The 57,671-nt window shown below is 65.7% G+C and carries 52 protein-coding genes (1 of these 52 running past the window's edge); 6 read left to right on the forward strand and 46 right to left on the reverse strand.

What is annotated here, in order from left to right:
• The 20 genes from ACK5JE_RS09280 to ndk all read right to left on the reverse strand — a co-directional run.
• Nucleotides 1-1,889: hypothetical protein (locus ACK5JE_RS09280; protein WP_416801425.1), on the reverse strand; the 1,889-nt coding region annotated here is incomplete at its 3' end.
• Nucleotides 1,890-2,249: 360 nt separating this feature from the next.
• Complete coding sequence (rpoD, locus tag ACK5JE_RS09285) at nt 2,250-4,481, reverse strand: RNA polymerase sigma factor RpoD (RefSeq protein ID WP_416801426.1); 2,232 nt, start codon at nt 4,479-4,481, stop codon at nt 2,250-2,252.
• A 66-nt stretch (nt 4,482-4,547) separates the two neighbouring features.
• Nucleotides 4,548-6,527, reverse strand: coding sequence for a DNA primase (dnaG, locus tag ACK5JE_RS09290; RefSeq protein ID WP_416801427.1), 1,980 nt, complete (start codon nt 6,525-6,527; stop codon nt 4,548-4,550).
• Nucleotides 6,528-6,740 carry a 30S ribosomal protein S21 gene (rpsU, locus tag ACK5JE_RS09295; RefSeq protein WP_043681943.1) on the reverse strand — a complete coding sequence of 71 codons (213 nt, stop codon included), beginning with the start codon at nt 6,738-6,740 and terminating at the stop codon, nt 6,528-6,530.
• A gap of 172 nt (nt 6,741-6,912) precedes the next feature.
• Nucleotides 6,913-7,473 (reverse strand): phosphoribosyltransferase, encoded by a 561-nt coding sequence (locus ACK5JE_RS09300; RefSeq protein ID WP_416801428.1) that lies wholly within the window; start codon nt 7,471-7,473, stop codon nt 6,913-6,915.
• Nucleotides 7,474-7,554: 81 nt separating this feature from the next.
• On the reverse strand, nt 7,555-8,850 hold the full coding sequence (locus tag ACK5JE_RS09305; RefSeq protein WP_416801429.1) for an adenylosuccinate synthase: 1,296 nt from the start codon (nt 8,848-8,850) through the stop codon (nt 7,555-7,557).
• A 96-nt stretch (nt 8,851-8,946) separates the two neighbouring features.
• Entirely contained in the window at nt 8,947-10,119 is a 1,173-nt protein-coding gene (locus ACK5JE_RS09310; protein WP_416801430.1) for an ATP phosphoribosyltransferase regulatory subunit, read from the reverse strand.
• Between the two features lie 17 nt (nt 10,120-10,136).
• Nucleotides 10,137-11,027 carry a protease modulator HflC gene (gene hflC / locus ACK5JE_RS09315; RefSeq protein ID WP_416801431.1) on the reverse strand — a complete coding sequence of 297 codons (891 nt, stop codon included), beginning with the start codon at nt 11,025-11,027 and terminating at the stop codon, nt 10,137-10,139.
• Between the two features lie 9 nt (nt 11,028-11,036).
• Complete coding sequence (gene hflK / locus ACK5JE_RS09320) at nt 11,037-12,362, reverse strand: FtsH protease activity modulator HflK (RefSeq protein ID WP_416801432.1); 1,326 nt, start codon at nt 12,360-12,362, stop codon at nt 11,037-11,039.
• Complete coding sequence (gene hflX / locus ACK5JE_RS09325; protein ID WP_416801433.1) at nt 12,331-13,437, reverse strand: GTPase HflX; 1,107 nt, start codon at nt 13,435-13,437, stop codon at nt 12,331-12,333. Before hflX ends, hflK begins: the two co-directional genes overlap by 32 nt.
• A 72-nt stretch (nt 13,438-13,509) precedes the next feature.
• A complete protein-coding gene (hfq, locus tag ACK5JE_RS09330; protein WP_416801434.1) occupies nt 13,510-13,746 on the reverse strand; it encodes an RNA chaperone Hfq in 237 nt (78 codons plus the stop codon).
• A gap of 99 nt (nt 13,747-13,845) precedes the next feature.
• Complete coding sequence (gene hisC / locus ACK5JE_RS09335; protein WP_416801435.1) at nt 13,846-14,922, reverse strand: histidinol-phosphate transaminase; 1,077 nt, start codon at nt 14,920-14,922, stop codon at nt 13,846-13,848.
• Nucleotides 14,919-16,328, reverse strand: coding sequence for a ribosome biogenesis GTPase Der (gene der, locus ACK5JE_RS09340; RefSeq protein WP_416801436.1), 1,410 nt, complete (start codon nt 16,326-16,328; stop codon nt 14,919-14,921). Before der ends, hisC begins: the two co-directional genes overlap by 4 nt.
• A complete protein-coding gene (bamB, locus tag ACK5JE_RS09345) occupies nt 16,291-17,442 on the reverse strand; it encodes an outer membrane protein assembly factor BamB (protein ID WP_416801437.1) in 1,152 nt (383 codons plus the stop codon). Before bamB ends, der begins: the two co-directional genes overlap by 38 nt.
• Before the next feature lie 5 nt (nt 17,443-17,447).
• Nucleotides 17,448-18,086, reverse strand: a complete 639-nt coding sequence (locus ACK5JE_RS09350) for a tetratricopeptide repeat protein (protein ID WP_416801438.1) — start codon at nt 18,084-18,086, stop codon at nt 17,448-17,450.
• A gap of 8 nt (nt 18,087-18,094) precedes the next feature.
• Nucleotides 18,095-19,378 (reverse strand): histidine--tRNA ligase, encoded by a 1,284-nt coding sequence (gene hisS, locus ACK5JE_RS09355; RefSeq protein ID WP_416801439.1) that lies wholly within the window; start codon nt 19,376-19,378, stop codon nt 18,095-18,097.
• Nucleotides 19,379-19,382: 4 nt separating this feature from the next.
• Nucleotides 19,383-20,693 carry a flavodoxin-dependent (E)-4-hydroxy-3-methylbut-2-enyl-diphosphate synthase gene (gene ispG / locus ACK5JE_RS09360; protein WP_416801440.1) on the reverse strand — a complete coding sequence of 437 codons (1,311 nt, stop codon included), beginning with the start codon at nt 20,691-20,693 and terminating at the stop codon, nt 19,383-19,385.
• A complete protein-coding gene (locus ACK5JE_RS09365; protein ID WP_416801441.1) occupies nt 20,690-21,193 on the reverse strand; it encodes a helix-turn-helix domain-containing protein in 504 nt (167 codons plus the stop codon). The genes ispG and ACK5JE_RS09365 overlap by 4 nt, the downstream gene beginning before the upstream one ends.
• A complete protein-coding gene (gene rlmN / locus ACK5JE_RS09370) occupies nt 21,190-22,341 on the reverse strand; it encodes a 23S rRNA (adenine(2503)-C(2))-methyltransferase RlmN (protein ID WP_416801442.1) in 1,152 nt (383 codons plus the stop codon). Before rlmN ends, ACK5JE_RS09365 begins: the two co-directional genes overlap by 4 nt.
• A gap of 57 nt (nt 22,342-22,398) precedes the next feature.
• Nucleotides 22,399-22,824, reverse strand: a complete 426-nt coding sequence (gene ndk / locus ACK5JE_RS09375; protein WP_416801443.1) for a nucleoside-diphosphate kinase — start codon at nt 22,822-22,824, stop codon at nt 22,399-22,401.
• A 196-nt stretch (nt 22,825-23,020) separates the two neighbouring features.
• Between ndk and ACK5JE_RS09380 the strand changes: the two genes are divergently transcribed.
• Both ACK5JE_RS09380 and nhaA read left to right on the forward strand, forming a co-directional pair.
• Nucleotides 23,021-25,861 carry a valine--tRNA ligase gene (locus tag ACK5JE_RS09380; RefSeq protein WP_416801444.1) on the forward strand — a complete coding sequence of 947 codons (2,841 nt, stop codon included), beginning with the start codon at nt 23,021-23,023 and terminating at the stop codon, nt 25,859-25,861.
• Between the two features lie 223 nt (nt 25,862-26,084).
• Nucleotides 26,085-27,428: a Na+/H+ antiporter NhaA gene (nhaA, locus tag ACK5JE_RS09385; protein ID WP_416801445.1), complete on the forward strand. Its 1,344-nt coding sequence runs from the start codon at nt 26,085-26,087 to the stop codon at nt 27,426-27,428.
• Nucleotides 27,429-27,526: 98 nt separating this feature from the next.
• Here nhaA and ACK5JE_RS09390 read toward each other — a convergent pair whose 3' ends face one another.
• The 7 genes from ACK5JE_RS09390 to yghU form a co-directional block, all read right to left on the reverse strand.
• Nucleotides 27,527-27,724, reverse strand: a complete 198-nt coding sequence (locus tag ACK5JE_RS09390) for a DUF2892 domain-containing protein (protein WP_416801446.1) — start codon at nt 27,722-27,724, stop codon at nt 27,527-27,529.
• 77 nt (nt 27,725-27,801) lie between these two features.
• Nucleotides 27,802-28,113 (reverse strand): ArsR/SmtB family transcription factor, encoded by a 312-nt coding sequence (locus tag ACK5JE_RS09395; protein ID WP_416801517.1) that lies wholly within the window; start codon nt 28,111-28,113, stop codon nt 27,802-27,804.
• A gap of 148 nt (nt 28,114-28,261) precedes the next feature.
• Complete coding sequence (locus ACK5JE_RS09400) at nt 28,262-28,426, reverse strand: hypothetical protein (RefSeq protein ID WP_416801447.1); 165 nt, start codon at nt 28,424-28,426, stop codon at nt 28,262-28,264.
• 10 nt (nt 28,427-28,436) lie between these two features.
• Entirely contained in the window at nt 28,437-29,516 is a 1,080-nt protein-coding gene (locus ACK5JE_RS09405) for a YeeE/YedE family protein (protein ID WP_416801448.1), read from the reverse strand.
• Between the two features lie 72 nt (nt 29,517-29,588).
• On the reverse strand, nt 29,589-30,560 hold the full coding sequence (locus tag ACK5JE_RS09410; RefSeq protein ID WP_416801449.1) for a sulfurtransferase: 972 nt from the start codon (nt 30,558-30,560) through the stop codon (nt 29,589-29,591).
• 148 nt (nt 30,561-30,708) lie between these two features.
• Nucleotides 30,709-31,608, reverse strand: a complete 900-nt coding sequence (locus ACK5JE_RS09415; RefSeq protein ID WP_416801450.1) for a carbohydrate kinase family protein — start codon at nt 31,606-31,608, stop codon at nt 30,709-30,711.
• 2 nt (nt 31,609-31,610) lie between these two features.
• Nucleotides 31,611-32,477 carry a glutathione-dependent disulfide-bond oxidoreductase gene (gene yghU / locus ACK5JE_RS09420; protein WP_416801451.1) on the reverse strand — a complete coding sequence of 289 codons (867 nt, stop codon included), beginning with the start codon at nt 32,475-32,477 and terminating at the stop codon, nt 31,611-31,613.
• A 199-nt stretch (nt 32,478-32,676) separates the two neighbouring features.
• Here yghU and ACK5JE_RS09425 point away from each other — a divergent pair, with 199 nt between their 5' ends.
• Entirely contained in the window at nt 32,677-32,925 is a 249-nt protein-coding gene (locus ACK5JE_RS09425; protein ID WP_416801452.1) for a GlsB/YeaQ/YmgE family stress response membrane protein, read from the forward strand.
• Nucleotides 32,926-32,937: 12 nt separating this feature from the next.
• On the opposite strand, the gene ACK5JE_RS09430 is transcribed toward ACK5JE_RS09425, so the two are convergent.
• The 5 genes from ACK5JE_RS09430 to ACK5JE_RS09450 form a co-directional block, all read right to left on the reverse strand.
• Nucleotides 32,938-33,171, reverse strand: a complete 234-nt coding sequence (locus tag ACK5JE_RS09430) for a SlyX family protein (protein ID WP_416801453.1) — start codon at nt 33,169-33,171, stop codon at nt 32,938-32,940.
• 21 nt (nt 33,172-33,192) lie between these two features.
• Nucleotides 33,193-34,464 (reverse strand): M20/M25/M40 family metallo-hydrolase, encoded by a 1,272-nt coding sequence (locus tag ACK5JE_RS09435; RefSeq protein WP_416801454.1) that lies wholly within the window; start codon nt 34,462-34,464, stop codon nt 33,193-33,195.
• 9 nt (nt 34,465-34,473) lie between these two features.
• A complete protein-coding gene (gene alc, locus ACK5JE_RS09440) occupies nt 34,474-35,514 on the reverse strand; it encodes an allantoicase (protein WP_416801455.1) in 1,041 nt (346 codons plus the stop codon).
• Nucleotides 35,515-35,623: 109 nt separating this feature from the next.
• Nucleotides 35,624-36,553, reverse strand: coding sequence for an allantoinase PuuE (puuE, locus tag ACK5JE_RS09445; protein ID WP_416801456.1), 930 nt, complete (start codon nt 36,551-36,553; stop codon nt 35,624-35,626).
• Between the two features lie 26 nt (nt 36,554-36,579).
• Nucleotides 36,580-37,350, reverse strand: a complete 771-nt coding sequence (locus ACK5JE_RS09450; RefSeq protein WP_416801457.1) for a GntR family transcriptional regulator — start codon at nt 37,348-37,350, stop codon at nt 36,580-36,582.
• A 219-nt stretch (nt 37,351-37,569) separates the two neighbouring features.
• On the opposite strand from ACK5JE_RS09450, the gene uraH reads away from it, so the two are divergent.
• The 3 genes from uraH (at nt 37,570) to ACK5JE_RS09465 (ending at nt 40,871) form a co-directional block, all read left to right on the forward strand.
• Nucleotides 37,570-37,923, forward strand: a complete 354-nt coding sequence (gene uraH, locus ACK5JE_RS09455) for a hydroxyisourate hydrolase (RefSeq protein ID WP_416801458.1) — start codon at nt 37,570-37,572, stop codon at nt 37,921-37,923.
• 55 nt (nt 37,924-37,978) lie between these two features.
• Nucleotides 37,979-39,238 carry a urate hydroxylase PuuD gene (locus ACK5JE_RS09460; protein ID WP_416801459.1) on the forward strand — a complete coding sequence of 420 codons (1,260 nt, stop codon included), beginning with the start codon at nt 37,979-37,981 and terminating at the stop codon, nt 39,236-39,238.
• A gap of 148 nt (nt 39,239-39,386) precedes the next feature.
• Nucleotides 39,387-40,871 (forward strand): TPM domain-containing protein, encoded by a 1,485-nt coding sequence (locus ACK5JE_RS09465; protein ID WP_416801460.1) that lies wholly within the window; start codon nt 39,387-39,389, stop codon nt 40,869-40,871.
• A 26-nt stretch (nt 40,872-40,897) separates the two neighbouring features.
• On the opposite strand, the gene prpF is transcribed toward ACK5JE_RS09465, so the two are convergent.
• The 14 genes from prpF to parC all read right to left on the reverse strand — a co-directional run.
• The gene (gene prpF, locus ACK5JE_RS09470) at nt 40,898-42,085 is read right to left on the reverse strand and encodes a 2-methylaconitate cis-trans isomerase PrpF (protein ID WP_416801461.1); all 1,188 of its coding nucleotides are present in this window, start codon (nt 42,083-42,085) and stop codon (nt 40,898-40,900) included.
• 251 nt (nt 42,086-42,336) lie between these two features.
• Nucleotides 42,337-43,434 carry a hypothetical protein gene (locus tag ACK5JE_RS09475; protein ID WP_416801462.1) on the reverse strand — a complete coding sequence of 366 codons (1,098 nt, stop codon included), beginning with the start codon at nt 43,432-43,434 and terminating at the stop codon, nt 42,337-42,339.
• Nucleotides 43,435-43,446: 12 nt separating this feature from the next.
• Nucleotides 43,447-44,022, reverse strand: a complete 576-nt coding sequence (locus ACK5JE_RS09480; protein WP_416801463.1) for a type 4 pilus major pilin — start codon at nt 44,020-44,022, stop codon at nt 43,447-43,449.
• Between the two features lie 44 nt (nt 44,023-44,066).
• The gene (locus ACK5JE_RS09485) at nt 44,067-45,182 is read right to left on the reverse strand and encodes a hypothetical protein (protein WP_416801464.1); all 1,116 of its coding nucleotides are present in this window, start codon (nt 45,180-45,182) and stop codon (nt 44,067-44,069) included.
• A 5-nt stretch (nt 45,183-45,187) separates the two neighbouring features.
• Nucleotides 45,188-46,879: an ATPase, T2SS/T4P/T4SS family gene (locus tag ACK5JE_RS09490; protein ID WP_416801465.1), complete on the reverse strand. Its 1,692-nt coding sequence runs from the start codon at nt 46,877-46,879 to the stop codon at nt 45,188-45,190.
• Nucleotides 46,876-47,523, reverse strand: a complete 648-nt coding sequence (locus ACK5JE_RS09495; protein WP_416801466.1) for a hypothetical protein — start codon at nt 47,521-47,523, stop codon at nt 46,876-46,878. The genes ACK5JE_RS09490 and ACK5JE_RS09495 overlap by 4 nt, the downstream gene beginning before the upstream one ends.
• Nucleotides 47,507-48,778, reverse strand: a complete 1,272-nt coding sequence (locus tag ACK5JE_RS09500) for a hypothetical protein (protein WP_416801467.1) — start codon at nt 48,776-48,778, stop codon at nt 47,507-47,509. The genes ACK5JE_RS09495 and ACK5JE_RS09500 overlap by 17 nt, the downstream gene beginning before the upstream one ends.
• Nucleotide 48,779: 1 nt before the next feature.
• On the reverse strand, nt 48,780-50,372 hold the full coding sequence (locus tag ACK5JE_RS09505) for a hypothetical protein (protein WP_416801468.1): 1,593 nt from the start codon (nt 50,370-50,372) through the stop codon (nt 48,780-48,782).
• Nucleotides 50,369-51,316 (reverse strand): TcpQ domain-containing protein, encoded by a 948-nt coding sequence (locus ACK5JE_RS09510; protein WP_416801469.1) that lies wholly within the window; start codon nt 51,314-51,316, stop codon nt 50,369-50,371. The genes ACK5JE_RS09505 and ACK5JE_RS09510 overlap by 4 nt, the downstream gene beginning before the upstream one ends.
• Before the next feature lie 199 nt (nt 51,317-51,515).
• The gene (locus tag ACK5JE_RS09515) at nt 51,516-52,484 is read right to left on the reverse strand and encodes an alpha/beta hydrolase (protein ID WP_416801470.1); all 969 of its coding nucleotides are present in this window, start codon (nt 52,482-52,484) and stop codon (nt 51,516-51,518) included.
• 129 nt (nt 52,485-52,613) lie between these two features.
• Nucleotides 52,614-53,927, reverse strand: coding sequence for an extracellular solute-binding protein (locus ACK5JE_RS09520; RefSeq protein WP_416801471.1), 1,314 nt, complete (start codon nt 53,925-53,927; stop codon nt 52,614-52,616).
• A gap of 6 nt (nt 53,928-53,933) precedes the next feature.
• Complete coding sequence (locus tag ACK5JE_RS09525; protein WP_416801472.1) at nt 53,934-55,187, reverse strand: D-amino acid dehydrogenase; 1,254 nt, start codon at nt 55,185-55,187, stop codon at nt 53,934-53,936.
• A complete protein-coding gene (locus ACK5JE_RS09530) occupies nt 55,184-56,230 on the reverse strand; it encodes a CDP-6-deoxy-delta-3,4-glucoseen reductase (protein ID WP_416801473.1) in 1,047 nt (348 codons plus the stop codon). Before ACK5JE_RS09530 ends, ACK5JE_RS09525 begins: the two co-directional genes overlap by 4 nt.
• 37 nt (nt 56,231-56,267) lie before the next feature.
• Nucleotides 56,268-57,671 carry the 3' portion of a DNA topoisomerase IV subunit A gene (gene parC, locus ACK5JE_RS09535; protein ID WP_416801474.1) on the reverse strand. The gene runs 915 nt beyond the window's last position, so the window shows 1,404 of its 2,319 coding nt (coding positions 916-2,319); its start codon lies off the right edge, out of view; it ends in the stop codon at nt 56,268-56,270.

Consider the following 57,671-nt stretch of genomic DNA (forward strand, 5'->3'; position numbering starts at 1 on the left):
ACCTTGGCCGACAGCGTCCAGTAATAGTTGCTGGCGCCATTGGCGTCATCGCGCTGCGCAAGCTGTGCCTGGCCCGCATTGGTCGTCTCGGCCGAACCGACAAAGGTGCCCGCCTTGTTCAGATCGGTGCCCTGCACCGTGACCACCGGAGCGAGCCATTGGCCATTCTTGGCGGGTCCGCCTATCTCACTTTGCGTCACGTTGCCGATGATGCCATCGGGCACGGAGACCGTGGTCACGCCATCGGCATCTCCCGTGATGGTCAGGTGATCGGTGACCTGAACGTCCGGATTGTCCCAGCGGGAATCCACGAGCAAGGCGCCACCGCCCGTGTAGTTGCCGTCGATCATCAGTTCATCGCCAATCGCGCCGCCCGCGAGGTTGATCGTGCCCGCATTGGACACTGGCCCCGTCACATGGACACCGCCCGCCGACGCATCGAAAATTCCGCCCGCACTGGTATCCAGACTGCCTTTCAGGGCAAAATCGGCCGGTGTGATGAAGCGCCCTGCATGGGTCACAGAAAGATCGGTTTCGATGCTGTAGACGGAGTTGGGCAGCACCAAGTCAGACCAGGTCACCGCGCCACCATCGACCGTAATTTTCTCGAAGTCGATGAACTGATCCATGACCGTCGTCGCAGTCACATTCCGGAACACCAAGGTGTCATTATCTGGCGAGGAAAGATCGTGTTGCGCATCAAAAGTTGCCCCGCTGAAATCACTGCCGTCGCTGAGCAAAACGGTATCACTGCCATACCCAAGCAGGACTTGGCCAGTCAATCTGGAACCTGGCTGCATGTCGAGCGTCATGTTTCCACGATACCCCCGCAAGGCAATGCCCGAAATTGAACTGACATCTGCGCCATTTTTCAGGATCACGCGCTGATCCGCCTCAGTCACGCTTCCCAAGCTCGGAACAACGGTCTTCAGCTCAATGCCGGCACTGTCGGAACTCGCCCCCCCTCGAACCGTTCCATCAACACTGAGAGAGGTCAAACCATAAACGCTACTGCTGCCATCACCACTGTTATTGATGCTGATCGCTGTATGGTTCTCCGACGACACATCATGAACGGACACAGTCAGCGGGCCTTTGGAATTATGAAGGACGTAGATACCCGAGGTACCCGCTCCACTTGATATCACGGACCCTGTGGAGACAAATGTTGTCGAGCTGTCGATGCTGCCAGTATTACTGATACTAATAGCGGAACCGATACCATTATTTGCTGTGACTATTCCAGTTGCCGTGACAGAAATCGCACCGGTACCTCTCTTTTCAGCGTAAAGCCCGACCGCACCACCAACCACATTGGCGACATTAACGGTCAGGTCTCCGCTGTCGCGGCTATAATTGCGCACATCAATACCCGTCCCCTTCCCATCCGATTGATTCGAAGTCACCGTCCCCGTCGAAGTCAATGAAACCGAACCCGTACCAAAATTGTATACAAGCATGCCTATACTGCCGGTGATCGATGACTGATTCCCCAGATCATCAAAGATAAGGTCCTTGTTGGCAATCAGATTCAGACCACGATCCGAGGTAGAGTTGCCTCCGCTGACGCTCAAGCCGAAGCCCGTTTCTGTGGTGACCTTCAGCGTCCCGTCAGCCGCTTGCATAGGCCACTTCGGCTGCATTTCGTCTAAAGGACTGGCCGGACCAGAGCAAGACCATACGCCGCTGCCGCTAGAGGACTCCGTGCAGGTTCCCGCCAGCACGTCTCCCGCTGAACCGGCCAGCATCGCAATCCCTGTCGCCGCCACGGCCCCGAACCGCATGGCACGCCAAGACAGCTCATTCACGATGACGGATCCCTTGAGCACGGACATCTCAGAAATCCATCTCTTTTCATCACTTTTTGGCATTTTCTTAGAATTGTGCATCTCTCTATTCACAGTCCATTTGAAATTTTAACTATTAACTTATGACCCAGATTATGGATCTCTTAGAAGAGTGTCAATTCAAGAATTGTCAATTCTGTTCCATGTTTTGAATAGCGCGAACCATCCTTACGGCAAAAATCGAAAATTCTCAAAAGATATTGAAAATAATGAATCAAACCCATGATTTTCTTTCTTATCCAGGGGTTGAAAGCAATATCACGCAGCCAGGCACGAAGGCGGCATGAATTTTTATCTTGCATCCTGGAATGCGGAAAAGAGACAAACGAACGCCTCGCCAGGGGCGCAAAAAAACGGGCCGCCCCTTGGGGCGGCCCGCAATCTGCCAGCTGAATGGTTGCGTTACTGGCCTTCGAGGAAGCTCTTGAGCTTGTCCGCGCGGCTGGGGTGACGCAATTTACGCAAGGCCTTGGCCTCGATCTGGCGGATGCGCTCGCGGGTGACGTCGAACTGCTTGCCGACCTCCTCGAGGGTCTGGTCGGTGCTCATCTCGATCCCGAAACGCATGCGCAGGACCTTGGCTTCGCGCGGCGTGAGCGAATCCAGGACCTCCTTGACGACATCGCGCATGGAGCCGTGCAAGGCTGAATCCGAAGGCGAGACGGTGCCGGTATCCTCGATGAAATCGCCCAGATGGGAATCGTCGTCGTCGCCGATGGGGGTTTCCATCGAGATCGGTTCCTTGGCGATCTTGAGGATCTTGCGGACCTTGTCTTCCGGCATGTCCATTTTTTGCGCCAGGGTGGCCGGATCCGGCTCGGCACCGGTTTCCTGCAGGATCTGGCGATTGATCCGGTTCATCTTGTTGATCGTCTCGATCATGTGCACCGGAATGCGGATGGTGCGGGCCTGATCGGCGATCGACCGGGTGATGGCCTGGCGGATCCACCATGTCGCATAGGTGGAGAATTTGTAGCCGCGCCGGTACTCGAACTTGTCCACGGCCTTCATCAGGCCGATGTTGCCCTCCTGGATCAGATCCAGGAACTGCAGGCCGCGGTTGGTGTATTTCTTGGCGATGGAAATCACCAGCCGCAGGTTGGCCTCGGTCATCTCACGCTTGGCCTTGCGGGCCTTGGCCTCGCCGGTGGCCATGCGCTTGTTGACGTCCTTGAGGTCCTTGAGAGGCAGCACCACGTTGCGTTGCAGCTCGAGCAGCTTTTGCTGGACCTCCTGGATCGCCGGCGCGTGGCGCGCCAGGGTCTCGGAATAGCCATGGCCGGCGGCGATCTCCCCGTCCACCCAGTCCAGATTGGTCTCATTGCCGGGAAAGGCCTTGATGAAATGCGCCCGCGGCATGCCCGCGCGATTCACGCAGATCGCCATGGCGGCGCGCTCCTGGGCACGGACCTCGGCGACCTGGGCGCGCAGGGCATCGGCCAGACGCTCGACCATCTTGGCAGTAAAGCGCACGCCCATGAGCTGACCGTGGATGGCTTCGCGCGCCCGGACATAGGCGGTGGAGCGGTAGCCCTCGGATTCGAAGGCCACGCGCATCTTGTCGAACCAGGTCTCGACCTCGTCGAAAATCTTGAGGGCCTTGGCGCGCAGATACTCGAGCTGCTTGCTGCTCATGCCGCCGGCCGGACCGTCGTCCTCGTCGGAGGCCACGCCCGAGCCGGCGTAGTCCTCGCCTTCCTCGTCGATCAGACCATCCACGACCTCGTCGATCTGGGCGGAGCCGTCACGCACGCGGCGCACGTGCTCCAAGATCTCGTTGACCGTGGTCGGGCAGGCCGCGATGGCCATGACCATGTGCTTCAGGCCATCCTCGATGCGCTTGGCGATCTCGATTTCGCCTTCGCGGGTAAGGAGCTCGACCGTGCCCATCTCGCGCATGTACATGCGCACCGGATCGGTGGTGCGGCCAAAATCCGAATCCACCGTGGTCAGGGCGGCCTCGGCCTCGTCCTCGACATCGTCGTCGCTGGCGGATGAAGGCACGTTGTCGCTCATCAGCAGGGTCTCTGCGTCCGGGGCCTGGTCGTAGACCGAAATCCCCATGTCGCTGAAGGTGCTGATGATGCCGTCGATGGCCTCGGCGTCGACCAGATCATCGGGCAGATGATCGTTGATTTCGCCATAGGTCAGGTAGCCACGATCCTTGCCGAGCTTGATCAGGATTTTCAGACGGTTGCGCCGGGCCTCCTGTTCCTCGGGAGTCATCGGGCTGCGTGACGGGCTGTCCTTTTCGCCCTTGGCCCGCTTGCCACCGCGCTTGGGCAGCGGCTTGAGATCAGGGATGACCTCGCCGTCCTCGACGTCGTCATTGACATAATCGCCACTGTCATTGCCGGCGTTCTTGGCCGGACGGCCGGGTTTGCGCCCCGAAGGCACGGCCTTGGCAGCGCGTGGCTTGTCCGCAGCGGTCTTTTTGGCGGTCGAAGGCTTGTTGCCGGCCGCTGTTTTCGCAGCGGTCGCTTTGCGGGGGGCCTTTTTGGCCACGGCGGTCTCCGGTACCGCCGCCACCCTGGCCGTCTTCACCTTGGCCTCGGACGAACTGCCCGCCGCCTTGGTTTTTTTGGCAGCCGTTTTTTTGGCGGCCGCTGGGGCCTTGCCAGTTTTCTGGGTCATGTGTGGGTTCCGTTGACGCGACAACTTATTGAGAACTTTGTAGTTTACTGCACTTGCGGGGAAGAATCATCCTGCCCCGGCCTTGAGCCGGGCCAGCCGCCGGCTGAGTTCCTGGTAACGGCGGCGGTCTTCTTCCGTTGTCAGGCCGGACTCGATCAGCCGGTCGCATTGTTCCTGCACCGTCTGACGTTCGATGGTCCGCAAGGCATCGTCCCATTCGGCCTGCGGGTCCGGCAGGTCCTGGGCCATCAGTTCGGTGGACAGATCCTGGATCGCCCGGGCGAGATCCGACTCTGGATCAGCCGCCTGCAGCAATGCCCCCGCATGGGCGGCGCCGCAGGTGCTGGCCAGACCGATGAGCTGCCTCACAAGTTCCAGATGGGGATGCCGGGCCAGTAATTCAAGCTGCTGATCACCCAATCCCGACACCAGCGCGGGATGCGCCAGGAGCAACCGCAGCAGCCGCCGCGCCATGGGGGTCACCTGCCGTGATCCGCCTCCCCGGCGCGCACTGCGCGAGGTCCGGGACGGCGCGCTGTCCTGCCAGGAGAAAGCGCCGTCCAGCGTCATGCCCGCGCCCGGATTTTCGCTACCCGCCCACAGGTCCTCATCCGGTTCAGGCATGCCGCCCGCATCCGGAAAGGCAACCCGCTCGGAGGATCCCATGCCGGGGCCGGCGATGCCGCTCTGCCCGCCCGCGCCGGCCGGACGCCGCACCGGTGCGTTCGCTTGCCCGGCTGCGCCGGCGGGCCGGTCCGCGACGGCCAGGAGCTGCGACAGTTCCTCGGGGGTCAACCGGACCTGACGAGCGAATTCGCGCTCCAGCTGCAACCGGAACCCGCCCTCGGGCATCTGCGCGAACAGCGGCCGCGCCTCGTGCACGCACGCCGCCCTGCCCTCGGCTTCTTCCAGGTCATGGCGCGCGGCCAGTTCGTCGAGCATGAAGCGCGACAGCGGCGCGGCCTCTTCCAGGCAGGCGCGCAGCGCCTGGGTACCATGGGCCCGCACGTAGGAATCCGGATCGTGGCCTTCCGGCAAAAACAGGAATCGCATCGAGATGTCTTCGGCGACCCAGGGCAGGCAGGCCTGCAACGCCCGCCAGGCGGCCTTGCGCCCGGCGCCATCGCCATCGAAGCTGAAAATGATGCGGTCGCTGGCGCGGCGCAGTTTGCGCAGGTGCTCCGGCGTGGTGGAGGTGCCCAGCGTGGCCACGGCATTGTTCAATCCGTACTGCGCCAGGGCCACCACGTCCATGTAGCCTTCGACCACCAGCACGCAGTCCTCCGCGCGGATGCCCGCGCGCGCCTCATGCAGCCCATAGAGCTCGTTGCCCTTGGAGAACAGGCTGGTCTCGGGAGAGTTCAGATATTTGGGCTCGCCGGGCTCGATCAGGCGGCCGCCAAAACCGATCAACTGACCGCGTCCATTGTGGATCGGGAACATGACCCGACCGCGAAACCGGTCATGGCGCCGGCCATCCTCGGACTCGATCACCAGCCCGGATTCCAGCAGCGCGGGATCCTCATAATGCGAAAAGACGGTCGCCAGACCGCGCCGGTCGCGGCTGGCCCAGCCCAGCCCGAAACGGGCGGCGATCTCGCCGCTCAGGCCCCGGCGCTTCAGGTATTCGATGGCCTCGGGAGTCTGTTTCAGAGCCGCGCGGTAATGCGCCCGGGCCTGATCCAGAATGCGGTGCTGGCGGGAGCCTTCCTCGCGACGCTCGCGGTCGGCAGCGCGCTGGCGGGGACTGCGAGGTTCCTCGGGCACCGCCATGCCGACACTGGCCGCAAGACTGCGCACGGCCTCCGGGAACGGCGCACCGGTGTGCTCGGTCAGGAACCGCAGCGCGGTGCCATGCGCGCCGCATCCGAAACAATGATAGAACTGCTTGGTCGGGCTGACGGTGAACGACGGGGTCTTTTCATTGTGAAAAGGGCACAAACCCAGCAGGTTTGCGCCCCCTTTGCGCAGCTTGACGTACCGGCCGACGACGTCGACGATATCGACGCGCGCAAGCAGATCCTGAATGAAGGAATCAGGAATCAATCAATAGAGTCGCGGCGGCAGTTGTTGGCTGCGGATGCGCTTGTAGTGGCGCTTGACGGCGGCGGCACGCTTGCGTTTGCGCTCGGCCGTGGGCTTTTCGTAGAACTCGCGCGAACGCAGTTCGGTCAGCAGACCGGTCTTTTCGATGGTGCGCTTGAAGCGCCGCAGGGCAGCCTCGAAGGGCTCGTTTTCTTTGAGGCGGACAATCGGCATGTAAATCCTTGAAAGCCTGTGAATTCATGGATGTCGGACGCAAGGCATCCGGTGCACCCAGGGTTGGGTTGGAATCAAGATCGAGACCCGGCAAAACCGGAAAAATCTCTGCTTAGACAGAAGATTCTAGCATGAAACAAGGGGCAAGGCCATGCGCAGCGGGCCCCAGGCGCTACTTCGAATCCGGATAAGCCGTACGCACGCCCTTGCGGATCCAGGATTCCAGCTGATGCGGCCGCAGGCTGTCGTAGTCCTCGAAGGGCTGATGGATCCAGGGATTGGTCGGCAGGTGCTCGACATGATAGTCTGGCTGCACCCTGGAATGCCCCTTGACCCAGAGCACCGCCGTCCGCAGCTCGGTAATGCCCGGGAACTGATTGACCAGATGGTCGCGCACCCGGGTGAAGGTCAGGCCCGTGTCCACCATGTCGTCCACCAGCAGCACCCGGCCGTCCAGTGTGCCGCGGGTAATCGTGATGAACTGGGCAATGTCGAGCTGCCCCTGCACCGTGCCCGCCGCCTCGCGATAGCTGCTGGTTGCCAGAATGCCCAGGGGCAGGTCGAAAATACGCGACAGCACATCGCCCACGCGCACTCCGCCGCGCGCCAGGCAGAGGATCTTGTCGAAGTCCCATCCCGATTCGTGGACCTGCAGGGCCAGTCGTTCGACCAGGCCGTGATACTGTTCCCAGCTGACCCAGAGGTCACGCTCCGTACTCGGTGGCATGTTCATCGCTGTTTTCCGTTCGTCTGAAGGTGGATGTGAACCATGAAAAAACCGCAAGCGGGCTTGCGGTCGGAGGGCTCCGGCGCGTCAACCCTGGAGGGGATTGCGCAGGACGATGGTCTCCAGCCGGTCGGGGCCGGTCGAGACCATGTCGATCGGCACGTCACAGACCTCGGCGATGCGCTCGAGATAGCGGCGCGCGTTGACCGGCAGTTTGTCGTATTCGGTGATGCCCACGGTGGACTCCGTCCAACCGGCCATTTCCTCGAGAACGGGCTCGGCCTCGGCGGCCGCATGGGCGCCGTAAGGCAGCACATCCAGGAATTTGCCCTTGTAACGGTAGCCGACGCCGATCTTGATCTGTTCGACGCCATCGAGCACATCCAGCTTGGTGATGCACAGCCCCGTCAGGCCATTGATCATGACCGAGCGTTTCATGGCCGCGCCATCGAACCAGCCACAGCGGCGCGGCCGGCCCGTGACCGAGCCGAATTCCTTGCCCACCGTGGCCAGGCGCAGACCGGTGTCGTCCAGCAGTTCGGTCGGGAACGGCCCCGAGCCGACGCGCGTGGTATAGGCCTTGGCAATGCCCAGGACGTCATCGAGCGCCTGAGGCCCGACCCCTGCGCCGGCCGCCGCCGCGCCCGCCACGCAGTTGCTGCTGGTGACAAAGGGATAGGTGCCGTGATCGATATCCAGCAGGGATCCCTGGGCGCCCTCGAACAGCAGGTTCTGACCCGAGCGGCGCGCGATGTGCAGGCTGCTGGAGACATCGGCCACCATGGGTTCGATCTGCGGCGCCAGGGCCATGACCTGGTCGCGCACCTGCGCGGCCTCCACCGGCTTGGCACCCAGATACTGCGTCAGCACGAAGTTGTGGTAGTCCAGGACCTCGGCGAGCTTTTCGTCGAACACGTCCGGATCGTACAGATCCTGGACGCGCAGGGCGCGGCGCGCGATCTTGTCCTCGTAGGCGGGACCGATGCCACGGCCCGTGGTGCCGATCTTGCCCTCGCCCTTGCGGGCCTCGCGGGCCTGATCCAGCGCCACGTGGTACGGCAGGATCAGCGGGCAGGCGTCGGAAATCTGCAGTCGCGAGCGCACGTCGAGACCGGCCGCCTCGAGCTCGCCGATTTCGGCAAGCAGCGCCTCGGGCGAGAGCACCACGCCATTGCCGATATAGCAGGTGACGTGCGGGTGCATGATGCCCGACGGAATCAGGCGCAGGATGGTCTTGCGGCCATTGATCCACAGGGTGTGGCCGGCATTGTGCCCTCCCTGGAAACGCACGACGCCCTGGGCCGATTCGGCCAGCCAGTCGACGATCTTGCCCTTGCCTTCGTCACCCCTCTGGGTGCCGATCACGACGATGTTCTTGCTCATAAGTCTTTCTGAAGACGGCGAATACCGTCATGGAAAACGGGTTAGTTTATACCATTGGTGACAAGTTGGACGACCGTCGTCCTCAGACCGTCGTCCTCAGACGGCGCCGTCCAGGGGCCGAAGGATCCATTCACCGCCGATGACGGTCAATTCCTGATCGACGAAGAATTCATCCGGACACTGGCGTTCGCCCGGCAGCGCCTGGATCACGACCCGCCCCTGATCCCGCAGCGCGCGGATGGCGTGCGTCAGGGCGGGATCCGCGGACCAGGGCGCGCGAATGGCCTGGACAGGCTGCGCGTCGGGCAGGCCTGCGGACAGTTTGCGCAGGTCCAGACTGAAACCGGTGGCTGGACGGGTCCGGCCGAATTTGCGCCCGATCCCGTCATAGCGCCCGCCCCGGACCAGCGCATCGTGCCAGCCCGTTGCGTAGATGGCGAACATGACGCCGGAGTGATAGCGGTAACCCCCGCCCATGTCCGCCAGATCCAGGGCGATCGGGGCATCCGGCAAGGCGACGCACAAGGTGCGCAGGTCATCCAGCGCCGCCCGTACCGCCGGCAGGCCGGGCAGCCGCTGGCGGGCAAGATCGAGCACCGTCAGGTCGCCGTATAGTGCGGTCAGCGCTGTCAGCGCATCCCGGCTGTCGGCGCGTACGCCGACTTCCGCGCACAAGGCCACCAGGCCGGGGGCATCCTTGGCGCTGAGCAGTTCAAAAACCACATCGGCAACCTCGATCAGCGCCGGATCGGCCTCGACCAGCGCCCGTCCTATTCCTGGGTGATTCAGATCCAGACGCGGCTGCTGGACGCCGGCCCGGCGCACGGATTCCAGCGCCAGACGAATCGCCTCGATATCGGCCTGGACGCCCGCATGGCCGAAGATTTCCGCGCCGATCTGCAACAATTCCCGATCCGACGTCAGCCCGGCCGCCCGCGCATGCACCACGGGGCCGCAATAGCACAGCCGGGTGACGCCTTCGCGGTTGAGCAGATGCGCGTCGATGCGCGAGACCTGGATCGTGATATCGGCCCGCACCCCCATCGTCAGACCCGAGAGCTGGTCCACCAGCTTGCAGGTGCGCAGGCGCAGGGCCTCGTCATCGGCCGGCATCAGGGAATCGAGATACTCCACCATGGGCGGCGCGACGAGTTCGAAGCCGTAGGTCCGATACAGGTCCAGCAGCTCACGGCGCAGTTCCTCGATGCGGCGCGCCTCGGCAGGCAGAATGTCCGACAGATTTTCCGGCAGCAGCCAGCTTGACCTCATGGTCCGTCGATCCTCGTTCACTGCACGACGGCGGGCTCGCTGCCCTGCGCGCGATCCCAGAAGCGGAAGAAATCCGAATCCGGGCTCAGGATCAGTGTGTCTTTCTGGTTGGCGAAGGCCGCGCGATACGCATCGAGGCTCTTGTAGAAGCTGTAGAACCCGGGGTCCTGGCCGTAGGCCTTGGCATAGATCGCCGCCGCCGTGGCATCACCCTCGCCGCGCTTGGCCTGGGATTCGGCGTAAGCCTTGGCCAGGATCTCCTGGCGCTTGCGGTCGGCCTCGGCGCGAATGCGTTCGCTGTCGGCAGCGCCGCTGGCCCGCAGGCGGTTGGCCTCCTGCTTGCGCTCGGCCTCCATGCGCCGGTAGACGGATTCGGAAATCTCAGGCGCGAAATCGATGCGCCGCAGCCGCACATCCACCACATCCACCCCGAACGGCTGGGCGCGGCGCGCCACGGCGGTCTGGATTTCTTTCATGATGGTGTCACGGTCGGTGGACACCACCTGCTTGACCGTGCGCACGTTGACGGCGGCGTTCAGGGCGTCGCGAATCTGCGCCTGCAGGCGCTCGACCGCAGCATTGCTGTTGGCCCCGAACGTGACATAGTACTGACGCGGGTCGACGATGCGCCATTTGACGAAGGAGTCGATCAGCAGGTTTTTCTTTTCGGCGGTCTGGATGCGTTCTGGATCGCGCGTTTCGATGGTCTGCAGCCGCTTGTCCAGGTAAACGACGTTTTCAAAGGGCGGCGGGAACTTGAAGTACAGCCCCGGCTTGGTGATGGTTTCGCGGACTTCGCCCAGGGCGAACAGCAGCGCGGAATCACGCTCGCGCACCACGAACATGGACGAGGACAACACCGCGACGAGCAGGACCAGACCGACCAGGGCGGGAAAAAAGCGTTGCATCTTGGGCTCCTAGTTGGAATACGGGCTGGTCATCAGACTGTCCAGACCCGCTGGCACACCGCGAGACGCCGCACGGCTGGTGCCCGGGCCGGACGGTCCACGGGCCGCCTGCGCAGATCCGCCGGCGGCCGCCGGCACCGATCCGCCCGACGACCCGGCATCGCGCGACCCCAAGGACGATGTCCCGTCCACCGCGCGAGCCGCCTGGCCCATGATCTTGTCCAGCGGCAGGTAGAGCATGTTGTTGCCCACCGGCGCGTCGATCATGACCTTGGCGGTATCGCTCAGGATGTCCTGCATGGTTTCCAGGTACAGGCGCTCGCGCGTGACGCCGGGCGCCTTGGCGTATTCGGCGGCGATGCTGTTGAAACGCGAGGTATCACCCTGGGCCTGGCCGATGACCTGCGCGCTGTAGCCCTCGGATTCCTGAATCATGCGGGCGGCCTGACCCTCGGCCTCGGGAACGACCTTGCTGGCGTAGGCATTGCCCTCATTGATCTGACGCTCGCGATCCTGGCCGGCCTTGACGGCATCGTCGAACGCCGCCTGAACTTGTTCGGGCGGCTGGACGTTCTGGATGGCCACCGTAGAGATCTGGATCCCGGTCTTGTAACGGTCCAGGATGGACTGCGCCAGCGTCTGGACTTCGGAGGCGACCTCGGTCCGGCCCGAATACAGGACAAAGTCCATGGGCTTGCGGCCGACGATCTCGCGCATGGCGGTCTCGGCCGCCTGCCGCACGGATTCGTCGGGCTGGCTGGTATTGAACAGATAGGACGGCGCGCCATCGGGCAGCAGCCGGTACTGAACCACGAACTGCACATCGACGATGTTCTCGTCATTGGTGAGCATCAGGGATTCAGGCAGCACCTTGTTGCGCGACGACCCGCGGAAACCGACCTCGAAGGTCCGCAACTGCGCGATGTTCACCGGCTGGGATGCCTCGATGGGATACGGCATGCGCCATTGCAGGCCCGGGCCGAGCGTCTTGACGTATTGACCGAACCGGGTGACGACGGACACCTGGCCTTCCTGGACGATCATGAAACCGCTGGCCAGCCACAGCAGCACGGCCACCACGGCCAGCAGCAGCAGGAATCGCGGGGACGGTCCCGGCAGCGAGGGCATGCCCCCGCCCGAGGGCGGACGTGAGCCCCGGTTGCCGCCCTTGCGGCCGAACATGCCGTTGAGCCGCTTGCTGAAATCACGCCAGACTTCGTCCAGGTCCGGAGGCCCTGAGGAAGGGTCCGGCTTGCCGCGCGGATCGTCGTTCTGGTTCTGGTTGCCCCGACCCCAGCCAGGATCATTCAGGTTGAACAGTTTCATCAAACGCATTGTTTCCCGTAGGCTCCCCACCAAATTCAACAATCGACTGCCGCAAGCCGTCCAGTCCACTGCGTTGCAGGGCGCTGACAAAGACTCGCGCAATCGTACCATGTTCATTTCGCTCGACCCGGGGTTCGTAACCGGCTGCATCGATTTTGTTGTACACCAGAATCTGCGGAATTTCGTGGGCATCGATATCCCGCAGGACCTGGTTGACCGCCGCCGCCTGCTCGTCACGCTGCGGACTGGCCGCATCGACCACGTGCAGCAGCAGATCGGCATGGACGGTCTCTTCGAGGGTGGCCCGGAACGCCGCGATCAGCATCGGCGGCAAGGACCGGATGAACCCCACCGTGTCGGAGACGACGACCTGCCCCGCCCCTTCGATCCAGACGCGGCGCGTCGTGGTGTCCAGCGTGGCAAAGAGCTGATCGGCGGTATAGGCCCCGGCGCGCGTCAGCGCATTGAACAGCGTGGACTTGCCGGCGTTGGTATAGCCGACCAGCGAGACGGACAGGGTCTTGCCACGCACCCGCGCGCGGCGCTGGGTCAGACGCTGGCGCTGAACGCGTTCGAGCCGTTCTTTCAGGGCGCGCACGCGCACGCCGATCAGGCGCCGGTCGGTTTCCAGCTGCGACTCGCCTGGACCGCGCACACCGATCCCGCCGCGCTGACGCTCCAGGTGGGTCCACATCCGGGTCAGCCGGGTGGACAGATGCTGCAACTGGGCCAGTTCGACCTGGAGCTTGCCCTCGTGGCTCTTGGCGCGCAGGGCGAAGATGTCCAGGATCAGGGCCACCCGGTCGACGACGCGCACCTCGAAATGACGCTCCAGGTTGCGCTGCTGGGCCGGGGTGAGCGTCTGGTCGAACAGCACGACCTCGGCGCCGGTGGCCTTGACCAGGGCGGCAGCCTCCTCGATCTTGCCCGAACCGATGAAACCCGCTGCATCCGGCCGGCTGCGCCGGGCGGTGAGCACCTCGACGATATCGGCCCCCGCCCCGCCGGCGAGCATGAGGAATTCCTCGGCATGGGCGGCATAGTCGGGTTCGCCCAGATCGACGCTGATGACGAGCGATTTCATGGACGACGCACCACAAAACGAATGCCCGCCGGCGCGGAACGCGCGGCGGGCGGCAAAACGGACAGCAGCGGCTTATTCGACAGAGTCGTCCACCTGGAAGGAAACGGGACGGGCAGGCACGACGGTGGAGATGGCGTGCTTGTAGACCATCTGGGTCACCGTGTTGCGCAGCAGCACGACATATTGATCAAAGGACTCGACCTGGCCTTGCAGCTTGATCCCGTTGACCAGGTAGATCGAGACGGGCACGTGGTCCTTGCGCAAGGCGTTCAGGAACGGGTCTTGGAGAATTTGCCCTTTATTGCTCATGGACGAGGCTCCGGTTATTGAAGTTATGGTGGAAGGTTTATTTTAATGCGTTTCGCGCTTGATGCATTGCAACGTCACGAGGCCGTGTCAACGAATGGCTCACACCGCAGGCATGGCGCGCAGCGCGTCGCACAGCCGGGCGCATTGTTCCGGCATCCCCACGGTGATGCGCAGATACTGATCGATGCGCGGCACGCGGAAATGCCGCACCAGGATGCCGCTCTGGCGCAGTCCGGCCGCCAGATCGGCGGCGTCCCGACCCGGATGGCGGACAAAGACGAAATTGGCCTTGGAGGGCAGCACCTCGAAACCCAGCGCGCCCAGGTCTCGCGCCAGCTGCTCGCGGGCATCAATCACTGCCTGGCGGGTCTGGTCGAACCAGGCCTCGTCCTCGATCGCGGCCCGGGCGCCGGCCAGGGCCACACGATCCAGGGGATAGGAGTTGAAACTGTCCTTGATGCGGGTCAGCCCGGCGATCAGGTCGGCATGACCCAGCGCATACCCCACCCGCAGGCCGGCCAGGGAGCGGGACTTGGACAGCGTATGAATCACCAGAATGTTGGGAAACCGTCCGATCAGCGCGGTCGCCGATTCGGCGCCGAAATCCACATAGGCCTCATCGACCACGACGGCGCTGTCGGGCCGCGCCTGTGCAATGGCGATGATCTCGTCCAGCGACAGGGCGCGACCGGTGGGCGCGTTCGGATTGGCGAAGATGACGCCTGCGGGCTCCGGATCGGCTGTGCCGGTGTAGTCCGCCACATTCAGAACAAAATCCTCGTCCAGCGGGATCAGGCGATGCGGCACCTCATACAGACGGCAATAGGTCTTGTAAAAGCTGTAGGTCACATCGGGCAGCCACAGGGGGCGGCCACCACGCAGGAACAGGCCATTGAACACATGCGCCAGGATTTCGTCGGACCCGTTGCCCAGGAACACCTGATCGGGCGCCAGACCGAAGCGGTCCGCGATCACCCGGCGCAGATCCAGCGCCTGATAATCCGGATACAGACGCATTTCATCGGACAGGGCGGCGCGCATGGCCTCGATCGCCCGGGGCGAGGGCCCGTACGGATTCTCGTTGGTATTGAGCTTGAGCAGGTCTGGAATGCGGGCCTGTTCGCCCGGGACATAGGGCATCAGGCCCGCGACATGATCGCTCCAGAGCTGGCTCACGGCGTGTCCTTCAGGTAGGGGTTGTGCGAGGATTTGAACTCCACCGACAGGGGAGTGCCGGCCAGATTGAAGGCATCGCGGAACTGGCCTTCCAGGTAGCGGCGATAGGAATCGGGCACCGCATCCAGCGCGTTGCCATGGATGATGATGCGCGGCGGATTCTGCCCGCCCTGGTGGGCGTAACGCATCTTGGGCCGGAAAATGCCCTTGCGCGGCGGCGGCTGCTGCTCCACGGCCGCCTGCAACGTACGGGTGAGTTTGGGCGTGGACAGTTTGGCGAAGGCGGCGGCATGCGCGGCATCCACGGCCTTGAGCACGGGACCGACGCCCTGCCCTTTCAGGGCCGAGAGGTTCAGCACCCGGGCAAACGACAGGAACCGCAGCTTGCGCTCGTACTCGCGCTGGACCCATTCGCGCTGGTCACGATCCACCGCGTCCCATTTGTTCAGCCCCACGACCAGCGCGCGACCCGATTCGGTGATGAAGCCCGCGATATGGGCATCCTGATCGGAAATGCCTTCGCGGGCATCGATCAGCAGCAGCACGACATTGGCGGCCTCGATGGCCTGCAATGTCTTGATGACCGAGAATTTTTCGACAGCCTCGAAAACCTTGCCCCGGCGACGCAGGCCGGCGGTATCGATCAGGGTGTAGCGGCGGTCGCCGCGCTCGAATTCGATCTCGATGGCGTCGCGCGTCGTGCCCGGCAGGTCGAAAGCGATGACGCGATCCTCGCCCACCAGGGTATTGATCAGGGTGGATTTGCCGACATTGGGACGTCCGGCGATGGCGAGCTTGATGCGGTGATCGTGCGTTTCACCTTCTTCCGGCGCCTCAGCGCCGGGATCGGCCTCGCTGGCGCGGGCGGCCAGCAATGGCGCAAGCGCCTCGTCGGCCAGGGCCGACACGCCATCGCCATGGGCGGCGGAAATCGGATGCGGCTCACCCAGCCCCAGTTCGTGGAACTGGGCCAGATCGGCATGGTCGCGCATGCCCTCGGCCTTGTTCACGGCCAGCAGCACGCGCTGCCCGGATTTGCGCAGCAGGCGGGCGATCTCGTGATCGTGGGCATTGATGCCTTCGCGCCCATCCACCAGGAAGATCACCACATCGGACTCGGCAATGGCCTGGGCCGTCTGGCGGGCCATCTCGACAAGAATGCCGCGGGTGGCGACCGGCTCGAATCCGCCGGTGTCCACCACGATGCAGGGATGTTCGCCGACCCGCCCTTCACCATAGTGGCGGTCGCGGGTCAGCCCGGAGATGTTCGCCACCAGCGCCGCGCGGGAACGCGTCAGGCGGTTGAACAGGGTCGATTTGCCGACGTTCGTGCGCCCGACCAGGGCCACGACTGGCCTGAAACGCGAATCAGCCACCAACACCCACCAGCACCAGCTTGCCGTCATCGGTCTGGACGACCACTCCGCGAGGCGTGGAGACCAGCGCCGAGACGATCGGGCCGTCACCGACTTCCAGGCGGGCCATCAATGAGCCGTCGGCGCGCGACAGGAAATGCAGGTAACCCTCGAAGTCGCCCACAGCCACCGCGGAGCCGGCCGGCACGGGCGCGCCCAGGTGGCGGTTGAGCAACGCCGCCTGGTTCCAGAGCGTATGGCCGTCCTTCATGTCGAGGGCATGGACCGTGTCGCGCGAATCCGCGAGATAGAGGCGCTGGCCGTCGGTGCTCATGCCGGTCGAGGAAGAGATGTCCTGGGACCAGATGGAGCGCCCGCCCTGGGACACGTCGAAGCAGGTCGTGCGCCCCTGATAGCTGACGCCGCACAGCAGGGGACCGGCGATGACGGGCTCGCCCACCACGTCGGTGATGCGTTCCAGATCCGAGGCGCCGCGCGATGAGGACACCGAGCCTTCCCAGCGCACGGTGCCGGAGGCGGCATCGATCACCATCAGACGGCCATTGGGCATGCCGGCGACCAGCAGATTGGGCGTCGACCGCATGCGGATGCTGGTGCGCAGCGCCAGCGCGGGGCCAGGACGCTGCACGTTCCAGCGCAGCTTGCCGGTGGCCGCATCGAAGGCCTGGATGCGGTAATCCGTGGTGCGCACCGCGACGATGCCATTGCCGACGGTGGGCGGCACTTTGACAGCGCTGGCCGCCTGGCTGCGCCAGAGTTCCTTGCCCTGGGCATCGTAGGCCACCACCGAGCCGGACTCGGTGACCACAGCGACGACCCGGCCGTCGCTGCCCGCGCCAGCCGACAGCGGCCCGGCGTCGATGCGCCAGCGCAGTGCGCCGGACGCCGCATCGAGCGCCGCCACGGCGCCCGACGGGGTGGCGGCGTACAACGTGTCGCCCACGAGGTCAGGAGAAAAACTGTAGCCGCCGCCGCTGCCGATCGAGGCGGTCCAGCGCACCGACACGGCCAGCGAGGGCGAATAGTCCGTCAGCGGCGCGGGGTCGAAACGGGCATCGGTGACGGAAAACATACTGCAGCCGGACAGCCCGGCGGCCATCAGGCCGGCGAGCGCCGCACGAAACAGGCGAGAAGGAGATCGCATGAGGGTCAGGCTCCGTTCAAGGCATCGATTTTCAGTTGGACGATCTGGGCAGCGGGATCGCCCTGCAGGGATTTCAAGGCTTCTTTCCAGGCATCCACAGCCTGATCATGCAGCCCCTGCGCCGCCAGGACATCACCGCGACGATCCGCATACAGGCCGGCAAAACCCGAGGGCGGCGTACCCTGGAGCTGCGCCAGAGCGGGTTCGTATTGTTTTTGGGCCAGCAGCACGCCGGCCAGCCGCAGGCGGGCCACGGCGCGCAGCGCCGACGCAGACTCGTCGCGCACCAGCCATTCGAGCTGCTCGCGCGCACCGTCCAGGTCCTTGCGCGCCTCCAGGGCGGCAGCCGCCACCAGCACGCCGCGCGCGGCATAGCCGGAACCGGCGTAATCGTCGCGCAAGGCGGTGCTGGCGGCCTTGATCCGCGTCACCGCGTCATCGCCCGGCTGGGCGGTGGCGGCCTCAAGGGCCTCGTAGTACCCCATGGCCTGAGTGGCCTGATGCGACTGATACCACTGCCAGCCGCGCCAGCCGGCAAAGGCGGCCAGCACGACGAAGGCCAGCGCCATGGACAGCGTGCCGTAGCGTTCCCACCAGGCCTTCAGTGCGTCGATTTTTTCCTGTTCTTCGAGATCGTATGCCATGCCTGTGTTCAGATCCTTTGTTGGAGTTGCGCGGTCAGCCGGTCGAAGGCGATCGATTCCTGCTGTCCATCCCCGGCGGCGCTGGTGCGCAGCCATTTCACGGTCGCACAACCCGAGGCCAGCTCATCGCCGCCGATGATGACGGCAGCCACGGCGCCGCTGGCATCGGCCCGGCGAAACTGTGATTTAAACCCAGTCGAACCTGCGTGGACAAGTACCCGCAGACCAGCGTCCCGCAGCGACTCGGCCAGTTGCGCGGCCCGACGCTGGGCGTCATCGCCCTGATGAACCAGATAAACCTGGCATTCGGCCGGGCTTGGATCAGGCGCATCCTGCTGCCAGAGGTCGAGCAGGCGCTCCATGCCGATCGCAAAACCCACCGCCGGCGCCGGCTTGCCGCCCAGCAGTTCGATCAGGCCATCGTAACGGCCGCCGCCGCAGACCGTGCCCTGGGCCCCCAGACGATCCGTGACCCACTCGAAGACGGTCAGATTGTAATAGTCCAGGCCGCGTACCAGCCGCGGGTTGAGCGTATGGGCAACCCCGGCGTCATCGAGCCGGTCGCACAGGCCCTGATAATGCGCCAGCGACTCGGCGCCCAGGAAATCGAACAGGCGCGGCGCGTGGTTGGCCATGTCCTGCATGGCGGGATTCTTGGTGTCGAGCACGCGCAGCGGGTTGCTGCGCATGCGGCGGCGCGCTTCTTCATCGAGCACATCGACGTGCTTTTCGAGGTGCTCGATGAGCGCCGCGCGGTGGGCGGCGCGTTCCGCCGCCTGCCCCAGAGAGTTGAGTTCCAGGCGGATGTCCTTCAGACCCAGCAGCCGCCACAGGCGCGCCAGCATCAGGATCAGTTCGGCATCCACATCCGGCCCGGCGAACCCCAGCGCCTCGACATCGATCTGGTGGAACTGGCGATAGCGGCCGCGCTGCGGACGCTCGTGCCGAAACACCGGTCCCATCGAGTAGATGCGCCGCGGCCGGTCATAGAGAAAATTGTGCTCGATCACCGAACGCACGATGCCGGCGGTGAATTCGGGCCGCATCGTCAGCCGCTCATCATTGAGCGGATCGACAAAGGAATACATTTCCTTTTCGACGATGTCGGTGACCTCGCCGATGCCCCGGGCGAACAGGCGGGTCTGTTCGAGCACCGGCGTGCGCAGGTTCTGGTAGCCGTATCCGGCCAGCCAGTCGCGCACAATGGATTCGAGCTGTTCCCAGCGCGCCGTTTCCGGTGGCAAGGCATCCTTCATGCCAGTCAGGCCGGCGACTTTCTTAAATTCGGACATGGACTCAGTTGGCGTGGCGCGCCACGACACCCGGACGGTGCGCGGGCTCGGCGCCCTGCTCCTGTCCGTAGCGCCGGGCCACATAGTTTTCGACGATGGTCTGGAATTCCTCGGCAATGGTGTCGCCCTTGAGCGTCACGGTGCGCTCGCCATCGACATACACGGGCGCGGACGGAATCTCGCCGGTCCCCGGCAGGCTGATGCCGATATCGGCATGGCGGCTTTCGCCAGGGCCGTTGACGACACAGCCCATGACGGCCACATGCATGTTTTCGACCCCGGGATATTTTGTCTTCCAGACGGGCATCTGGGCACGCAGGAAGGCCTGGATGCTGGCGGCGAGCTCCTGGAACACAGTGCTGCTGGTGCGACCGCACCCCGGGCAGGCCACCACCATCGGGGTAAACGCCCGCAGGCCCATGGTTTGCAGGATCTCCTGGGCCACCACGACCTCGCGGCTGCGCTCGCCACCGGGCTCCGGCGTCAGCGAAATGCGGATCGTATCGCCGATGCCCTCCTGGAGCAGCACCGCCAGGGCCGCCGTCGAGGCGACGATGCCCTTGGAACCCATGCCGGCCTCAGTCAGGCCCAGATGCAAGGGATAATCGCAGCGGCGCGACAGATCGCGATAGACGGCGATCAGGTCCTGGACGTGGCTGACCTTGCAGGACAACACAATGGCGTCGCCGCACAGGCCCAGTTCCTGGGCGCGCTCGGCATTGCTGATGGCCGAGATCACCAGCGCCTCGCGCATCACGGCATTGGCTGACCAGGGTGTGGCGCGAGCCGCGTTCTCGTCCATCATCCGCGCCAGCAGCTCATGATCCAGGCTGCCCCAGTTCACCCCGATGCGGATCGGTTTGTCGTGGCGGCAGGCAACCTCGATCATCTGCGCGAAATTGTCATCGCGCCGTTTGCCCCCGCCCATGTTGCCGGGATTGATGCGGTACTTGGACAGCGCCTGGGCGCAATCGGGAAATTGGGTCAGCAGCTTGTGACCGTTGTAATGAAAATCCCCCACCAGAGGGACGGGGACGTTCATGCGATCCAGCGCGTCCCGCAGGGCGGCCACCTGGGCGGCGGCTTCCGGCGTGTTGACGGTAATGCGCACCAGCTCGGAGCCGGCCCGCCAGAGATCGCGCACCTGCAATGCGGTCGTCCGAGGATCGGCCGTATCAGTATTGGTCATGGACTGCACCACGACCGGGGCATCTCCCCCGACCCGGATCACATGGTCGCCCCAGCGCACGGCGACGCCACGGGTCGGCCGCCGGGGCGCGGCGGCCGGATCGGGATTCACGGCATCGGAACTCATTGACGCAAGGCCTTCAGCCAATCAAAGATCAACCACTGCTCGGGCACCCAGCCGCGGCTGACCGCGTACACGCCGATCACGCAGAACAGCACCAGAATCAGCAGCAGCCAGGCCCAGGTGTGGTGAGGAGGCTCGCCTCTGGGCGTCATGTCGGCATGCTGCAGAACCCGACGCGCGCCCAGCGCGGAAGCAGCGGGACGGGGACGGGTCGAACCGACCGCGTTGTCGAGCAGCGCCAGGGCGGCATCCACATCGGTCTCGAGAAAACGGGCGTAATTGCGCACCAGCCCGCGCAGCGGCACGCCTTCGGGCAGCCGCGACCAATCGCTGGCCTCGAGATGACCCAACTGGACGGCGGAATACTTGATGCGCGCCGAGACTTCGAACAGCGACAGGCCGCGCGTCTCGCGCATGGTCCTCAGGGCATCGCCCAACGACAGGCCCTCATGGCCTGCGGTCGCATCCTGGCGCTGCTTCTCATCGAGGGAGATTTCGCTCATCCATGCTCCTTTTTGCGTATGACGATCCTGGCCCGGTCAGGCAGCCGTTCGGTGATGCGCGTCCGGTCGCGGACTTCGCCGGCGAGCTGGCCACAGGCGGCATCGATATCGTCGCCGCGTGTCTTGCGCACCGTCACCACCAGACCCGCATCGGTCAACTGCTGGGAAAACAGACGGATGCGTGCCGCCGGGGAACGCCGCAGGCCGGACTGCGGAAAGGGATTGAAGGGGATCAGGTTGAACTTGCACCGTACCCGCCTGGCGATCTCGATCAGCTGGCGCGCATGCTCGTCCGCATCGTTCACCCCATCGAGCATAATATATTCGAAGGTGATGAAATCACGCGGCGCATGCTCCAGGTAGCGGTTGCAGGCATCGAGCAGCTCGTTCAGCGGATGTTTGCGGTTCAACGGCACCAGCCGGTCGCGCAATTCGTCATTGGGCGCGTGCAGCGAGACCGCCAGCGCCACCGGACAGTCGCGCGCCAGCCGATCCATCATGGGGACCACCCCGGACGTGGACACGGTGACGCGGCGACGCGACAGGCCGTAGGCATGATCATCCAGCATCAGACGCAAGGCGCCCAGCACCTGATCGTAGTTCAGCAGGGGCTCGCCCATGCCCATCATGACCACGTTGCTGACAGCGCGCTGAGCGTCCTCGAGCGGCGCCCCCAGCCGCGCGGCCGTCGGATCCTCGCGCAAGGCACGGTTCGCATACCAGAGCTGACCGACGATTTCGGCAGTGCTCAGGTTGCGGCTGAAGCCCTGGTAACCGGTGGAACAGAACGGGCAGGCCACGGTGCAGCCGGCCTGGCTCGATATGCACAGCGTGCCGCGGTCGTCCTCCGGGATGAAGACGGTCTCGATCGCATTGCCCAGCCCCACGTCGAACAGCCACTTGCGGGTGCCGTCGGCGGAGCGCTTTTCCAGGTTCAGGGGGGGCGCCTGCACCGTGCAATGGGATTCCAGCCGGGCCCGGAAATCCTTGGCCAGGTCGCTCATGTCCTGGAACCGGTCGACGCCGCGCTGGTGCACCCACTGCGACAGCTGACGCGCGCGAAAAGGCTTGCCGCCCCACTGCGCCACGAGCGATTCTAGGGATGCCGGATCCAGACCCAGGACGTTGATGTTAGCGGTGCCAGACATGTGCGGGTTTCGGGGGATGGGACCGGACGCCGGCCAGCGCCGGCGTCCGCGCCGCGATCAGCGGCTGTGGATGTTGCTTTCGGGGAAGAAGAAAGCGATTTCGACCGCGGCCGTTTCCGGCGCGTCGGAACCGTGCACCGCATTGGCGTCGATGCTTTCGGCGAAATCGGCCCGGATCGTGCCCGGGGCGGCTTTCTTGGGATCGGTCGCGCCCATCAGGTCACGGTTCTTGGAAATGGCGGATTCGCCTTCCAGAACCTGGACGAACACCGGGCCCGAGACCATGAAATCGACCAGGTCCTTGAAGAAGGGGCGTTCCTTGTGCACGGCGTAGAAGCGCTCGGCATCGCCACGCGAAAGCTGGCGCAGCTGGGCGGCCACGACGGTCAGGCCGGCCTTTTCGAAACGGGCGACGATCTGGCCGATGGCGTTCTTGGCCACGGCGTCAGGCTTGATGATGGAAAGGGTACGTTCAATAGCCATGAAAATTTCCGATAAGGGAATGGGAAAACGGGGTTATCCGGTGAAAATGTAGAATGACACCGCCGCGGCCATCTCGATGGAACGAGGCGGCAATCGGGTCTTGCGGTCAACCTCGTATTTTAACATGCGCAAGTTTCATCACATGCGCCTAAAATGATCATTTTTTCGTCATCATCCCCCAGTTTCTGAAGAACCCATGAGCGATTCCGCCTCCCCTTCCCTACCCAAGAGCTTCGAACCCCAGGACATTGAGTCCCGTTGGTATGACGCGTGGAATCGCCGCGGCCTGTTCGACGCAGGCCGCCACACCGAGCCGGCCCAGGGCCGCACGCCGGAACCCTTCGCCATCCAGTTCCCGCCGCCCAACGTCACCGGTACCCTGCACATGGGGCACGCCTTCAACCAGACGGTCATGGACGGCCTGATCCGCTATCACCGCATGCGCGGCGACGACACGGCCTTCATCCCCGGCACGGACCATGCGGGGATCGCCACCCAGATCGTGGTCGAACGTCAGCTCGACGCCCAGGGCATCTCGCGCCACGACCTGGGACGGGACGCCTTTCTGGAGCGCGTCTGGGCCTGGAAGGAACAATCCGGCAGCACCATCACCGGCCAGTTCCGCCGCCTGGGCTCGTCCTGCGACTGGTCGCGCGAGTACTTCACCATGGACGAACGCCTGTCGCGCGGCGTGATCGAGGTCTTTGTGCGCCTGCACGAACAGGGCCTGATCTACCGGGGCAAGCGGCTGGTCAACTGGGACCCGGTACTCGGCACGGCGGTGTCCGACCTGGAGGTCGTCAGCACCGAAGAAGACGGGCACATGTGGGAAATCCGCTATCCCCTGGCCGCTCCGGTGGACGGACTGGCCCACCTGGTCGTCGCCACGACCCGTCCGGAGACCATGCTGGGCGACGTCGCCGTCATGGTGCATCCCGAGGATGAGCGCTATGCCCACCTGATCGGCCGCCACGTCATCCTGCCGCTGGTCGGGCGGGAGATTCCCATCATCGCCGATACCTATGTGGACCGTGAATTCGGCACCGGGGTGGTCAAGGTCACCCCCGCGCACGACTTCAACGACCATGCCGTCGGACAGCGACACGGCCTGGACATGATCAGCGTGCTCACCCTGGACGCGAAAATCAGCGACGCGGCGCCCGAGGCCTACCGCGGCCTGGACCGGTTCGAGGCGCGCAAACGCGTGATCGCCGACCTGGAGGCCCTGGGCCTGCTGCAACAGGTGCGCGCCCACAAACTCATGGTGCCACGGGGCGACCGTACCAACAGCGTCATCGAGCCGATGCTCACCGACCAGTGGTTCGTGGCGATGAGCAAGCCCGCGCCCGAGGGCACCCTGCATCCCGGCAAGAGCATCACCCAGGTCGCGCTCGATGTGGTGGCCGATGGCCGTGTGAAATTCGTTCCCGAAAACTGGACCACCACCTATCACCAGTGGCTGGAAAAAATCCAGGACTGGTGCATTTCCCGTCAGCTGTGGTGGGGCCACCAGATTCCCGCCTGGCACGCCCCGGACGGACGCATTTTCGTTGCCCGCAGTGCCGAGGAGGCCGAGCGTCAGGCCCGCGCGGCGGGTGTCGAAGGCCCGCTGACACGCGATCCCGATGTGCTCGACACCTGGTTCTCGTCGGCCCTGGTGCCCTTTACCGACCTGGGCTGGCCGGACCAGACGCCCGATCTGGCGCGCTACCTGCCGTCCAGCGTGCTGGTCACGGGCTTCGACATCATTTTCTTCTGGGTGGCACGCATGATCATGATGAGCATGCACCACACGGGCGAAGTGCCCTTCCATACGGTCTATGTTCACGGCCTGGTCTGCGACATGGAAGGCAAGAAAATGTCCAAGTCCAAGGGCAACATCATCGACCCGGTGGACCTCATCGACGGCATCGAGCTCGATCCGCTGGTCGCCAAGCGCACCGCCGGCCTGATGAACCCGAAACAGGCCGAGGCCATCCGCAAGCGCACTCGCAAGGACTATGCCGACGGCATCCCCGCCTACGGCGCCGACGCGCTGCGCTTTACCATGGCGGCCTACGCCACGCTGGGGCGCAACATCAATTTCGATCTCAAGCGCTGCGAGGGCTACCGGAATTTCTGCAACAAGCTCTGGAACGCCACCCGCTTTGTGCTGATGAACGTCGAAGGCCATGACCTGGGCCGGCCCACGCCCGGCGACCTGTCCTTCGCCGACCGCTGGATCATCGATGGCCTGCAGGGCCTGATCGACGATGTCGACGCCGGTTTCGAGCAGTATCGTTTCGATCAGGTCGCCGACCGCCTGTATCACTTCATCTGGGATGAATACTGCGACTGGTATGTGGAGCTGGCCAAGGTCCGCCTGCAAACGGGGGACGCTACCCAGCAGGCCGCCGCGCGCCGCACCCTGATCCATGTACTGGAAACCCTGCTGCGCCTGATTCACCCGATCATGCCCTTCATCACCGAGGAGCTCTGGCAGAAAGTCTCGGTGGCGGCCGGGGTGCGGGACGCCGACACCGAGGCCAGCATCAGCGCTCAGCCCTGGCCGACGATCCGTGACGACCTGCGCGACGCCGCGGCGGCCGACCGCATGAACGAACTGAAAGCGCTCACGGACGCGATTCGCGCGCTCCGCGGAGAAATGAACCTGGCGCCGGGCCTGCGCGTGCCGCTGCGGGTTCAGGACGCACGGACTGGCCTGGACGAACTGGCCCCCTATCTGATGGCGCTGGCTCGGCTGGAAAGCGTCCAGATCATGGATCGCCTGCCCGACCTGGGCGCCCCCGTCCAGGTGGTCGGCACCACGCAGCTGATGCTGCACGTTGAGATCGATCCGCAGGCTGAACGCATCCGCCTGGACAAGGAGATCGGCCGCCTGGAAAAGGAGATCACCAAAGCGTCCGGCAAGCTGTCCAACGCCAGCTTCGTGGAACGCGCGCCGGCCACCGTCGTCGAACAGGAAAAGGCCCGGCTGGCCCAATTCGGCGAGACACTGGAACGGATCCGGGCGCAACGGGCGCGGCTCGGGGACTGACGCGTCTGCGGGCCACTGACGCGCATCCGGGCGAGCGGATGCGTCTCTCGGAGCCCTGACGCGCATCGCCCGGCCACGCCCCGCTCCGGCGCGGCCATGATCGGCACGGCGACCATGGCCCGCCGACACATCATGTAAAATGCGGCGTTCAGGGTGTCAGCCGCATCGGGCGGCGGGACAGGACAACGCGCAGGTCGGGCCGCCTCGCAAGGAACCCATGCCCATGCCCAGAGCCCCCTCGCACGAGATTCCGCGCCCCCAACTGCTCGCCGAACGCGCCTTCGCTTCACTCGAACGCTTTCTCCACATCGAGGCTGTCAGTGGCGCCTTTCTTCTGCTGGCCGCCGCCGGGGCCTTGATCTGGGCCAACTCGCCCTACGCTTCCAGTTATGCCGCGCTCTGGCATGCACCGCTGTCCGTCGGACTGGGCGACCGGGTCTTTTCGCAATCGCTGCATTTCTGGATCAACGATGCCCTGATGACCGTGTTCTTCCTGGTCGTCGGCATGGAAATCCGGCGCGAGATCCACGAAGGCGCCCTCAGCGACTTGCGTCAGGCGGGCTTGCCACTGGCCGCCGCCCTCGGCGGCGTGGTCGTCCCGGCGCTCATCTACACGGCCCTGAACGCTGACCCGGCCAGCCGCGCGGGCTGGGCGGTCCCCACCGCTACCGACATCGCCTTCGCCGTCGGGGTGCTGGCACTGCTGGGCCGGTCGATTCCCGGCAATATCCGCGTATTCCTGCTGGCGCTGGCGATCATCGACGATATCGCCGCCGTGCTGATCATCGCCTTCTTCTATTCCGACGGACTCCAGTACAGTGGTTTCCTGGTAGCCTTGCTGGGCATCCTCATGGTCGTCGGCCTGCAACGCATCGGCATCGGCTCGGCTCTGGTCTACGTGGCGCCGGGGGCGGTCATCTGGAGCGGGCTGCTCATGACCGGCGCCCACCCCACCCTGGCCGGCGTGATCCTGGGCATGATGACGCCGGTGCGCTCGGTTCCCATGCGCGAACAGCCGCTGGATGCCCTGTCACGCGCCATCGGCGATCTGCTTGGCCGCAAGGCCGAATCCAATCTGGATGTCGGCCAGCTGGCCGGGCCGCTCAGGCAGCTCCGCCTGGCCCAGCGCGAAATGCGCCCGCCCGTCGTGCGGGTGCAGACGGCGCTGCACCCCTGGGTCGCCTACGGGATCATGCCGCTATTCGCGCTGGCCAATGCCGGGGTCGCCCTGGATGGCGTGGATCTGTCCATGCCGGGCCCGCAATGGGTCATGGTCGGCGTGGCCGTGGCGCTGGTGGCCGGCAAGGCCATCGGCGTAATCGGCGCAAGCTGGCTGGTGGTCCGCCTTGGCTGGTGCCGTCTGCCGCCCGGCGTGAGCTGGAATGGCGTCTGCCTGATCGGCCTGCTGGCGGGAATCGGATTCACGATGTCGATTTTCATCGCCATGCTGGCCTTCACCGACGAAAGCCTGCTGGCGGCGGCCAAGCTCGGGGTGCTGCTGGGCTCGTTGACGGCCGCGATCCTGGGCCTGGCCTGGGGCGTGGCGCTGGTGCGGCGGCGCGCCTGACCCTCGATGCGCCGGTCCCGGCGAGACGCCGGGACTGCCTCAGGAGATCGAGCCGGTCGCGCGCCGGATGCGCCGCGCGACCGGGGACACTGCGGGCCTCAATCCCGGGAATTCAGCGGGCACGTATGGATGCCCAACACGGCATACAGCGGGCAAAAGCGGAACAGGGCCGTCGCCACGGCCACCAGCCCCAGCCAGCCCCACCAGCCGATGGTATCGCTGGCGGCCAGCACGATCAGGATGAGGCCGAGGACCAGCCGCAGAATGCGGTCGATCGTACCGATATTGAATTTCATCAGGACTCCTTTGCAAGCAAGCAGGGCGCAAGGCCACTGCGGGAATCGCATCCCGGCGCCTGCGGAGCCGGGATGCATCAAGGACAGAAGATCTGCTTCAGGGTCGCAATCAGCCGCTCGACATCGGCGTTGGCGATCCGGTAGTGCAAGGTCTGCGATTCGCGCCGATAGGTCACCAGCCCCTCGTCGCGCATGCGCGCCAGGTGCTGGGACAGCGCCGACTGGCTGAGCGGCAGCCGATCCAGCAAGGCCCCCACGGGCAGTTCTCCCCATTCGATCAACAGGCACAGAATCAGCAGACGGTGCTCGTTGCCCGCGGTGCGCAACAGCGCAGCCGCGCGCGCCGCGCCCGCCTGCATGAAATCCTGATTCTGCGTTTCTTGTAGCATGGCCGCCATGCGGATTCCTTGTTCTATATCAGTTTTATCTAATTTAGATTCTTCTTGATTATAGACCGGGGCATGCCGCATCCAGGCACGGCCCGTCCAGAAAGCCGGGGCGCGCGACCTGCCCGGGAAATCGAAGCGCGATACCCGCTCAGAAAGTCGAGGCGCAATGCCCGCCGCTGGGCGCCACGCCGGAGCCGACCGCGATCAGCGGCGGCTCGGCGCGCACATTGACCGGAGCGCTGCTGGTCCAGTCCCAGGCGAAAAAGCCGACCAGCGTCAGCCAGAAAACAACCGCCAGCATCCTGAATCTCATGGTGCCTCCTTCAGAAAGCACAACGACGGCGCACGCGCACACCGACCAGGGAACCCAGGAACGCCATGGGCACCCAGATCCAGCCATGCAGACTGCCAGTCGAAATCCCGCTGACCATGGCGCCGATGTTGCAGCCAAACGCCAGTCTCGAGCTATAGCCCAGCAGCAGGCCCGCAGCCAGCCCCACCGCCCACTGGACGCCGGTCAGAGGCTTGACGGCAGAGGCCGGCTTGCCTGCCGCGATCCACAGGGCGCCGGCCAGGATGCCGATATTGGTGATCGAAGTGACATCCAGAAAGACCGATTGCGACAGCGTCGTCACATTGACCGGTTCGCTCCAGAACGCATTGACCGACGGGTCGAACCAGTGCGCCGCCGTGGCGAGCTTGGCCGCCCACAGGCCAAAGCCGTAGACGATTCCCCAGGGCTGGCCGGCAATGACGAGATTCAGCACCGCCAGGACCGCCAGCAGCAGTGCGCCCCACAACAGCGTGCGATCCCACAGCGGGGTCATGCGGCCCGTCCATCGCACCACACCGACACCCACCAGGGCGAGGCCGGCCAGCGTCACCAGCAGCGCGACCGGCGCGCCGAAATGCGCCACCAGTCCATAGGGCGGCAAGGCGCCCAGGGCCAGCCAGCGGTCCAGCGTGGCCGACCCCAGAAAGCTGCCGGCGGCGAACAGCGGCAGAATCGCCATGTTCAGGGGAATGCCCAACCCTGCCTTGTACAACGTGCCCGAGCCGCAGCCATCGGCCACCTGCATGCAGGCGCCAAAGACAAAAGCGCCTACGATCAGACTGACGCTGGGCGGCCCGAGCGCGGCGCCCAGATCGGTCGGATAGACGGCCAGCAGGGGCATGGACACCGCCGCCGCGATCGCCAGCAGCACCAGCTGCGCCAGCACTCCGGAGGGATCGCGCTGCTCGATCAGCCGGCGCCAGCCCGTGGTGAATCCAAAACGCGCGCCCGCCAGGACCGCCCCCAGGCCAACCCCTACCAGAAACAGCAGCGCCTGGCGCAACGCCACGGACCAGGCCAAAAAGACACAGAAAGCGGCGATGGGCACCGCCAGAGAAAGTCGTTTCATGATCCGTTGCGATCAGGGTCGCCCGCCGTCATCAGAAAAATGCGATCCGGGTGGTCGGGATCCCGGGGCCCGCTAGCCGAACACCCCCTTGATCTTGTCCAGGATCTGGCTGCCGCGGCCGGGCACATGATCCATTGGCCGGTTCGGATCCTGAGACCATTCGGCCAGGGATTCGGGATACAGCCGCACGTTTTTCCGCCCCACCACCTCGGAGAGAGCGAACCAGTCGGTAGCCGCCCAATGCCCTGTATTGCAGAACGAGATCGTCTCCGATTTCGGATCGGGCAGGAGCCGGGCGGCGAGTTCGCGCGCCTCGTCGGTCGAGACGAAGACGGAGGTGCCGGGCTTGAACCAGCGGGCATTTTCCACATTGACCGCACCCTGGATCGTCCCGGGCACCTGCGCCGTTGGCGCCTTGACCTTGCCGAGATAGAAATCCGAGGGACGGGCATCCACCAATTGAACCTGCGCATTGCCGACCCGGGCGGCCACCTGTTGAGTCGTGACGATGATGGACTCGTTCAGCGTCGGCTCGAACGTGGTCGTGGAGACCGACGGTGCGGCCTGATCCTGAGGCAATCCGGCATCGGCCCAGGCCTTGAGCCCGCCATTCAGAATCGACAGGTTCTCCAGGCCCAGATACTTCAAGGTCCAGTACACCCGCGCGGAAGCGCCGAAATCGGAACTGTCGGCGCCGGAGGACACCACCACCGCCTGCGTGCCCCGATCAACCCCCAGGTCACGCACCAGCTGCGTCAGGGTGTCCAGGGCCGGCAGCTGGCCGGGGTTGGCGGCCGGACCGCGCCAGCGCGGGTAAGGCGCCGATACGGCCCCCGGAATGTGGCCGGCGGCATAGGCTTCGGCCGGCCGGATATCAATCACCCGCACCGAGGGCTGCTGCCTGACGCCATCGAGCTCGGGCGGCGTCAGGAGCGGCTGGGCCGCCCAGGCGACCGAGGAAGCCTCGAGCGTCAGGAAAACCGCCCCCAGAAAAAAAGACTGGAATCTCATGATGGAGCCTTTGGAAAAGAGGGAATCAATCATGCATTCTCCCAGATTCGATCACGCTTCCAGCGATACTCATAAAGCTTAAAGTAATATGCGCGACCCGCGCCTGGACGCCCGGGCCAAGACCCAGGCCCGACCTGCCCCACCCCGGACAAAGCACGGGCCGACGCGCGCCCGCCTGGGCTCAGGTCCGCAGCGGCCCGGCCAGATTGGCGGGAATCCCCTGGATCACCCGGGCGGCGCTTTCGGTGGCGGCGGTTAGCGCCGCCTGAGGCGCCGCACCGCTGGCCCAGGCATGAACGAAAGCCGACGCAAAGGCATCGCCCGCGCCTATCGTGGAGAGTGGCTCGACGATCCTGGCGGGATGGAAGTGGCCCTGTCCGCCGTCATGAAACAGCGCGCCGCCCTGCCCCAGCGTCACCAGGACGGACTGGCCGGGCCGGCGCAACAGCCGCCGAGCAAGATCCCGGGCGATCTCCGGCGAAGGCGCATCGGTATCCAGGGAGCCGTCATCGCACAGCCGGGCCGCCTCGCGCGCATTGACGCACAACAGGTCAGCGCGATCCCAGAGACCACGCAGCGCCTGGGGGTCAGCCAGCTGGCGCGCCCCGGGCGTCACCGCCAGGCGATGGCGCGAGACGGTCAGGCGCGCCAGCGCCTGCTCCAGCCAGGCCTGGGATTCCAGAGACAGTCCGGTGACATACACGACATCCGCCGCCTCCAGGCCGGGAAAGCCCTGTTCCCCGACCCAGGCGCTGGCGCCGCGCTGCGCATAGGCGCGCGCCGCACCGGTCTCGTCCACCATGACCACGGCCTTGCCCGTGGGCAGCGCATGGTCGGCAATGGCGGTCTGGATACCATGACGGCGCAGCAGATCGCGCAACAGATCGCCCTCGAGGTCGTGACCGACGCAGGCATGCACGGTGACGTGGACGCCGCGCGCGGCCACGTTCAGCGCCGCATTGACCGCCCCGCCCCCTGCGTACAGGCCGATGTGCTCGACATCCTGCTTGGCGGCGCGCATGGGCTGGACGCGGGAGACGACGATGTCGACAACCGCCGCGCCGATGGTCGTGAATTGCATGATCAGGCGATCTTGTCCTGGGTCCGCGTGTCGAAATCCGACGCGTCGTGGCGCTCCCGGAGCTGTTGCGCCGAATCGCCGGACAACCGGTTCACCATCCGGCCGCGCTGGACCGCCGGACGCTCGCCGATGGCCTGAGCCCAGCACAGCGCATGACGGTAGTCGCGGGTCGACAGGAATTCTTCCGCGCCATAGACTTGATGCAGCAGCAGCCCGCCATACCAGGGCCAGATCGCCATGTCGGCGATGGTATAGGTATCCCCCGCCACAAACGCATGATCGGCCAGACGCTTGTCGAGCACATCCAGCTGACGCTTGACCTCCATGGCGAAACGGTTGATGGCGTACTCGATCTTCACAGGCGCATAGGCGTAGAAATGCCCGAACCCGCCACCCAGATACGGCGTACTGCCGACCTGCCAGAACAGCCACGACAGACATTCGGCCCGGGCGGCCGGCGCGGTCGGCAAAAAGACACCGAATTTTTCCGCCAGATACGTCAGGATCGCGCCGGACTCGAACACCCGGACGGGCGCCGGACCGCTGCGGTCCACCAGCGCGGGGATCTTGGAATTGGGATTGACGTCGACAAAGCCGCTGCCGAACTGGTCGCCTTCGCCGATACGGATCAGCCAGGCATCGTACTCCGCCTGCGCATGCCCTTGCGCCAGCAATTCTTCGAGCATGATCGTGACCTTGACCCCGTTGGGCGTGCCCTGCGAATAAAGCTGCAGCGGATGCTTGCCGACCGGAAGCTCACGCTCGTGCGTGGGGCCGGAAACGGGACGATTGATGTTGGCAAACCGGCCTCCGCTGGGCTGATCCCAGGTCCAGACCCTGGGCGGTTGGTATTCGGGTATCTGACTCATGCGGCATGCTCCTGATGGCCTCCCAGACGGGGCGGCGCGATCAAAGTTTACAGTAACCCCACCGGGCCGACGGCACTCGATGCCGCCGGGCATCAGGCCCCGCAACGACAGGGACATGCCGGCTTTCGCTGGACGAACCCCCTGGACGGCCCTATGATCTGCCTTACCTCAACTATCGAATACTTCAAAGGAGCAGAGGATGGGCATCATCAGCATGATTGTCGTCGGATTCATCATCGGTCTGATCGCGCGGGCGATCATGCCCGGCGATCAGAAGCTGGGCTTGATCCTGACCACGGTCCTGGGCATTGTCGGCTCGGTCGTGGCCGGCTACCTGGGCGGCGCGATGGGCATCTATCAACCCGGCCAGGGGGCGGGCTGGATCGGCTCCATCGTCGGCGCCCTGATCGTGCTGTTCGTCTACACCAAGTTCATCCAGAAGGGCTGAGCGGTCGCACCGTCAGTAGTGCGGCGGCCGCTCATCGGCGCCGCCGCCCGGTCCGGGCGCGCTGCCCGCCGCGAGCTGCTGGCGCAATGCCAGCAGCTCGCGCGCCAGTGACTCGATCTGCTGTTGCTGGCGAAAGACCGTACGGTTCAGCTGATCCAGCAGGTCGTCGGCATAGGCCGCCTTGACCTCCAGATCCATCAGGCGTTTTTCCTGGGCAACGGCGAGATCGGCGTCGGTTTGATTCATCGTGTGTGTCCTACCGGAATGTCAGGATTCAGGCGCGGCCGGGACCAGGAAATCAGCCAGCAGACTGGCCATCACCTGCGTGGCGCCGCGCAGATCATCCAGCATAACGTGTTCGTCGGCCTGTTTGGCGCGCGACTCCAGGACGGTGCGCGGCCCGGCCCCGTACATGACCGTCGGCACGCCGTGCTCGGCATACAGGCGGGCGTCGGCGTACAACGGTGTGCCCAGGGCGGGAATGTCCTCGCCGAACACTGCACGCGCATGCGTGCGCAGGCTGGCGACCAGCCTTTCGTGACCGGGCAGCGGTCGCAGCGCCCGCGCCAGCAGGAGGCGGCGCACCGCCACAGTGATCCCGGGCGAGCCGGCCACCGCAGCGCCGATGAAGGCGCGCACCCCGGCTTCGACCCTCTCGGGGTCCTCCTCGGGGATCAGGCGGCGATCCAGCTTCAGCACCACCCTGCCCGGCACCACATTGATATGCGTGCCGCCCTCGATGCGACCCACGATCATGGTGGAATGCGTGATGCCCTCGATGCGCGACACGATGCCGTCGAGCCTGTCGGCCTGACGATAGATCTCGTCCAGGATGCGGCTGGCCGCCCGCAGGGCATCATGCCCGGTCCGGGGTGCGGAACCGTGCGTGGCCTTGCCCTGGACAGTGATCTCGAACTGCAGGCAGCCATTGTGCGCCGTGACCACGGCATGGCTGAAACTGGCGCAGATCGCATAGTCCGGTTTTGTCAGGCCATGCGCCAGCAGCCAGCCCGGCCCCTTGAGTCCGCTAAATTCCTCGTCATGGGTGAAATGCAATTCCACGCTGCCCTCGAGGGACGCGCCGCAGGTCTCCAGCGCACGCACCGCCTGCAGATAGGTCGTGAAATCACTCTTGGACACCGCCGAGGCCCGGCCGTAGAGACGGCCGTCCACGACTGCGCCGCCATAGGGGTCATGGGTCCATCCCTCGCCCGGCGGCACCACATCGCCATGGGCGTTGAGCGCCAGCACAGGTCCTCCCGCGCCATAGCGACGGCGCGCGATCAGATTGGTGATGCTGCGCATGCCATAGGCCTGCGTCTCCTCGTCCGGCACCGGGTGGCGCTCGACATCCCAGCCCCATCCTTCCAGAATCGCAGCCACGGCCTCGGCATGCGGGGCGTTGTCGCCCGGCGGCGTGTCGGTGGGCACAGCGATCAGGCGCTGCAGCAGCGCCACCTGCGCATCGAAATGGGCGTCCACCCAGGCATGCAGGGCCGCATGCAGGGCGCGGGGGGCGGAGGACGGCGAGGTGTTCATGCGCACGGATCAGCGGGACAGGCGGCCCCAGATGCGGATACGGCTGATGCCGCCATCGGGGAACATGTTCACGCGCACATGCGAGACCGGGCCGACGGCCTGGATGGCATCACCTTCGTAGAAGTGCTGCTTGTCCATCTCGGTCTTCTGCTCGCCCAGCAGCACGGGCCAGAACATGGCCTGGGTCACCAGGGACTGGTCGGTCGATTCGGCCACCAGAGCGCCCTGCACCGACACGCGGTCGGGGTAGTTGCCCTTGAAGTGCGCCGTGTCGATTTCAATCTTTTGCACCTCGACGGGGTGGCCCAGTTCGAGGATCAGCCAATCATTGCCGGGCTCACGGCGGCGGCGGGTTTCCCAGCCATCGCCCATGTTGACGCCCCGGCCCGCCTTGATGACACAGGTCGGCATGCCGAAATGGGCGTCGCTGTAGGCGACGACGCGCCCGCCGCTGGCCAGGGCCGAAACCTCGTGCAACGCGTCCGGATCGCGCCGATTCCAATCGCAGGCAGGCTGGCCGTAGACGCGCAGGCGGGCCACTCCGCCATCCGGGAAGATATTCACGCGCAGGTGCGTCCAGACCCGGTCATCCCCGATCTCGACGAAATGGTGGGAATGGCCTTGCAGGGATTTGGCCGCGACAATCTCCATCCACGGGGTCTTCGCGTCGGGCTCGCCTTCGCAGCAGGCCGCCTGAACGGAGGCCGCAGGTGGAAAATTGCCGGTGAAATGACTGGTGTTGATGTCCAGCCCCCTGATCGTGCCCGGCAGGCCCAGCTTGACGATGGCATGGTCGTGGCCGCCATTGCGGCGGCGGCGGGTTTCCCAGCCATCCATCCATTTGCCGTGATCATCGAACTTGCCGACGATGAAGACCGGCTCGGCATCCTGCAGCATGCGCTGCGCTGCGGCGAAAAACTCGTCGGAACAGGACAGCACCTTGGCGCCCAGGCTTTCGCTGGCGAGGTTCGGATGGCGGATGGCGAAGTCGGGCAGATCGACGGCGGGGGCATCGATGACGGTCCCGACGGGCAGATTGGATGAGGCCATGGAAATAAGCTCCGGATAGTCAGAGAAAGCCGCCGGGCCGAATCCTGGCGCCGGGCGGCGGGACCGGGCGTGAAGCCCGGTCGGGGGTTGGCAAGCCTCCCGCCTGGAATCAGGCGGGCTGGCAGGGGTGCTCCTTGACCCAGTGACGGGCAATGTCGGCGCGGGTGGCGATCCAGACACGGTCATGTTTCTGGATATGGTCCAGAAAGCGCTGCAAGCCGGCAAAACGTCCGGGCCGGCCAATCAGGCGGCAGTGCAGGCCGACCGACATCATCTTCGGCGTGGTCTCGCCTTCGGCGTAAAGCACATCGAAGGCATCGCGCAGATAGGTGAAGAAATGATCGGCGGTGTTGAAGCCCTGCGGCGAGGCAAAGCGCATGTCGTTCGTGTCCAGGGTATAGGGCACGATGAGCTGGGGATGGGTCTTGCCGTTGCCCAGATCCACCTCGCTCCAGAACGGCAGGTCGTCGCCATAGTAGTCGGCGTCATACAGAAAACAGCCTTCTTCGGCGACGATCCGCAAGGTGTTGGGGCTGTCGCGCCCGGTGTACCAGCCGTCGGGGTGGCGGCCCAGCAGCCGGGTGACGATCTCCACGCAGCGCTGAAAATGCTCGCGCTCGACTGCTTCGGACACGGACTGGTAGTGGATCCAGCGGTATCCATGGCAGGCAACCTCGTGGCCCAGTTCGACAAAAGCGCGCGCGACCTCGGGGTTGCGTTCCAGCGCCATGCCCACCCCGAACACCGTCAGCGGCAGACCGCGGCGCTCGAACTCGCGCAGAATGCGCCAGACTCCCGCGCGCGAGCCGTATTCGTAAATCGACTCCATCGACATGTGGCGCCCGGCGTAGGCCTCGGCGCCGATGATTTCGGACAGGAACTGTTCCGATCCCGCATCGCCGTGCAGGACGCAGTTCTCCCCGCCTTCTTCGTAGTTGATGACGAATTGCACCGCGACCCGGGCGCGGTCCGGCCAGTTGGCTTGCAGAGGGGTCCGGCCATAGCCGGCCATGTCCCGGGGATAGTGCTTGTCTGCCATGAAAGAATCTCCAGATGAATGAGCGGTCAGCGCAATGAAGACATGCGCTGGCGCTGAAATGTGGACCAGGGATCGGCGCCGGCGTCCGGCGCGACATCCATCCGTTCCTCGCAGTCCTCGAGGTGATGCTCCATGGCCTCGCGCGCGCTGCGGGCATCGCGCCGCGCGAGGCAGTCCAGGATGTCCTGATGCTCGTGATACGAGCAGGCGCTGCCTTCGGCGGTATCGCCCAGCGCGATGATCAGCGTGGTGCGCGCGCACAGGCCGGCCAGCATGTCCGTCAGCACCTGGTTGTCCAGCAGGCGGGCGAGTTCGACATGGAACGCGTTGGACAGGCGCAGCCAGCTGATGCGGTCCCCCTGCTCGAAAGCCTGCTGTTCACGCTCGGCCATCGCGCGCAGCGGCGCCAGCCGGTCGGCCACGTCGTCCAGCGCCGTCAGCATGTCGATCACGATGCATTCCAGCGCGCGGCGCATGGCGAACACATCGCGCACCTCCTTGGCGTCGGCCCGCCAGACATAGGCGCCGCGGTTGTGCTCGATGCCCACAAGCCTGTCGTGCGCCAGGCGCGCCAGCGCGGCGCGCACCGTCCCTCGCGAGCACTCGAAGGCCGCGCACAGCGCGGATTCGGTCAGCTTGGTTCCCGGCAACAAGCGCCGGTCCATGGCGGCGTCGAAGATTTCCCCATAGACGCGATCGACATCCGACGGCTCACCGGCCGGCTCGGCCTCGCGCAGGGTCGAGGCGCGCGGCGCCTTGGGGTTCCGCGCAGGGCGGGAGGACTTCAGTTGAAGCATGACCATAGGTGAAAACGATAGGATCGATTGACAACATGAATTGTTGACAATTATTGTTCACTAAGCCAAAATCGTCAACACAAATTGTTTACAATAATTTGAACCCATCCTGTCCCGAAGTCAACCGGCCTGCTCCGGCACTTCGCGAATCGGCGAACCGCTCGCCGAGTCCGGCCATACCGGGGGCCGATTGGCAGGATACTGACCGGCGTGAATCCCATGGGAAAACTCTCCACCCATGTCCTGGACACCGTCCACGGTGTACCAGCCCGGGGCGTCGCCCTCGAACTCTATCGTCTCGACGGCGATTCCCGCACGCTGCTCGCGCAGGCCGTCACCAACCAGGACGGTCGCTGTGACGCCCCCCTGCTCAGCGGCTCCGCGCTGACCCGGGGCGTCTACGAGTTGGTCTTCCATGCCGGCAATTACTTCACCCGCAAAGGCGTGTCGCTCCCCGAGCCCCGGTTCGTCGATCAGGTCGTGTTGCGCTTCGGCGTGGCCAACCCGGACGAGAACTACCACGTCCCCCTGGTCGTGACACCGTGGACCTGGTCCACCTATCGCGGCAGTTGAGCCACGCGACCGGCCCGACACACGACACGACCGAAAAAATCACGAGGAGACTCTCATGGAAGGATTTTTCCTTGAGTACGGCAATCTGCTGCTGCGCTGGCTGCACGTCATCGCCGGCATCGCCTGGATCGGCGAATCCATTTATTTCGTCATGCTCGACCTGAGCCTGCACACCCCCAAGGGCGAGCACGCCAAGAAACTGGGCGTCTATGGCGAAATGTGGGCCGTGCATGGCGGCGGCTTCTATCACAACCAGAAATACCTCACCAATCCGGCCGAGCTGCCCGACGACCTGCACTGGTCGTTCTGGAAGTCCTACACCACCTGGCTGTCGGGCTTTGCCCTGTTCATGCTGCTGTACCTCATGCGCGCCGATATTTACCTGGTCAATCCCGCCAGCCCCTGGGAATGGGCGCGCAACATGAACGGCACCGAGGCCGGCATCCTGGCCGTGGCGTTCCTGGTGATCGGCTATAACGTCTACTCGCGGCTGTGCCGCATCATCAGCCCCTCCGTCGAGCACGACGGCCTGCTGAGCGTGGCCGTGGGCGTGATGATGGTGATCGTCGCCTGGCTGACTACGCAGATCTTCCCGGGCCGCGCCGCATTCCTGATCACCGGCGCGCTCATGGCGACCTGTATGTCGGCCAGCGTGTTCTTCTGGATCATTCCCGGCCAGCGCCGGATGGTCAAGGCCCTGAAGGCCGGCGAAAAGCCGAATCCGCTGGACGGCGCCCTGGGCAAGCAGCGCTCGGTGCACAACACCTACTTCACCCTGCCGGTGATCTTCCTGATGCTCAGCAACCACTATTCGTTCACCTACACGAACGAATACGCCTGGATCATCATGAGCCTGTTCATCTTCGCCGGCGCCGTGATCCGCCAATACTTCGTGCTGCGCCACACCGGCAAGAACGACCTGCGCTATCCGCTGGCCGGCATCGCGATGCTGGCGATCATCGGCTGGATCGCCGCGCCGTCGCCCGCGCCAGCCACCCCTGCCCCGACACCTGTCGCGCAGGCCAGCCAGGCGGGCGGCGCAGCCCCGGCGGCAGCCTCCGCGCAGGCCGGGGTAACGCTGGAACAGGTCCACGGCATCATGACGGCCCGCTGCACGGAATGCCACTCGGCCAAGCCCACGCAGGCCGGCTTCGCTGCCGCGCCGGCCGGCATCATGCTCGACACCAACGCGCAGACCTTGCAGCACGCCGAGCAGATCAAGCAGGTCGTCGCCAGCAAATACATGCCGCTGGCCAACCTGACGCAGATGACGGACGCGGAACGCGCCGTGATCGCCGCCTGGAACGGCAAGTAAGGTCGCGCGGGGCGGTCTTCCCGGAGCCGCCCCGCGTCCGTCTGCCCTCACGGACCGCGGGGCGGATGACCCGGCAGGACCCGCGCGACAGTAGAATGGGCGACATTGTCCCCAACCCCTCTGTCGCGCACATGGCGCACCCTGCCCGATGCACAAAAGATTTCTTTTCCTGCTGGCCGCGCTGATCGGCCTTTTCTGCTCGCTGGGCGCCTACGCGCAATACTCGGTCGAATCGGTCCCCAACCCGAAAAGCCAGGGCGACGCCTATTACGTCAGTGACCCGGATCATCACCTGCGCAGCGACACGCGTGCCGAACTCAACACCATCAGCGCGGGCATCGAAGCGGCCAACGGCAGCGAATTCGCCATCGTCATCGTCGACGACTATCAAGGCGGCAGCGACTTCCAGTTCGCGCTGGACCTGTTCAACCACTGGGGCATCGGCAAGCAAGGCAGCGAGAACGGCCTGCTGCTGTTCCTGTCCATGGACCGGCGGGAATACCGATTCATCAGCGGCTATGGTCTCGAAGGCATTTTCCCAGACATCCTGCTCAAGCAGATCGGCGAGAACTACCTGGTCCCCTACCTGAAGGACAGCGACACCGACAAGGCGGTGCTGTCCACGGCCAAGGCCGTCGAAAGCGTCTTCCTCTCGCCCGAACACAAACTCGAACTGAGCGATCTGCAGGCCTACCAGCCCACCTTCTGGAACCGGCATGCGCAGACCCTGGAGCGGACCGGCTATGTGCTGGCGCTGTTCGTGCTGGCATGCGGCTGGATCAGCCTGGCACGCAGGCGCATCCTGAAAAAACAGGGCATCAAGCCAAAGCGCTACAAGTACCATGCCTTCTGGTTCGCCCTGTTCGTCTTCCTGTTCTTCCTGTTCATCAGCGTGTTCCCGTTCGCCTTCATGGAAATCATCGAACGCGTCTACCAGCTCAAGAACCTGCCCTATTTCGGCGCCGTCTTCGGAATGCTCCTGCTGGGTTACCACTATCGCGGCAGCAGCGAATTCCTCAAGGACAGCACCAGGGACAAGCAAACAGGACTGAGCATGCAGGCCGCGCTCACCCGCCTGAGCCTGCTCCCCCTGCTGCTTTCACCCTTCGCCTACGGGGCCTATCACGGCCTGAAGAAAAACAGCGGCCTGGCCCGCCTTCGGGCCACGCCACCCGCCGAGCCCGGACAATGGACCCGCTTGAATCGCGACACCCTCAAGCCAGCCGAACTGAAGCAATACCTGAGTGACTCACAACGGCGGGAAGAAAAACTCGACGTCAAGTCCTACGAAATCTGGCGCGACACCCGCACCGGCGCCCTCCGGCTCAAGGATTTCCCTGGCCAGGATTTCGACGATTACACGGAATGTCCGCAATGCCATGGCCAAACCCTGATGGAACCGAGCATCGAGGTGCGCGAGCGAGCCACCTACTCCCGGACAGGAAAGGGCGAGCGGATCCAGTCGTGCGCCTTTTGCAGCTATGAGATATCTCTAGGGATGGTGGTGCTGCCCAAGCGGACCAGGAGCTCCAGTTCCGGGAGTTCCGGCAGTAGCGGAGGCGGCGGGGGAGGCGGTGGCGGCAGTTTCGGCGGCGGCTCCAGCGGCGGCGGCGGCGCGGGCGGCCGCTGGTAGCGGCCGGGCCACGGCGCCCGCTGTGATCAGTCCCCGATGGCCGCCATGGGCGCCGGATGCACCACGCCCGTCATCAGGCGGCGCGCACTGCGACTGGTGACGACCTTCGAGATCCGCCAGCCGCCATCGGTGCACCGCGCCTCAGCGCCCGCTGTCAGAATGCCGGAGGCATGCCCGATCCGGATGCGGTCATGCGCGCCCGGCTGCCGCAACCGCGCCACCAGACTCCCGGGAATGGCGGCCGCCGCCGCGATCGCGACCGCCCCGGTTCCGGTCATGGCGTGATGCAGCTTGCCCATCGACAGGATCCGGGCCAGCAGGTCGATCTCACCGGCCATGACCCGCCGCCCGCCCGCCGCCGTGAAATCTGCGGGCGGCGCCAGAAAGGCCAGCTTCGGGGTGTGCGGCCGATCGCGCGTCGCCGTCCGGGCATCCGGCACCAGCCCCATGGCCACCGCGCCATGCGAACGGACGGTTTCGAGCCGGGCCAGCAGCCCGGCATCCGCATTGACATCGGCCTGAGTCTCGTCGCCGCGCAACCCCAGGCTGGCGGCGGCGACGAAGATCGACGGAATCCCCGCATCGATCAATGTCGCCTCGATCCGGCCCAGGCCCGGCACATTCAGCTCATCCAGCACGCGCCCGGTCGGCAACAGCGCATCGCCCACGCCGGGATCGATGAACTCGAGGCGGATCTCCGCCCCCGGAAAAGTGACCCCGTCCAGCATGAACGCGCCCTCCTCGACGACCCGACCGCGCGATACGGGCACCTGCGCGATGATCCGCTTGCCGATATTGGCCTGCCAGATCCGCACCACGGCCATGCCTTCGGCGGGCGCGTCCACCAGCCCCCGCGCCAGGGCAAAGGGCCCCACGGCGGCGGTCAGGTTGCCGCAATTGCCGCTCCAGTCGATCATTGGCGTGCCGATGGACACCGCCCCGTACAGGTAGTCGACATCGCAATCAGCGCGCGCGCTGCGCGACACCAGCACGACCTTGCTGGTGCTGGACGTGCCATTGCCCATGCCGTCGATCTGCTGGCCATAGGGATCGGGGCTGCCGATCACGCGCAACAGCAACTGGTCGCGCGCGGCGCCCGGCACACGCGCCGCCGGGGGCAGGTCGTCGCGCACGAAGAACACCCCCTTGCTGGTGCCCCCGCGCATGTGGGTGGCCTGGATCGGGGCGCAGGCGTCAAAGGCATCGCTCATCATGGAACTCCATGGAATCTGGGCTGGAACCGGGGGCCGGTCCGGCAGACCATTCTACTGCGCCCGGCGGCATGGTCATCTGGCAGCCTCGACGCCTCGGGGCCCGAGACCGGCGCGGCTTCGATCTGGTCACTGACATGAAAGCGCTGTCCGGATATGGCGCTGTTGTTGGAACAAATGGCAATCCCCCCCTTTCAGCGATTGCCAGAAGATGACCGTCATTGCTGGATGACCATTTCATACGATCGCCCGATTCACTGCTGCGGCACACACAGATACCCCACACTCAGGCCCTCCGGCGCCGTGAGCGATCCGCTCTCGGCCACCTGCACCATGGCGTATCCGCTCGGACACGCGCACTTGCCAGTCGCCGGGTTGGCCGACGTCCCGCCCATGATGTTGTGGCAGCCTCGCCGGCTATTGATCATGTAGCCACCGCCGGCAGGACGCGCCACCAGCGACCAGAGCCCCCGCCGGCAGGCCAGCACACCAATGCCGACGCTGGCACGGCCCAAGGCGCCCTCGGGCGCGCATGCCTGACCGACGCCCCAGCTGCGTTCCAGCAGCAGACTGTCGCGCGCGGCCAGATGCATGCCGCTACGGACCACCCCCTGAACCGTGGCACTCCCCTGAAAATCCGGATCGCGGGCATCCCGAACCCGGAGATAGGCATCGGTCTGCCCGGCCCCGGTCTCTTCCCCTCGCCCCGAGCCCGTCCGGGCAACCAGCGCCACGGCACCTGGCCCCCACTCAACGGCGTCCGCCTCCGGTACCGGAATCTTCAGGCCGGCACCGCTCAGAAATCCAGGCTGATGCGGCCAAATCACCAACCCCCTCCCTTTGGCCGCCTGCAGCCATTCGGCCACCAACGCTTCGTCCACCCCACCCGCAGGCGTGCGCAAGGCGGGCCGCGCATGCACCAGCGCCCACACGCGGCAGGAAGCCCCCGGGCATGGGCCTTCGCGCATGATGCGCAAGCCCAGCGTCCGGCGCAACGGCCCGCCGGGCTGCCAGCCTCCGGTCAGCAGTCCCTGTGACCGCAGCTCGCTCCAGCGCGGCGCCGTCCAGTCGGCAAAGCCCTGTCCGGCCAGCGCATCGACCTCCCCGGCCGTGGCCAGATCGGCGGCATGGCGCGTCAGAAAAGCCTCGGCCCCATCGCGGGCGACCTCCATCCACGCGGCCAGCGCTTGCGCCTGCAACCGCTGGGCGCGCTGTGTCCATGCATGGCTGGCCCAGACCGCCAGCACCAGGCTCAAAGCCGCAACGGCCATGAACTCCAGCAGCAGAGAGCCTTGCTGCCGCGCGCGCCAGCCTGCACGGTCCTTGCGTCTGCCGGTTCGATGCGCGGTCATGGCACGGTCCGCTCAACTGACATGAAACTCGAACTGATTGACATCGCCCTTGGCGCACGCCGATTCCGCCGACAGCGCGTTATAGGTCGTGGCATCGTCCTTGACTGTGACCGCAGCGGCGCCATCGGCCTCCACGGTGATGCGGTCCGCCACTCGCTGCAGCACGGAGGCGATCGCCGGGCAGGCCACATGATTGACCTGGTTCAGACGCACCAGAAACGCCGCGCCCGCGTCCGCCGATTCGACTTCGACCGTCCCGCCACTGCCCAGCCCGTGCAGCACCGAACCGCCGGTCGCCACGGTCAGCACAGTGGAGTCCGCCACCATCGCCGCCAGATTGGCCGTGCCGATATTCTCATAGGGCGTATCCCCGGACGTTCCGGCGTTGACACGCATGTGCATCACGAAACGGGCCAGCTCCTGCCCGACCTTGGGCACCTTGTTTTCCATGACGTAACCGCCGATCGCGGGAATCCCGATGACCGCGATCAGCAGCACGATGGCCGTGACGATCGAGACTTCGATCAGGGAGAACCCCGCCTGCCCGCAGCGGCGGCGCGCCAGGCGCGATTGTGTGAATGCATGCATGAAAGCTCCTTTGCCGGTGACCCGGCCCATGAATGAACCGGCCCTCAAGCGCCGGCATGAAAAATCATCCAGCCTCGCCGCAGCTCGTCGAGCGCGGCGTAATGCCATAAGCCAATACTCAGCACGACCGCAACGCCCAGCAGCAGCGCCGTCCAGCGCAATACCAGGGCCTGATGGCGGACGCGATCCAGCCAGCGGCCCGCCATCCGCTGGTGCACAGCCTGCAAACCGGCCTGCAAGCCGCGCGCGTCCACCATGTCCTCCAGATACCAATACAGGTCGCGATCCAGCAATCCCGTATCAAAGGCCGCCGCGCCGGCCAGCCCCTGGTCGATGCGATGCGCGAGACTGCCCAGGTGGGCGCCCAGCCAGGGGCCGGCATCCTCCAGGAACAACAGGATGACCGGCCGCAGTTGAGTCGAACCGCCCGCCCCTGGCTGCAACAGAATCGACACCAGAGCCAGCAATCGCAGCGCCTGCACCTGGCGGTACAGCCGCCAGGGACCGAAGCGGTCCAGCCTGTCGCGCAGCGGCCCATGCCAACGCGGCAAGGCATACAGGCCGCCCGCCAGCAGCACGACGATCCCCGTCGGCAACCAGAGTCCCCAGGCGCGCAGCCAATCGGCGCTGGCGAACAGCGCTTGCGACCATGCGCCCAGGTAAGCCGCGGGCAACCCCTGAAAAGCCTGCCGCAACGCCGGAACCGTCCACTGCGGCAAAGCCAGCAACAGCAGGCTTGCCACCAGCAGCGCCCCGGCCGCCGAACCCAGCATGGCCCAGAGCATGCGCCGCGCCTGAATCAGGAGTGCCAGATGGCTGGACAAGGCCTGGAAACACGCCAGCAGCCGGGCATTGCCATAGACCTGCGCCGCGCGCACCAACGCCAGCTCATCGGCTGGGAAGCAGCCCAGCCAGGTCGCATGGAGGTCGCCGCCGCTGGCCTCGCAGGCGCGCGCCCAGGTCCTCGACAAGCGCCCGCGCACCGTGCCGGCACCATGCCGCGCCGCATCCCGGTCGAAAAGCTCACGCATGGTCAGCCGCCCTTGCGCCCCTCGCAACACCGCCTGGAGGTAATCGAAATAATCCGCCCGCCCCTCAGAAAACCGCCAGGCATCCAGGCGCAGGCGCCCCCGCGTCAGCCACGTCTGCATCCGCAGCATCCACATCATCCTCGTCCTCCCGGAGGCGGCATCGCGCGGCCGGCCGGCAACCGTCCCTGGCGCAGCAGCTGTGTCTCGAACGCCATGAAGCGCACCTCGACGTCACGCGGGTCGACTTGTCCAGCAACGGCCTTCTCCATGGCATGCGCCATGGCGCTGGCGTGCGGATCCGGCACGTGCCTATCGCCCTCCTCTGCGCCGGGCAGGCCAGGCTCGAGGCATTCTGCGGCCACGGTCCGACCGTCGTAGCCGAACAATTCCGGCAGCGCGGCACGACGGCAGCGCGCGCAGCCCTCCGGGTCGCGCAGCCGCAGTCCGACTGGATTGAGCGGCCAGGCCAGACCGATCCAGCCGAGCCACCGGCGCCAATGATCAAAGTCGCTGCCGGGCCGCTGGCGCGTCAGCTCGGCCGGGCTCGCCGGCAGCGCGCAATCGGGGCACAGGCGAGGCAGCAGCGCCTGATAGACCAGCAGCTTGAGGATGCCGGGCGTCGTCAGAAAATCACGCGGCACGGCAATGAAATCCGAAGCCAGCCGGTCCACGATGGCACGCGCCGAAGGCGCGTGCACGGTGGTGTAGACATTGACGCCCGAGCCGGCCAGATCCATAAAGGCCCGCCCGCTCTCGGCATCGCGGATCTCTCCCAGCAGCACATCGGTCATGGCCGATCGTTTCAGGGTACGCAGCTTGGCGGCATAACGGCCATGCGCCTGCTGATCCAGATCGCGGCCTATGGTGTTCTGCACGGCACGGTCGATCCGGTATTCCACCGGTTCTTCCAGGGTAATGATCTTGCGGTGCGCCGGCAGGCTGCGGATCAAGGTCGCCAGCGTCGTCGATTTGCCCGAGCCCACGGTGCCCGCGAATACCAGGGCGCCGCCTTCGGATGTCAGCACCCGCTCGAAACAGGCCATCTGATCGGCCCGATAGCCCAGTTCGGCCAGAGAGGCGGCATCGGCGCCGGCATCCCGCGCAAGAAATCGCAGGCAGACGCTGGGCCCCCGATCGGCGGCCAGGGACGCCCAGCGCAAGGTGTAGGCCCGTCCATCCACACTGCGCAGGAGACTGCCCTGCTGCTCCAGCAGAGGATCGAAAACCGCGCCATTGCCGCCCTGGATGTCCATCCAGGCGACCGCCAGGACATCGCGCAGCAATCCGGTCGGCATATGGCGAAAGCGCCCGGGCGCAACGTAACGGCCGGCCACGGTATAGCGGACTTCGGATTCGGCCGCGTCGCGATGAAGGTTCAGGTGCAGGTCGGTCGCTCCCTGGCGCACGCCCCATTCGACCAGGTCCTGGAACACCCCGGCCAATGCCGTCGGTATCCGGTCCCCGGCCCGGGTCAGGACCGCCTCGCCGCCTTCGCGCGACAAGGCCAGCAGCAGCGCGGCCGGGAGAACATAACGGGCCGGTTCGGACAGGCGACGCCCGGTTGCCTGCAAGCGCCGCACCAGCGCATCGGCCTGATCGCTGCCGACATATTCGGCCCGGGCCAGCAACGTGACGCTGCCATCGGCCCGCTCCACGGGACAGATCCGGTCCGCCAGCGACTGGATGCCCAACTCCTGCGCCAGCAGGCGTCTGACTTCCGGCTGCAACGCCGACAATTGCGCGGGCTGTTCGATCACGCCCGCATGCGCAGGGTCGAAGGGCTGCGGCGGTTCGGCCAGCGCCAAAGCGGAAGTCCAGGGCTTCATGGCCGCGTCTCGCCCAGCAGCATGCGCAGGCACAGGGAATGCCGGTCCTTGCCACGTTCGAGCTGCACGCAGCCGCCGTTCATGCCGCGCAACTGATAGACGCCCCGATCCCCGACATGCCCTGCCGGCCAGGCCTGACCGCGCACATACAGATACGCCCGGCGTCCCACCTGAACCTCGGCCATCAGGGCGCGGCCGACACCGTACAAGGCCACCAGACGGGGTTCGAGCACGGGCCGCGCGAGGCTCTCCGGACCGGTCCGCTGACGGCTGGCGGATGAACCCGAAGCCGTCTGCTGCGCCTCGCGCAGGTCCAGTTGCATCAGTTCACGGACCGACCGAGTTTCCCAGCGGGCCTGGGGATCGTCCGGAGCCGCTGCCGCTGGCGGTCTCTCCCCGGTATCATCGACCTCATCGACCTCATCGACCTTGGAGGGGGCCGTGACCGGGGATGCCGCCGGGGCCGACGACGCGGCGACGGGGCCGGTCTGCTGTGCTGGTCCGGGTGCAGGGATGTCTGCCCCGACGCGTTGCGGCGCACTCATGATCGGCACCAGGGCGAGGGTCAGCGTCAGGATCAGGACTGGCATCCGGCGTCGCCCAGCCGCGCCGGGAACACCTGCGCGCTCATGATCGATTTTCATAAACGGTTCCTTCGAGATACAGGGTCAGCCGGCTGGCGCGCACATCGGGCCGGATCCCCGGCGCCAGCGTCAGCGTTGCCTCATGCCAGGACACGGCCCCGGCCAGCGGCGCCAGCAACATGCCCGAGCGCAACGGCCCCTTGACCCGCAGAATGCGGGTGGCCAGCGCGGGGAAATCCTCGGGAGGCAGCTGTTTGCGGCCCTGATCATCGAGCGGCGCCGGGACGATCAAAGGGCGGGCCGAGTCGAGCCGCAACATGGAGAAGGCCGGCAGCACAGCCTGGAGCGCACTGACCCAGTCGCGGGCCAGCAATCCCGTGCGCGGCAGACGGTGCGGCTCGGGTCGCTGGCCCGGCAGAGACAGCGTCCAGGCGGCGCGGGCCACATCCAGAGAAGGAAAATCCAGGCGCCAACCAGCGGGAACCGCCCGCAGCAACGCGCGGTTATCGGCCCGGGGTGCCTGACGGCGGTATTCGCTCACGCACTGCCAGCGCGCGCCGTCCGCCCGGGGCGTGCAGCGCAGATCGTGCAGCACCCAGCCACCAAGCCGCGCGGGCTGGCGATAAAGCATGTCCAGCAAGGCCCGGGTGCCGGTCTGTCCATGCACCGGTCGCCGGGCCAGCGTGCGCGCCAGCGCCGCATGCCAGTCGGACTGCGCCTCGGGATCGGGCGCGGCAACGGCATCTCCCCCGTTGTGCCAACGCATCCAGCCGATGGCGCTCAGACATGCGACCAGACCCAGCAAGGCCAGCCGCGCACCGCGCCGCCGAATCGGTTCCAGTGGATGGCAAGCGGCTGCCTGTCGCGCCAGCAAGGCCAGCGTCTGCGCAGCCTGTGGCCCGGAGGACGCTGCGCGCAGTTCCTCCAGTTTTGGATGCGACTGACGCAACACCTGGATGGCCTGGCGGGCCAGTGCCGCGTCAGGGTAACTGCGGTCGGCCCGCGCCAGGGCGACCCCCTCGTGCGCAGCGAGCACATGCCAGGCGTCAGCCCCGATTTCAAGCACGCAGGCCACGGTCCCGCGCGGATGGCTGCGAGCCAGCAGATCCGCCGCCGACCAGCAGATCAGGCGGGCCGAAAGTCCCCGCGCCATGCCCAACGCCGCCGGAGGATCGCCTGACACGACCCGATGAGAAGCCCCCTGGCGGCGCGCCCGGGCCCGGGCCGTATCCGGATCACCCAGCAGCGGCACCCAGTCCAGCCCGAAGACCAGCGGCACCCGGTCCACCCAGACGAGACGAGCGGTCCGCGCCATGTCAGAGCCCCTCCTCGACCTGGGCGGTGATGATCAGCACCGTGGTCAGCCGTTGGGAGGCCAACCGATTGCCGCCGCCGAAAATCGCGGGAACCCCGGGATTCAGGCGGCGTTCGGTGGATTCGGCCATCTGCCGGTCGAATCCCGACACCACCAGCGGCTGGCCCGGTTGCAGGGCCAGCTGTTGCACGGTTCCGTTGCCCTCGATGGTCAGTTGCTGCAACTGGAGAGGGTGCGCCTTGTCGCCGAAGGTCACGGTCTTGAGCGGCTGGGCCACCGTGTTGTCATATGCCAGCGACAGCAGAATCTGGCCGTCTTCCTGGATATCGGGCACCAGCGTCAGCAGGGAGCCAACCGTCTCGGCTTTCTGATTGACAGACACGGCCGGCAGCGCCAGCCCCGCATCGCCCGAAACCGGCGTGGTTTCGATCCGGTCGATATATGAGAACGTCGTGCGCACCGCATGCGACACAGGCCGCCGGTTCAGTCCCAGGATCGGCACGCTGCTGCGCCGCACCAGCCGGACGGACTCGCCCAGCGCGCGAATGACGGCCTCGCTGCCCGAGAAAGAGCCCTGGACGATATCCATCCCGAGCTGTCCGCTGGTGCCTTTCGCGAGCGCCGGCACCGCCAGGCCGGCAGCCAGCCGGGCACTGGAAAAGATCAGATTCCAGTCGATGCTGGCCTGGGCCTGCTCGCTGAGGGCCACGGTCAATTCCTCGAACACCAGGCGCACGCGCCGCGTCAGCGCCCGATTCTCCTTATCCAGATAATGCGCGATGCGATCCAGGACATCGGGCGTATCGGTGACCACGATCGAGGCCCTGGCGCCCGGTTCGGCAACCAGTACCCCGGCGCGGGACAGGAACGGCTCGATCCGCGCGCGAAGGGTCTGCATCACCTCCTGATCGCCGCTGCTCAGGCGGGTGCCGGAGGTGCTGACGAAACCGCCCTCGGCACTCTCCCGCCCCTGGCCCAACGAGGCCTGGACACGGGCATCCAGCGTCAGCGCCCGCACGTCGAAAACCCGGGTCGCGGTGCGAAAGAATTCGATGCGGCCGTGCTCGTAGCGCCAGCGTACACCCAGGGAAGCGCTCAGGCGGTCGAGAATCTGCGGCAGGGGCGCCGGGCCGGAAGCCAGATCGAAGGGAGCGACCGGATCAGCGAGCGCCGCACCCTGCCCGACACCACCGCCCAATCGAGGCAGGAAAAATCCGGCGGGCAGCAGCGCATCGGGACGCACGTGAACCGGAATGCCCGTGACCGCGGCGATCCGACGGGCGATCCGGCGCAAATCGCCGCTGCCGTTGGCGAACAAGAGGGTCGTGCGCACCCGGGCCCGCAAAGGCGCGGGCAGCGTCAGTTCGCGCGCCAGCGGCTGCGCCCGCCCCACCACCCAGGGCCGATCGACATCCTGAGCGGCCCGGCGAGCGTCGGCGTCGGTCGCGGCCTGGACAAATCGGTCGTGCTCACTGGACACGGTCGTATCGGCCTGGCGAAAGTCGCGCGCCGCCTGACGCAGACGTTCGGAAAAGGCGCACCCGGACATGCCCAGGCACAGGGCGGCCAGTGCCAGCCAGTGACGGCGGATCACGCGTCCGCTCCCGGCGTCCGTGTCCGGTCGCAGCGCTGGGCCAGCGGGACGACACGCAGGACGCGATTGGCGTAGAAGCATGGCTGGACCGGCCGGTCTCCAAGCTCGGTGGCGGACAGCAGTCCGCGCACGGCCGCGCGGAACGAATCGCCGAAGACGGCGGAACCCGCCAGCGGGATGTCGGCATCGACGTTCCAGAGTTCGGGGCCGAAGGTCCATCCCGCGGCGCGTGCCCAGCGACCCAGTGCCCGCCGGATGTTGCCATCGGCCGGGGTCACCTCGAACGAAAGCGGATTCGCCCTGCCCGGCCTGCGGGCGGACGCTGCCACAGCCGCCCGGCCGGATTTGCCGCTGCCGGCCTGAACCGGCGGCGCGGGCGGGATGGGCGGGACCGGCGCGGCCGGAGGCGATGCCGGCCCCGGAGGCGGCGCCGGCATCGGCAGATGCGCCACCGGCGTCACCCTCACGGCCTCCGATACCGGGGGCGTTCCCGGACGGGCGGGATGCGCCGTCATGGCAGGCGCGACCGCCGCCGATCCGGCCCTCTCGGGCGTCGTGACTGGCGCGGACAGATCGGCTTCGAGAGAGGATGTCTCGATCGGGCGCCAGGCCTCGGCTTGCGACAGGCCGCCGCGCAGCACGATCCGTTGCGGCACGCCACGCAGAATCAGGAAATCCCCGTCCCGCCGGGGCCGCAGCAGCCGGTCGCCCCCGGTCAAGCGCTCGAACACGGCGGGCACGGGCTGGCCGGCGGGATACTGCAGCCAGGTCTCGCGCCCATCGTCAAAGACCTGCTGCGGCGCCAGCGCCGGATCGCCTGCGATGCGCCAGTCGAAACGATAGGCGCCGGGCGCCGACGACAACCCCATCAGATCGCGCCACCAGGCGCCGCCCGTCGGCGCCGCGCACCCTACCAATCCCGCCAGCAGCAAGATTGCACCCAAGATCCTGATCATGTTCTCCCCCGGCGACACCCTGGTCGTGAATCATGGTGTCCATGGTGGCGCGCCCGGACGGCGCCCGCCAGACTGGGAAATACGATCGGATGAAAAGATCCGTCTCGAGACCGCGCCACTCAGGCGCGGCGCGAAGGCCGGCAACGGGCGTTCCCCTCAGCCCATGGCAAGGCCGGGGCGCTCCCGTTCAACGGACGAGCATCAGCCGCCCCTCAGCGTCCATGGTCCGCGTGGACATGCTCTGACGGTCGCTGCCGATCAGCGTGCAGAACAAATCCCGGGTAAAAATCCGGTTACCGAAATACCAGGAGTGCGAGCGCATGCCCACGATGCCTTCAGGCTCGTCCTGCTGCTGAATCGCGGCATCGGTCTCCAGTTGCTCATAGTAGGCGGTGCAATCGATGTTGACGGCCTTGGCGCTGGCCCCCTGCGGCAGACCGACCCGCCCCACGCGCGGGGCGGTCCCGATACGCTTGACGTTGGACAGGTCGAGCGCCTGATCCCGCTTGCTTGAATAGTTGGTGACCCGCACGCAATGCCGGTAGATCGATTGGGCGCCCGACTCCCCCGCCGACATCGAATGGCTCGATACATCCCCCGCCGCAAAGACAACCTGGCTGACACTCCAGGCCCCATTCTCGAGACTGGTGTCATCGGCGTCATCGAACGCTTCACGGATGACAAAAGCGCCCGTCGAATGACCCAGCACATGGATATTGGTCGGACAATCGGGTCGCTGGCTGGCGGAAAGATAGGCAATGCCATCGGACATCAGTTTCATCGCTGTCATCTTGGCATTGTGACGATCCGACAGATAGGCCAGCGCCTTGTCGTCGCTGGGCCAATCAAAAGAAACCACGACCCCCTTGAAACCGCAAAAGGTCAGTCCGTCCGCGAGGCGCCGATGTCGCTCGATGACTTCGGCGCTGCTCATGTTGTAGCCATGCACGGAAAACAGCAGATCCCCCCGCCGCTCACCCTGGGCGTTTTTCCAGACGGCTGCCTTGGAGATAGCGGCAAACCACCTTTTCGGTGTGACCGCATGGGACGGACCGGGGTCTTTTCCGTCCGGCACGACAAGATACCGGGTCTCGCCAACATGCGCCGTAAAGGCATTGTCCCGCACCGCCCGCACCGACATGACATAGGAAGACATCACAACCTCCGCGAGAACCCGTACAACAGGCATTCTGACGCGGTTCCCGCGGGCCGGCCATTTCGCTTGGTGTGATTGTGTGAGCGAACATGGAACCGGGCCGGAAAACCGGCCCGGCATGACGCGACATCAGGGCTGGCGCACCAGTCTGTTGGCCTCGGCCGACGCCGCGTTCAGGGCGGTGACCGCAGGCTGCTGGCCGCTCAGCGCGGAATCCAGGATTTTCTGGAAGCGGGTTCGGATGGCAGGGTAATTGTGGATGCGGAACCCCTGGGCCGTCAGGGCAGCCTTGTTGCTGTAGACGGCCACCAGATCGCGCCATTGGCCCAGCTTGGCATAGTAGCTCGAGGGGGTGGCGTCAAAGGCCGCCTGGGTCAGCGGCAGGAAACCGGTCTGCTGGTACCAGCGCGCCGCCTGTTCGGGCTGCGACAGCCAGCCCAGGAAGGCGACCGTGGCGTCGGTGACGGATTTTTCGGATTTCATGACCCACAGGCCGGCGCCGCTGATGAAGGGGTTGCCGGGTTTGCGCGTGACCTCGGGGTAATACGGCAGGCCGGAAACCGCGTAACGCAAGCTGCGCCGGGTCAGGAATTCACCGATGTGGCCGGAGCTGGACATCAGCACTGCGCATTCGCCCTGGGCAAAGCGGCTGATGGACTTGGTGCCGGCATCCGGGCGCACCATGATCTCGGAGCGGACCCAGCTGATCATCAGAGACAGGTGGCGCACGTAGGTGGAGTCAAAGGAAAAGCTGGGCAGCCCCTTGGCCTTGAGTCCGTTATCCGCACTGGCGTAGAGCTGATTGTTGACCGCCGCCAGATTTTCCAGGTTGATCGAGACCGGCAGATCGGACGTCAGCGGACACTTGCGCGAGCCGTTGTTGGCCAGGGTGACGAGCTGGCCCTGCAGCTCCATCCAGGTGCGCTGCGGCACGGCGGGCACCAGCCTGGCCTGTTTGAAAGCGTCCTGGTTGTAGTACATGACGGGAATTTCCAGCATGTACGGGAAAGCCATCAGCCGGCCCCGGGCGTCATGGATGAAGGCATTGTCCGAGGACACGAACCAGCGCGTGTTTTTCAGTGCCGAGGATTTCTGCAACGCGTAGAACGGCTGCACGTAACTGCGCTGGGCGACGTCTTTGAGGGTATGGCTGTCGCCGATCTGCGCCAGGGCGGGCAGGTTCTTGGATTTGGCCGCCGAGCCCAGCGCCTGATCGAGCGCCTCCGGGGTGTCGAAGGCGCGTTCCACGACCTTGACGTTGGATTGACTGCTGTTGTAGGCCCTGACCAGGCTCTGGAAAGCCTCGGCGTTATGCCCTTTGAGGGTGTGCCAGACCGGCACTTCGGTCGCTGCCCAGACAGGCGCGACCGCAACGGCGGCTGCAAGCGTCAAGATGATACGCATCCCTGGACGCAACTTGCAGGAGCCAGAAGGAAAATTCATGATGGATCAATCCAAAAAAGGAAAGTCGATATCCGGTGTCCGGCCGGACACCAGATCAGCCAGAACCCTGCCCGAACCGGCACCCATGGTCCAACCCAGACTGCCATGGCCCGTGTTCAGGTAGAGATTACGTATTCGGGTACGGCCGATGAGGGGGACGTTGGAAGGCGTCGCCGGTCGCAGGCCGGACCAAAATTGCACGTTAGCAAAATCAAGCGCGCTTGGGAACAGGGCGCGGGCATGCTCGACCAGCTGATTGCACCGGCCAGTATCCAGAACGCGCGCATAACCGCCGATCTCGGCGGTCCCCGCCATCCGCAACCGGTCTCCCAGGCGAGAAAAGACGATCTTGGCCTCCTGGTCGATCAGGCTGACCGTGGGCGCCGCCTCCGGGTCCCTCAGAGAAAACGTGGCCGAATAGCCCTTGGCCGGCCAGACCGGGCAGGACAGGCCCAGCGGCGCAGTCAGTTCCGGCGTGAAACTGCCCAGCGCCAGCACATAGGCATCCGCCTGCAATGGCCGGAAATAACCATCGGGCTCGATCAGTTCGGCCACGGAAATGCGCCCGTCCACGGGCACCAGCCGGTTCACCCGGGTGCCATACCGGAAAGTGACACCCGCCGCCTGCGCCCGTTCGGCCAACGCGCGCGTGAACAGATGCACATCGCCGGACTCGTCGTCCGCCGTGAAATCGCCGCCGACGACCGGTTGGCCGGACGCCGTCAGCGCGGGCTCGATGCGCAGGACCTCGTCGGCATCGACGATGCGCCGGTCCACGCCCAGCGCGCGCATCTGCTCGGCGCTGGTCCGGGCATGCTCGAACTCGCGCGGATCGCGGTAGAACGCCAGGATGCCGCGTTCCAGATGGTCGTATTCGATCCCCTGGTCGGCCCGCAGTTCGCGCAGCGTGGCGCGGCTGTATTGCGCCAGCGTCACCATGGCGCGCAGGTTCGCCGCGAAGCGCGGCGCGCGGCATTCATTGAGAAAACGCGCGCACCACAGCCACTGCCGGGGCTCCAGACGCGGCGAGACGCGCAGCGGCGCATTGGATCGTCCGATCCAGCGCAGCACCTTGCGCAGCGTGTGCGCGCTGGCCCAGGGCTCGGCATAGCACACGGAAATCTGCCCGCCATTGGCCCGGCTGGTCTCCAGCGCCGCGCCCGGATGTCGCTCGATGACCTCGACCTCGTGGCCGGCGCGGGCCAGCCACCAGGCGCTCGATACACCGATGATGCCGGCGCCGAAAACCGCGATTTTCATGCTTCGACTCCGGCGCGATCCGCAGCGGACGTAAAGGCGTCCGCATGGAAGGATTCGGGTGACAGCCCGCACTGCCCGACGAAATCTCGGCGCGCCGCCTCGACCATCACCGGCGCGCCACAGGCATAGACCTGATGACCGGACAGATCGGGCAGGTCTGCCATGACGGCCCGATGCACCAGGCCCTCACGGCCTGTCCACGCATCCTCCGGCCGGGCCTCGGACAGGACGGGCACGAAACGGAAGCCCGGCAGGCGCTCGCGCCATTCCAGCGCCAGGGCCTGCCGGTAGAGGTCGGCGGGGCGCCGCCCGCCCCAGTACAGGGTCGCCGAACGGGTGTCGCTGCGGGCCAGCATGCCTTCGATCATGGCCTGGATGGGCGCAAACCCCGTGCCACTGGCCAGAAAGACGATGGGCCGCGCGTCGTCGGGATCCAGGAAAAAGGAACCCAGCGGCCCCTCGATGCGCAGGATCTCGCGCGGTTTGAGCGGCTCCTCGCTGGCGCCGAAGACCCGGCTGGTGAACACGCCGCCCGGCATGTGGCGCACATGCAGACGCACCCGATGATCGTCGGTCTGGCCGCACGCCATGGAATAGCTGCGCCGGCTGCCGTCCTTGAGGATGAATTCCAGATACTGTCCCGGCTGGAAACGGAACGCCTCGGCCGAGGGCAGCTGCAACGCGATCTCCATCACATCGGGCGCCAGCCGTTCCAGGGACAGCACCCGCACGGGCATCTTGCGCACCACGATATCGTCGGCCATGCGGATCTCCCGGGCCTCGATCACCAGATCAGAGATCGGCCGCGCCTGACAGAACAGGGTATGCCCCCGGGCCAGATCGGCGGCATCGAGGATGCGGGCTGGCGCCGGACCGGCATCGTATTCCCCCGAAACCACCCGGCCCTCGCACGTCGAGCAGGTGCCGTTGCGGCAGCTGTAAGGCAGAACGATGCCGGCCGCCAGCGCGGCATCCAGGACCGTCTGCCCCGGCTCAACCACAAATTCCCGGTTGGCCGGCAGCACCGTGACCTTGAAACTCATGTTGTCGATTCCATCGGCATGTTGCAGGAGCCCTATTCTAGTCCGCCGCCTGGCCTCCCGTGGCCGGCCAGAGACTGGGCTGCTTGATCTTGACATCCAGCAGGCGTCCCTTGCGGGCGCGCCGGCCGGCGTACGGCGCCAATTCCTCGGGACTCAGGATCAGCTCCGTGTCGCGCGCCCGATAGACGCCGCGCAGCGCCACGCCCGCCGACCCGACACCGGCCCACTGCTCGATCCGGTCATCATCGTCCAGTCCCATCAGGATGGTGCCTCGGCCGCCGCTGGCCAGCGTCTTGAGCTCATCGAGCGCCACCACCAGGAATTTTCCCTTGCGACTGAGCAGGGCCACGGCCGTGTCGTCCTGCCGCAACAACAGCGGCTTGAGCAAGGCATCACCCTTGTCCAGCGTGATGAACTGCTTGCCGGCATTCTGGCGGGTGGACAGATCGCCGATCCGCGTCAGGAAACCATAGCCCGACGCCACGCCCAACAACACCCGGCGATCGGGCGCGCCCGCCAGCATGTGGGCGATGCGGCTACCCGGCTCCAGGCCGATCATCGAGGTCACCGGCTGCCCATCGCCGCGCGCCGATGGCAGGCTGGCGACCGCGATACTGTAGCTGCGGCCGTTATCGGACAGCGCCATCAGTTCCTGCGTGCTGCGGCATTCGATCGCATCGTACAGGGCATCGCCGGTCTTGAAGCTGAACTGCGCCGCATCATGGCCATGACCCTGACGGGCGCGCAGCCAGCCCTTCTGGGAAATCACCACCGTGACAGGCTCATCCACCACCTGCGTCTCGAGGACGGCGCGCTCGGCCGTCTCAATCAGCGTGCGGCGATCGTCGCCATACTGTTTGGCGTCGGCCTCGATCTCGCGGATCATCAGGCGCCGGAATGCCGCCGGATCGTCCAGTAATTCCTGCAACGCCACCTGGTCCTCGCGCTTCTGGGCCAGTTCCTGCTCGATGCGGATGCCCTCCAGCCGGGCCAGCTGGCGCAGGCGCATTTCCAGGATATCGTCGGCCTGGCGCTCGCTGAGGCGGAACCACTCCATGAGCGCCGCCCGGGGCTCCTCGGCCTCGCGGATGACGCGGACGACCTCGTCCACATTCAGATAGACGATGCTGCGGCCTTCCAGGATGTGGATGCGATCGAGCACCTTGTCCAGCCGATGGCGGGTGCGCCGCGTGACCGTCTGCGCCCGGAAGGCCAGCCAGGACTCCAGGGTCTGACGCAGGCTGCGCTGACCGGGACGCCCGTCAGTGTCGATGCACACCAGATTGACGGAGACATTGCCTTCCAGACCGGTGCGCACCAGCAGCATGTTGACGAATTCGTCACGATCGATCCGGCTGGTCTTGGGTTCGAAGACCAGCCGCACGGGGTCCTGCCTGCCGGACTCGTCGCGCACCGAATCGAGCATGCCCAGCACCAGCGC

The sequence above is a fragment of the Castellaniella sp. genome (assembly GCF_047971665.1).
Lineage (GTDB): Bacteria > Pseudomonadota > Gammaproteobacteria > Burkholderiales > Burkholderiaceae_B > Castellaniella.

Excerpts from the sequence above, each read along its gene's own strand:
- uraH (WP_416801458.1), top strand. The coding sequence starts at position 37,570 with ATGGGAAAACTCTCCACCCATGTCCTGGACACCGTCCACGGTGTACCA.
- ACK5JE_RS09475 (WP_416801462.1), bottom strand. The coding sequence starts at position 43,434 with ATGACCGCGCATCGAACCGGCAGACGCAAGGACCGTGCAGGCTGGCGC.
- ACK5JE_RS09435 (WP_416801454.1), bottom strand. The coding sequence starts at position 34,464 with ATGAACACCTCGCCGTCCTCCGCCCCCCGCGCCCTGCATGCGGCCCTG.
- ACK5JE_RS09305 (WP_416801429.1), bottom strand. The coding sequence starts at position 8,850 with ATGAGCAAGAACATCGTCGTGATCGGCACCCAGAGGGGTGACGAAGGC.
- yghU (WP_416801451.1), bottom strand. The coding sequence starts at position 32,477 with ATGAGTCAGATACCCGAATACCAACCGCCCAGGGTCTGGACCTGGGAT.
- bamB (WP_416801437.1), bottom strand. The coding sequence starts at position 17,442 with ATGCGATCTCCTTCTCGCCTGTTTCGTGCGGCGCTCGCCGGCCTGATG.
- ACK5JE_RS09395 (WP_416801517.1), bottom strand. The coding sequence starts at position 28,113 with ATGCTACAAGAAACGCAGAATCAGGATTTCATGCAGGCGGGCGCGGCG.
- ACK5JE_RS09495 (WP_416801466.1), bottom strand. The coding sequence starts at position 47,523 with ATGAAAATCGATCATGAGCGCGCAGGTGTTCCCGGCGCGGCTGGGCGA.
- ACK5JE_RS09430 (WP_416801453.1), bottom strand. The coding sequence starts at position 33,171 with ATGAATCAAACCGACGCCGATCTCGCCGTTGCCCAGGAAAAACGCCTG.
- ACK5JE_RS09450 (WP_416801457.1), bottom strand. The coding sequence starts at position 37,350 with ATGCTTCAACTGAAGTCCTCCCGCCCTGCGCGGAACCCCAAGGCGCCG.
- der (WP_416801436.1), bottom strand. The coding sequence starts at position 16,328 with ATGACGGCAAGCTGGTGCTGGTGGGTGTTGGTGGCTGATTCGCGTTTC.
- ACK5JE_RS09365 (WP_416801441.1), bottom strand. The coding sequence starts at position 21,193 with ATGAGCGAAATCTCCCTCGATGAGAAGCAGCGCCAGGATGCGACCGCA.
- ACK5JE_RS09465 (WP_416801460.1), top strand. The coding sequence starts at position 39,387 with ATGCACAAAAGATTTCTTTTCCTGCTGGCCGCGCTGATCGGCCTTTTC.
- hfq (WP_416801434.1), bottom strand. The coding sequence starts at position 13,746 with ATGAGCAATAAAGGGCAAATTCTCCAAGACCCGTTCCTGAACGCCTTG.
- ndk (WP_416801443.1), bottom strand. The coding sequence starts at position 22,824 with ATGGCTATTGAACGTACCCTTTCCATCATCAAGCCTGACGCCGTGGCC.
- ACK5JE_RS09530 (WP_416801473.1), bottom strand. The coding sequence starts at position 56,230 with ATGAGTTTCAAGGTCACGGTGCTGCCGGCCAACCGGGAATTTGTGGTT.
- ACK5JE_RS09410 (WP_416801449.1), bottom strand. The coding sequence starts at position 30,560 with ATGATTGATTCCCTCTTTTCCAAAGGCTCCATCATGAGATTCCAGTCT.
- ACK5JE_RS09300 (WP_416801428.1), bottom strand. The coding sequence starts at position 7,473 with ATGAACATGCCACCGAGTACGGAGCGTGACCTCTGGGTCAGCTGGGAA.
- hisS (WP_416801439.1), bottom strand. The coding sequence starts at position 19,378 with ATGTCCGAATTTAAGAAAGTCGCCGGCCTGACTGGCATGAAGGATGCC.
- puuE (WP_416801456.1), bottom strand. The coding sequence starts at position 36,553 with ATGGCAGACAAGCACTATCCCCGGGACATGGCCGGCTATGGCCGGACC.
- ACK5JE_RS09310 (WP_416801430.1), bottom strand. The coding sequence starts at position 10,119 with ATGAGGTCAAGCTGGCTGCTGCCGGAAAATCTGTCGGACATTCTGCCT.
- hflX (WP_416801433.1), bottom strand. The coding sequence starts at position 13,437 with ATGAAATCGCTCGTCATCAGCGTCGATCTGGGCGAACCCGACTATGCC.
- ACK5JE_RS09390 (WP_416801446.1), bottom strand. The coding sequence starts at position 27,724 with ATGAAATTCAATATCGGTACGATCGACCGCATTCTGCGGCTGGTCCTC.
- alc (WP_416801455.1), bottom strand. The coding sequence starts at position 35,514 with ATGGCCTCATCCAATCTGCCCGTCGGGACCGTCATCGATGCCCCCGCC.
- nhaA (WP_416801445.1), top strand. The coding sequence starts at position 26,085 with ATGCCCAGAGCCCCCTCGCACGAGATTCCGCGCCCCCAACTGCTCGCC.
- ACK5JE_RS09400 (WP_416801447.1), bottom strand. The coding sequence starts at position 28,426 with ATGAGATTCAGGATGCTGGCGGTTGTTTTCTGGCTGACGCTGGTCGGC.
- rpsU (WP_043681943.1), bottom strand. The coding sequence starts at position 6,740 with ATGCCGATTGTCCGCCTCAAAGAAAACGAGCCCTTCGAGGCTGCCCTG.
- ispG (WP_416801440.1), bottom strand. The coding sequence starts at position 20,693 with ATGAGTTCCGATGCCGTGAATCCCGATCCGGCCGCCGCGCCCCGGCGG.
- ACK5JE_RS09415 (WP_416801450.1), bottom strand. The coding sequence starts at position 31,608 with ATGCAATTCACGACCATCGGCGCGGCGGTTGTCGACATCGTCGTCTCC.
- ACK5JE_RS09485 (WP_416801464.1), bottom strand. The coding sequence starts at position 45,182 with ATGCTGCGGATGCAGACGTGGCTGACGCGGGGGCGCCTGCGCCTGGAT.
- ACK5JE_RS09500 (WP_416801467.1), bottom strand. The coding sequence starts at position 48,778 with ATGGCGCGGACCGCTCGTCTCGTCTGGGTGGACCGGGTGCCGCTGGTC.
- ACK5JE_RS09515 (WP_416801470.1), bottom strand. The coding sequence starts at position 52,484 with ATGTCTTCCTATGTCATGTCGGTGCGGGCGGTGCGGGACAATGCCTTT.
- hflK (WP_416801432.1), bottom strand. The coding sequence starts at position 12,362 with ATGCGTTTGATGAAACTGTTCAACCTGAATGATCCTGGCTGGGGTCGG.
- ACK5JE_RS09380 (WP_416801444.1), top strand. The coding sequence starts at position 23,021 with ATGAGCGATTCCGCCTCCCCTTCCCTACCCAAGAGCTTCGAACCCCAG.
- ACK5JE_RS09520 (WP_416801471.1), bottom strand. The coding sequence starts at position 53,927 with ATGAATTTTCCTTCTGGCTCCTGCAAGTTGCGTCCAGGGATGCGTATC.
- ACK5JE_RS09460 (WP_416801459.1), top strand. The coding sequence starts at position 37,979 with ATGGAAGGATTTTTCCTTGAGTACGGCAATCTGCTGCTGCGCTGGCTG.
- hflC (WP_416801431.1), bottom strand. The coding sequence starts at position 11,027 with ATGCAACGCTTTTTTCCCGCCCTGGTCGGTCTGGTCCTGCTCGTCGCG.
- ACK5JE_RS09425 (WP_416801452.1), top strand. The coding sequence starts at position 32,677 with ATGGGCATCATCAGCATGATTGTCGTCGGATTCATCATCGGTCTGATC.
- ACK5JE_RS09350 (WP_416801438.1), bottom strand. The coding sequence starts at position 18,086 with ATGGCATACGATCTCGAAGAACAGGAAAAAATCGACGCACTGAAGGCC.
- ACK5JE_RS09525 (WP_416801472.1), bottom strand. The coding sequence starts at position 55,187 with ATGAAAATCGCGGTTTTCGGCGCCGGCATCATCGGTGTATCGAGCGCC.
- prpF (WP_416801461.1), bottom strand. The coding sequence starts at position 42,085 with ATGATGAGCGATGCCTTTGACGCCTGCGCCCCGATCCAGGCCACCCAC.
- ACK5JE_RS09490 (WP_416801465.1), bottom strand. The coding sequence starts at position 46,879 with ATGAAGCCCTGGACTTCCGCTTTGGCGCTGGCCGAACCGCCGCAGCCC.
- rpoD (WP_416801426.1), bottom strand. The coding sequence starts at position 4,481 with ATGACCCAGAAAACTGGCAAGGCCCCAGCGGCCGCCAAAAAAACGGCT.
- ACK5JE_RS09480 (WP_416801463.1), bottom strand. The coding sequence starts at position 44,022 with ATGCATGCATTCACACAATCGCGCCTGGCGCGCCGCCGCTGCGGGCAG.
- rlmN (WP_416801442.1), bottom strand. The coding sequence starts at position 22,341 with ATGTCTGGCACCGCTAACATCAACGTCCTGGGTCTGGATCCGGCATCC.
- ACK5JE_RS09405 (WP_416801448.1), bottom strand. The coding sequence starts at position 29,516 with ATGAAACGACTTTCTCTGGCGGTGCCCATCGCCGCTTTCTGTGTCTTT.